This is a genomic window from Staphylococcus sp. URHA0057 (genome assembly GCF_000620265.1).
Taxonomy (GTDB): domain Bacteria; phylum Bacillota; class Bacilli; order Staphylococcales; family Staphylococcaceae; genus Staphylococcus; species Staphylococcus pasteuri.
Genome location: NZ_KK211096.1, coordinates 290,166 through 347,661, shown reverse-complemented (window position 1 = coordinate 347,661; position 57,496 = coordinate 290,166). Strand labels below are relative to the sequence as shown.

General features: G+C 32.3%; 67 protein-coding genes, 1 tRNA gene, 1 other RNA gene and 2 pseudogenes (1 of these 71 running past the window's edge). 13 read left to right on the top strand and 58 right to left on the bottom strand.

Going from position 1 to position 57,496, the window contains the following annotated elements; translation table 11 throughout:
- Nucleotides 1-251: IS3 family transposase (locus N524_RS0111330; protein ID WP_029056558.1), on the top strand; the 251-nt coding region annotated here is incomplete at its 5' end.
- Between the two features lie 66 nt (nucleotides 252-317).
- Here the strand turns inward: N524_RS0111330 and N524_RS0111325 are convergent.
- Nucleotides 318-551 (bottom strand): hypothetical protein, encoded by a 234-nt coding sequence (locus tag N524_RS0111325; protein ID WP_017637826.1) that lies wholly within the window; start codon nucleotides 549-551, stop codon nucleotides 318-320.
- A 234-nt stretch (nucleotides 552-785) separates the two neighbouring features.
- On the opposite strand from N524_RS0111325, the gene N524_RS0111320 reads away from it, so the two are divergent.
- From N524_RS0111320 to N524_RS0111300, 5 genes are all read left to right on the top strand, one after another.
- On the top strand, nucleotides 786-1,535 hold the full coding sequence (locus N524_RS0111320) for a poly-gamma-glutamate hydrolase family protein (protein WP_029056557.1): 750 nt from the start codon (nucleotides 786-788) through the stop codon (nucleotides 1,533-1,535).
- 88 nt (nucleotides 1,536-1,623) lie between these two features.
- A complete protein-coding gene (locus N524_RS0111315) occupies nucleotides 1,624-1,908 on the top strand; it encodes a hypothetical protein (RefSeq protein WP_029056556.1) in 285 nt (94 codons plus the stop codon).
- A 76-nt stretch (nucleotides 1,909-1,984) separates the two neighbouring features.
- The gene (locus tag N524_RS0111310; protein ID WP_017637829.1) at nucleotides 1,985-2,200 is read left to right on the top strand and encodes a hypothetical protein; all 216 of its coding nucleotides are present in this window, start codon (nucleotides 1,985-1,987) and stop codon (nucleotides 2,198-2,200) included.
- Between the two features lie 482 nt (nucleotides 2,201-2,682).
- Nucleotides 2,683-2,916 (top strand): hypothetical protein, encoded by a 234-nt coding sequence (locus N524_RS0111305; protein WP_017637830.1) that lies wholly within the window; start codon nucleotides 2,683-2,685, stop codon nucleotides 2,914-2,916.
- A 221-nt stretch (nucleotides 2,917-3,137) separates the two neighbouring features.
- Nucleotides 3,138-3,371: a hypothetical protein gene (locus tag N524_RS0111300; RefSeq protein ID WP_029056555.1), complete on the top strand. Its 234-nt coding sequence runs from the start codon at nucleotides 3,138-3,140 to the stop codon at nucleotides 3,369-3,371.
- A gap of 218 nt (nucleotides 3,372-3,589) precedes the next feature.
- Here N524_RS0111300 and N524_RS0111295 read toward each other — a convergent pair whose 3' ends face one another.
- From N524_RS0111295 to N524_RS0111280, 4 genes are all read right to left on the bottom strand, one after another.
- Nucleotides 3,590-3,790, bottom strand: coding sequence for a cold-shock protein (locus tag N524_RS0111295; RefSeq protein ID WP_002450876.1), 201 nt, complete (start codon nucleotides 3,788-3,790; stop codon nucleotides 3,590-3,592).
- 271 nt (nucleotides 3,791-4,061) lie between these two features.
- A complete protein-coding gene (locus tag N524_RS0111290) occupies nucleotides 4,062-4,814 on the bottom strand; it encodes an amidohydrolase family protein (protein WP_017637832.1) in 753 nt (250 codons plus the stop codon).
- A 118-nt stretch (nucleotides 4,815-4,932) separates the two neighbouring features.
- The gene (locus N524_RS0111285) at nucleotides 4,933-6,297 is read right to left on the bottom strand and encodes an MFS transporter (protein WP_029056554.1); all 1,365 of its coding nucleotides are present in this window, start codon (nucleotides 6,295-6,297) and stop codon (nucleotides 4,933-4,935) included.
- A 20-nt stretch (nucleotides 6,298-6,317) separates the two neighbouring features.
- Entirely contained in the window at nucleotides 6,318-6,875 is a 558-nt protein-coding gene (locus N524_RS0111280) for a cysteine hydrolase family protein (RefSeq protein ID WP_029056553.1), read from the bottom strand.
- Nucleotides 6,876-7,201: 326 nt separating this feature from the next.
- Between N524_RS0111280 and N524_RS0111275 the strand changes: the two genes are divergently transcribed.
- Nucleotides 7,202-8,242, top strand: a complete 1,041-nt coding sequence (locus tag N524_RS0111275; protein WP_029056552.1) for a DUF4352 domain-containing protein — start codon at nucleotides 7,202-7,204, stop codon at nucleotides 8,240-8,242.
- 107 nt (nucleotides 8,243-8,349) lie between these two features.
- On the opposite strand, the gene N524_RS0111270 is transcribed toward N524_RS0111275, so the two are convergent.
- A complete protein-coding gene (locus tag N524_RS0111270; RefSeq protein ID WP_029056551.1) occupies nucleotides 8,350-9,579 on the bottom strand; it encodes a Fic family protein in 1,230 nt (409 codons plus the stop codon).
- A 350-nt stretch (nucleotides 9,580-9,929) separates the two neighbouring features.
- On the opposite strand from N524_RS0111270, the gene N524_RS0111265 reads away from it, so the two are divergent.
- Complete coding sequence (locus N524_RS0111265; protein ID WP_029056550.1) at nucleotides 9,930-10,769, top strand: DegV family protein; 840 nt, start codon at nucleotides 9,930-9,932, stop codon at nucleotides 10,767-10,769.
- Nucleotides 10,770-11,110: 341 nt separating this feature from the next.
- On the opposite strand, the gene N524_RS0111255 is transcribed toward N524_RS0111265, so the two are convergent.
- Nucleotides 11,111-11,548 carry a GNAT family N-acetyltransferase gene (locus N524_RS0111255; protein ID WP_029056549.1) on the bottom strand — a complete coding sequence of 146 codons (438 nt, stop codon included), beginning with the start codon at nucleotides 11,546-11,548 and terminating at the stop codon, nucleotides 11,111-11,113.
- Nucleotides 11,549-11,567: 19 nt separating this feature from the next.
- A complete protein-coding gene (locus N524_RS13515; RefSeq protein ID WP_029056548.1) occupies nucleotides 11,568-11,738 on the bottom strand; it encodes a VraH family peptide resistance protein in 171 nt (56 codons plus the stop codon).
- A 446-nt stretch (nucleotides 11,739-12,184) separates the two neighbouring features.
- Between N524_RS13515 and N524_RS0111240 the strand changes: the two genes are divergently transcribed.
- Entirely contained in the window at nucleotides 12,185-12,778 is a 594-nt protein-coding gene (locus N524_RS0111240) for a hypothetical protein (protein ID WP_029056546.1), read from the top strand.
- Between the two features lie 379 nt (nucleotides 12,779-13,157).
- Here the strand turns inward: N524_RS0111240 and ssrA are convergent.
- The 12 genes from ssrA to N524_RS0111185 form a co-directional block, all read right to left on the bottom strand.
- Nucleotides 13,158-13,519, bottom strand: a transfer-messenger RNA (tmRNA) gene (gene ssrA, locus N524_RS13290).
- Nucleotides 13,520-13,697: 178 nt separating this feature from the next.
- Complete coding sequence (gene smpB, locus N524_RS0111235) at nucleotides 13,698-14,162, bottom strand: SsrA-binding protein SmpB (RefSeq protein ID WP_017636860.1); 465 nt, start codon at nucleotides 14,160-14,162, stop codon at nucleotides 13,698-13,700.
- A gap of 21 nt (nucleotides 14,163-14,183) precedes the next feature.
- Nucleotides 14,184-16,559, bottom strand: coding sequence for a ribonuclease R (gene rnr / locus N524_RS0111230; RefSeq protein ID WP_029056545.1), 2,376 nt, complete (start codon nucleotides 16,557-16,559; stop codon nucleotides 14,184-14,186).
- A 34-nt stretch (nucleotides 16,560-16,593) separates the two neighbouring features.
- A complete protein-coding gene (locus tag N524_RS0111225) occupies nucleotides 16,594-17,334 on the bottom strand; it encodes an alpha/beta hydrolase (RefSeq protein WP_017636862.1) in 741 nt (246 codons plus the stop codon).
- A gap of 173 nt (nucleotides 17,335-17,507) precedes the next feature.
- Nucleotides 17,508-17,741 (bottom strand): preprotein translocase subunit SecG, encoded by a 234-nt coding sequence (gene secG, locus N524_RS0111220; protein WP_017636863.1) that lies wholly within the window; start codon nucleotides 17,739-17,741, stop codon nucleotides 17,508-17,510.
- A 68-nt stretch (nucleotides 17,742-17,809) separates the two neighbouring features.
- Nucleotides 17,810-18,268 (bottom strand): hypothetical protein, encoded by a 459-nt coding sequence (locus N524_RS0111215; RefSeq protein WP_029056544.1) that lies wholly within the window; start codon nucleotides 18,266-18,268, stop codon nucleotides 17,810-17,812.
- A 217-nt stretch (nucleotides 18,269-18,485) separates the two neighbouring features.
- On the bottom strand, nucleotides 18,486-19,790 hold the full coding sequence (gene eno, locus N524_RS0111210) for a surface-displayed alpha-enolase (protein ID WP_017636865.1): 1,305 nt from the start codon (nucleotides 19,788-19,790) through the stop codon (nucleotides 18,486-18,488).
- A gap of 140 nt (nucleotides 19,791-19,930) precedes the next feature.
- A complete protein-coding gene (gene gpmI / locus N524_RS0111205) occupies nucleotides 19,931-21,448 on the bottom strand; it encodes a 2,3-bisphosphoglycerate-independent phosphoglycerate mutase (protein WP_029056543.1) in 1,518 nt (505 codons plus the stop codon).
- 2 nt (nucleotides 21,449-21,450) lie between these two features.
- Complete coding sequence (gene tpiA / locus N524_RS0111200; protein WP_017636867.1) at nucleotides 21,451-22,212, bottom strand: triose-phosphate isomerase; 762 nt, start codon at nucleotides 22,210-22,212, stop codon at nucleotides 21,451-21,453.
- Nucleotides 22,213-22,316: 104 nt separating this feature from the next.
- The gene (locus tag N524_RS0111195; RefSeq protein WP_029056542.1) at nucleotides 22,317-23,507 is read right to left on the bottom strand and encodes a phosphoglycerate kinase; all 1,191 of its coding nucleotides are present in this window, start codon (nucleotides 23,505-23,507) and stop codon (nucleotides 22,317-22,319) included.
- Between the two features lie 134 nt (nucleotides 23,508-23,641).
- On the bottom strand, nucleotides 23,642-24,649 hold the full coding sequence (gap, locus tag N524_RS0111190; protein ID WP_017636869.1) for a type I glyceraldehyde-3-phosphate dehydrogenase: 1,008 nt from the start codon (nucleotides 24,647-24,649) through the stop codon (nucleotides 23,642-23,644).
- A 51-nt stretch (nucleotides 24,650-24,700) separates the two neighbouring features.
- Nucleotides 24,701-25,714 carry a sugar-binding transcriptional regulator gene (locus tag N524_RS0111185; protein WP_029056541.1) on the bottom strand — a complete coding sequence of 338 codons (1,014 nt, stop codon included), beginning with the start codon at nucleotides 25,712-25,714 and terminating at the stop codon, nucleotides 24,701-24,703.
- A 431-nt stretch (nucleotides 25,715-26,145) separates the two neighbouring features.
- On the opposite strand from N524_RS0111185, the gene N524_RS0111180 reads away from it, so the two are divergent.
- Nucleotides 26,146-26,367: a hypothetical protein gene (locus N524_RS0111180; RefSeq protein ID WP_017636871.1), complete on the top strand. Its 222-nt coding sequence runs from the start codon at nucleotides 26,146-26,148 to the stop codon at nucleotides 26,365-26,367.
- A gap of 106 nt (nucleotides 26,368-26,473) precedes the next feature.
- On the opposite strand, the gene N524_RS0111175 is transcribed toward N524_RS0111180, so the two are convergent.
- Nucleotides 26,474-27,160: a DUF4887 domain-containing protein gene (locus N524_RS0111175; protein WP_029056540.1), complete on the bottom strand. Its 687-nt coding sequence runs from the start codon at nucleotides 27,158-27,160 to the stop codon at nucleotides 26,474-26,476.
- A 777-nt stretch (nucleotides 27,161-27,937) separates the two neighbouring features.
- Here N524_RS0111175 and N524_RS0111165 point away from each other — a divergent pair.
- The gene (locus N524_RS0111165) at nucleotides 27,938-28,837 is read left to right on the top strand and encodes a TIGR01777 family oxidoreductase (RefSeq protein WP_029056538.1); all 900 of its coding nucleotides are present in this window, start codon (nucleotides 27,938-27,940) and stop codon (nucleotides 28,835-28,837) included.
- Nucleotides 28,838-28,853: 16 nt separating this feature from the next.
- A complete protein-coding gene (locus tag N524_RS0111160) occupies nucleotides 28,854-29,072 on the top strand; it encodes a hypothetical protein (protein WP_029056537.1) in 219 nt (72 codons plus the stop codon).
- Between the two features lie 125 nt (nucleotides 29,073-29,197).
- Here N524_RS0111160 and clpP read toward each other — a convergent pair whose 3' ends face one another.
- Complete coding sequence (clpP, locus tag N524_RS0111155) at nucleotides 29,198-29,788, bottom strand: ATP-dependent Clp endopeptidase proteolytic subunit ClpP (RefSeq protein WP_017636876.1); 591 nt, start codon at nucleotides 29,786-29,788, stop codon at nucleotides 29,198-29,200.
- 189 nt (nucleotides 29,789-29,977) lie between these two features.
- Here clpP and N524_RS0111150 point away from each other — a divergent pair.
- Nucleotides 29,978-30,049 (top strand) — tRNA-Arg (locus N524_RS0111150).
- Between the two features lie 1,171 nt (nucleotides 30,050-31,220).
- Here the strand turns inward: N524_RS0111150 and N524_RS0111145 are convergent.
- The 36 genes and pseudogenes from N524_RS0111145 to N524_RS0110970 form a co-directional block, all read right to left on the bottom strand.
- On the bottom strand, nucleotides 31,221-31,418 hold the full coding sequence (locus tag N524_RS0111145; RefSeq protein ID WP_017636877.1) for a hypothetical protein: 198 nt from the start codon (nucleotides 31,416-31,418) through the stop codon (nucleotides 31,221-31,223).
- A 185-nt stretch (nucleotides 31,419-31,603) separates the two neighbouring features.
- The gene (locus tag N524_RS13805) at nucleotides 31,604-31,738 is read right to left on the bottom strand and encodes a hypothetical protein (protein ID WP_259677265.1); all 135 of its coding nucleotides are present in this window, start codon (nucleotides 31,736-31,738) and stop codon (nucleotides 31,604-31,606) included.
- Nucleotides 31,739-31,956: 218 nt separating this feature from the next.
- The gene (locus N524_RS13830; RefSeq protein WP_029056536.1) at nucleotides 31,957-33,369 is read right to left on the bottom strand and encodes an N-acetylmuramoyl-L-alanine amidase; all 1,413 of its coding nucleotides are present in this window, start codon (nucleotides 33,367-33,369) and stop codon (nucleotides 31,957-31,959) included.
- Between the two features lie 11 nt (nucleotides 33,370-33,380).
- Nucleotides 33,381-33,632, bottom strand: coding sequence for a phage holin (locus N524_RS0111125; RefSeq protein ID WP_029056535.1), 252 nt, complete (start codon nucleotides 33,630-33,632; stop codon nucleotides 33,381-33,383).
- A gap of 50 nt (nucleotides 33,633-33,682) precedes the next feature.
- Complete coding sequence (locus N524_RS0111120) at nucleotides 33,683-34,084, bottom strand: hypothetical protein (RefSeq protein WP_029056534.1); 402 nt, start codon at nucleotides 34,082-34,084, stop codon at nucleotides 33,683-33,685.
- Nucleotides 34,068-34,487, bottom strand: a complete 420-nt coding sequence (locus N524_RS0111115) for a hypothetical protein (RefSeq protein ID WP_029056533.1) — start codon at nucleotides 34,485-34,487, stop codon at nucleotides 34,068-34,070. The genes N524_RS0111120 and N524_RS0111115 overlap by 17 nt, the downstream gene beginning before the upstream one ends.
- Before the next feature lie 10 nt (nucleotides 34,488-34,497).
- The gene (locus tag N524_RS0111110) at nucleotides 34,498-34,779 is read right to left on the bottom strand and encodes a hypothetical protein (RefSeq protein WP_029056532.1); all 282 of its coding nucleotides are present in this window, start codon (nucleotides 34,777-34,779) and stop codon (nucleotides 34,498-34,500) included.
- A gap of 43 nt (nucleotides 34,780-34,822) precedes the next feature.
- Nucleotides 34,823-34,975: a hypothetical protein gene (locus tag N524_RS13615; RefSeq protein ID WP_037555776.1), complete on the bottom strand. Its 153-nt coding sequence runs from the start codon at nucleotides 34,973-34,975 to the stop codon at nucleotides 34,823-34,825.
- Nucleotides 34,976-34,979: 4 nt separating this feature from the next.
- Nucleotides 34,980-35,363, bottom strand: a complete 384-nt coding sequence (locus N524_RS0111100; protein ID WP_029056531.1) for a hypothetical protein — start codon at nucleotides 35,361-35,363, stop codon at nucleotides 34,980-34,982.
- A complete protein-coding gene (locus N524_RS13050; RefSeq protein ID WP_029056530.1) occupies nucleotides 35,360-36,475 on the bottom strand; it encodes a tail fiber domain-containing protein in 1,116 nt (371 codons plus the stop codon). The genes N524_RS0111100 and N524_RS13050 overlap by 4 nt, the downstream gene beginning before the upstream one ends.
- Before the next feature lie 479 nt (nucleotides 36,476-36,954).
- Nucleotides 36,955-38,901 (bottom strand): annotated as a pseudogene (locus N524_RS12925) (phage tail spike protein); the annotation flags it as partial.
- A 12-nt stretch (nucleotides 38,902-38,913) separates the two neighbouring features.
- Nucleotides 38,914-40,404: a phage distal tail protein gene (locus N524_RS0111085; protein ID WP_029056529.1), complete on the bottom strand. Its 1,491-nt coding sequence runs from the start codon at nucleotides 40,402-40,404 to the stop codon at nucleotides 38,914-38,916.
- A 3-nt stretch (nucleotides 40,405-40,407) separates the two neighbouring features.
- On the bottom strand, nucleotides 40,408-46,245 hold the full coding sequence (locus N524_RS0111080) for a peptidoglycan DD-metalloendopeptidase family protein (RefSeq protein WP_029056528.1): 5,838 nt from the start codon (nucleotides 46,243-46,245) through the stop codon (nucleotides 40,408-40,410).
- A 40-nt stretch (nucleotides 46,246-46,285) separates the two neighbouring features.
- Nucleotides 46,286-46,525, bottom strand: coding sequence for a UPF0158 family protein (locus N524_RS13510; protein ID WP_201454198.1), 240 nt, complete (start codon nucleotides 46,523-46,525; stop codon nucleotides 46,286-46,288).
- On the bottom strand, nucleotides 46,522-46,839 hold the full coding sequence (gene gpG, locus N524_RS0111070; protein WP_029056527.1) for a phage tail assembly chaperone G: 318 nt from the start codon (nucleotides 46,837-46,839) through the stop codon (nucleotides 46,522-46,524). Before gpG ends, N524_RS13510 begins: the two co-directional genes overlap by 4 nt.
- A 99-nt stretch (nucleotides 46,840-46,938) precedes the next feature.
- Nucleotides 46,939-47,160 carry a hypothetical protein gene (locus N524_RS13760; RefSeq protein WP_231460241.1) on the bottom strand — a complete coding sequence of 74 codons (222 nt, stop codon included), beginning with the start codon at nucleotides 47,158-47,160 and terminating at the stop codon, nucleotides 46,939-46,941.
- 42 nt (nucleotides 47,161-47,202) lie between these two features.
- Nucleotides 47,203-47,628, bottom strand: a complete 426-nt coding sequence (locus tag N524_RS13755; protein WP_231460228.1) for a major tail protein — start codon at nucleotides 47,626-47,628, stop codon at nucleotides 47,203-47,205.
- A gap of 64 nt (nucleotides 47,629-47,692) precedes the next feature.
- Nucleotides 47,693-48,097: a hypothetical protein gene (locus N524_RS0111060; RefSeq protein ID WP_029056526.1), complete on the bottom strand. Its 405-nt coding sequence runs from the start codon at nucleotides 48,095-48,097 to the stop codon at nucleotides 47,693-47,695.
- The gene (locus N524_RS0111055) at nucleotides 48,098-48,493 is read right to left on the bottom strand and encodes a hypothetical protein (protein WP_029056525.1); all 396 of its coding nucleotides are present in this window, start codon (nucleotides 48,491-48,493) and stop codon (nucleotides 48,098-48,100) included.
- Nucleotides 48,490-48,840, bottom strand: a complete 351-nt coding sequence (locus tag N524_RS0111050) for a hypothetical protein (protein ID WP_029056524.1) — start codon at nucleotides 48,838-48,840, stop codon at nucleotides 48,490-48,492. Before N524_RS0111050 ends, N524_RS0111055 begins: the two co-directional genes overlap by 4 nt.
- A complete protein-coding gene (locus N524_RS0111045) occupies nucleotides 48,824-49,111 on the bottom strand; it encodes a hypothetical protein (protein WP_002452336.1) in 288 nt (95 codons plus the stop codon). The genes N524_RS0111050 and N524_RS0111045 overlap by 17 nt, the downstream gene beginning before the upstream one ends.
- 5 nt (nucleotides 49,112-49,116) lie before the next feature.
- The gene (locus tag N524_RS13610) at nucleotides 49,117-49,287 is read right to left on the bottom strand and encodes a hypothetical protein (protein WP_183998740.1); all 171 of its coding nucleotides are present in this window, start codon (nucleotides 49,285-49,287) and stop codon (nucleotides 49,117-49,119) included.
- Nucleotides 49,288-49,299: 12 nt separating this feature from the next.
- On the bottom strand, nucleotides 49,300-50,520 hold the full coding sequence (locus N524_RS0111035) for a phage major capsid protein (protein ID WP_029056523.1): 1,221 nt from the start codon (nucleotides 50,518-50,520) through the stop codon (nucleotides 49,300-49,302).
- A 17-nt stretch (nucleotides 50,521-50,537) separates the two neighbouring features.
- On the bottom strand, nucleotides 50,538-51,308 hold the full coding sequence (locus tag N524_RS0111030; protein WP_029056522.1) for a head maturation protease, ClpP-related: 771 nt from the start codon (nucleotides 51,306-51,308) through the stop codon (nucleotides 50,538-50,540).
- Nucleotides 51,298-52,461, bottom strand: coding sequence for a phage portal protein (locus N524_RS0111025; protein WP_029056521.1), 1,164 nt, complete (start codon nucleotides 52,459-52,461; stop codon nucleotides 51,298-51,300). Before N524_RS0111025 ends, N524_RS0111030 begins: the two co-directional genes overlap by 11 nt.
- Before the next feature lie 11 nt (nucleotides 52,462-52,472).
- A pseudogene (locus N524_RS12915) lies at nucleotides 52,473-54,124 on the bottom strand (terminase TerL endonuclease subunit).
- The gene (locus tag N524_RS0111015; protein ID WP_029056520.1) at nucleotides 54,121-54,471 is read right to left on the bottom strand and encodes a hypothetical protein; all 351 of its coding nucleotides are present in this window, start codon (nucleotides 54,469-54,471) and stop codon (nucleotides 54,121-54,123) included. Before N524_RS0111015 ends, N524_RS12915 begins: the two are co-directional and overlap by 4 nt.
- Before the next feature lie 137 nt (nucleotides 54,472-54,608).
- Nucleotides 54,609-55,073: an NUMOD4 domain-containing protein gene (locus tag N524_RS0111010; protein ID WP_029056519.1), complete on the bottom strand. Its 465-nt coding sequence runs from the start codon at nucleotides 55,071-55,073 to the stop codon at nucleotides 54,609-54,611.
- The gene (locus tag N524_RS0111005) at nucleotides 55,067-55,378 is read right to left on the bottom strand and encodes an HNH endonuclease (protein ID WP_029056518.1); all 312 of its coding nucleotides are present in this window, start codon (nucleotides 55,376-55,378) and stop codon (nucleotides 55,067-55,069) included. Before N524_RS0111005 ends, N524_RS0111010 begins: the two co-directional genes overlap by 7 nt.
- 143 nt (nucleotides 55,379-55,521) lie before the next feature.
- Nucleotides 55,522-55,935, bottom strand: coding sequence for a hypothetical protein (locus N524_RS0111000; RefSeq protein WP_029056517.1), 414 nt, complete (start codon nucleotides 55,933-55,935; stop codon nucleotides 55,522-55,524).
- 108 nt (nucleotides 55,936-56,043) lie between these two features.
- Complete coding sequence (locus N524_RS0110995) at nucleotides 56,044-56,418, bottom strand: SA1788 family PVL leukocidin-associated protein (RefSeq protein ID WP_017636903.1); 375 nt, start codon at nucleotides 56,416-56,418, stop codon at nucleotides 56,044-56,046.
- 85 nt (nucleotides 56,419-56,503) lie between these two features.
- The gene (locus tag N524_RS0110990; protein ID WP_017636904.1) at nucleotides 56,504-56,707 is read right to left on the bottom strand and encodes a DUF1514 family protein; all 204 of its coding nucleotides are present in this window, start codon (nucleotides 56,705-56,707) and stop codon (nucleotides 56,504-56,506) included.
- Nucleotides 56,707-56,880 (bottom strand): transcriptional activator RinB, encoded by a 174-nt coding sequence (rinB, locus tag N524_RS13505; protein ID WP_017636905.1) that lies wholly within the window; start codon nucleotides 56,878-56,880, stop codon nucleotides 56,707-56,709. The genes N524_RS0110990 and rinB overlap by 1 nt, the downstream gene beginning before the upstream one ends.
- The gene (locus N524_RS13285) at nucleotides 56,873-57,025 is read right to left on the bottom strand and encodes a DUF1381 domain-containing protein (protein ID WP_017636906.1); all 153 of its coding nucleotides are present in this window, start codon (nucleotides 57,023-57,025) and stop codon (nucleotides 56,873-56,875) included. Before N524_RS13285 ends, rinB begins: the two co-directional genes overlap by 8 nt.
- Nucleotides 57,025-57,381, bottom strand: coding sequence for a DUF7448 domain-containing protein (locus N524_RS13905; RefSeq protein WP_422066964.1), 357 nt, complete (start codon nucleotides 57,379-57,381; stop codon nucleotides 57,025-57,027). The genes N524_RS13285 and N524_RS13905 overlap by 1 nt, the downstream gene beginning before the upstream one ends.
- A gap of 51 nt (nucleotides 57,382-57,432) precedes the next feature.
- On the bottom strand, nucleotides 57,433-57,496 hold the 3' end of the coding sequence (locus N524_RS0110970; RefSeq protein WP_017636908.1) for a hypothetical protein. 194 nt of this gene lie beyond the right edge of the window; 64 of the gene's 258 nt are visible here — the last part of the coding sequence; its start codon lies off the right edge, out of view — the gene reads right to left on this strand; the stop codon is at nucleotides 57,433-57,435.

Sequence of the window (57,496 nt, the reverse complement as noted above, 5' to 3'; positions counted from 1 at the left end):
CATTAAAAGAACATGATGTATTTCAAAGTATGTCTAGAAAAGGAAATTGCCTAGATAATGCCTCAATGGAAAACTTCTTTGGGTTATTAAAACAAGAAATGTATTATGGACAATCATTTGAAACATTCCAAGAATTAGAACAATCTATTCATAAATATATCAATTTTTATAACAATACAAGAATTAAAGCAAAATTAAAAGGCTTGTCTCCTAAGCAATATAGGAAACAAACCTTTAAAATAGTATACTAAACCAGAGTACAACTTTTGGGGTTCAGTACAATTTAATATGAATAGTAAGGCGTTTTTTAAATTTAATTATACTTCTTTAAAATAATTGATGTACTGATCGTTCTTATCTAATAGATCAAGGTAACTAATCGCATTAAACGGAATGATTCTTGTGCTATTTTTCATAGGATAAATAATAACTTCGTGTTCATAATCAACATGGATATCACTTTCTAAAATAATACGTTTATTCCCAAAAATTACCCCTACTGCTTTAAAACCATCGTCATTTAAATATTTTCTTAATAATTCTTTATCCATATCATCACATCCCTTTAATTACATTTTACCAAAGTAATGTTAAGGAATTGTTAATTTGTAATATTTAAAGTGATTTTCTACTTTTTATTTATACTCATCTTTTCAATCTAACCAAAACTTTTCATTTATTACTTATAATATTTTAAATTAATATACTAAATAAAAGGGAAATGCTTGTTGATAGTATTAATAAATTGATATGATTTATAGATAAAAAAACTTTTAGGAGAATATATGAAAAAGCATACAAGTCTGTATACAAAATTATATTATTTTTCAATTCTATTAATTGTTATCGCCATCATCATTGTGGCTTTAATTTTTTATAATATAAGAAAAAATATGAATCATTCAAATGACCGATATAATAATTTTCAAGAACTTAAAACAAATACCAAAGAAAATAAAGATTGGCGTGTTATTACAAAAAATCGTAATCACCATGATATTTTAGTAACAGCAATTCATGGCGGAGGTATTGAACCTGGCACGACTGAACTTGCTCGCCGTATTTCAAATATTGGAAAATATGATTTTTACACTTTTGAAGGTTTACGCTCCAAAAACAATGATCAACTTCACATTACATCTACCAATTACGATGAACCAAAGTTGCGTAATATGCTTAAAACAACGAAAAAAACTATTTCAATTCATGGTTTTTCAGGTGATGATCCTATTGTCTTTGTCGGAGGTAAAGATAAAAAAATGTCAAAATCAATTGCTAAATCGCTACGTCGAAAAGGCTTTTCCGTTAAAGAAAGCCCAACAGAAATTGATGCTAAATCATCAAAAAACTTTGTTAATGATAACGAAAGCGACTCAGGGGTGCAGTTGGAACTAACTACGCGATTGAGAAAACAATTTTTTAAAGGACGCCAATTTAATCAAAAAATCCGCTCAAATCCAGATAATTATACGAAAACATTCTATAAATTTGCTAAAGCTGTACAAGAAGGTGTGAAAAATACTCAAAAGTCATAGTTTTGTCAGTAATTACTCTAATAAATTGTTTTGCAATTTAAAAATAAAGGGTAATACATATGTAATGTGAATTAGGGAGGAAAGTAAGATGGACGAATTAACTAAAGAACAAAAATATACCGTTGCTAAATTTTACAAATTATATATGGAAAGATCTAATGAAGGTCAATCAGAACAAGAAGCGAATGATTTCAAAGATTCTGTTACTACACAAGATGACTATTTTTGTGATCGTGAGTACGATGACTTTTTAGAAAATTTGAAAGTACTGATTAATAATGATTATATTAACGGTGATATTGAAGATGACAAAGTTAATCATATTAAATTAACTACTAAAGCATTTACAGAAATTGAAAAAAGCTTTGGTTAGAAATGATGAGCAATACCTTAAAACATTCCCCTTATATAGGCATGAATGTATTTAGCGCTTGGGAGGATTATTAATTATGGAAGATTGGAAAATCAATAATCATTCAAATCGTCACTTTGCTATACAACGTAATGCTAATGAAATTTCAATAGTTGAACCACAAAACAATGGAAGTTTTAAAATACTAGCTGAACTAGACATTCAAAATAATAATTCAGAAGTATTCGATGATGATTTATATATTTCTTTTGATGCAAATAATAAAGAATTAAATATCTTTGATAGATTATAACTTTTCAAAACCTTATGCTACTATAGATTGTCATTTAAAATACTTGATATAGCGAATTATAAAGTATTTCAGCATTAAATGTTTTAAACTATTATATTTTTCATAACCAAAATTCTTGTTTATTTATTTTTCTTTCAACTATAAAAATAATTTAACTTAAACTTTAATTTTCATTTGCTAATTATCAATATAATAAAGTGGTAAAAAACTTAACTTTGTGGTACTCTGAATTTGTTAAACTTTGTGAGTGTTTAACATTACTTCTTGTTAGCGTCAACTTAACTTTAATTTTCGTCATTATTAAAGTTAATGTTGGCGCTTTTTTAATATCCCCTCTTTTTACTTTTAACTACTTTTCTTTTTAAATTACTTTTACTTATTAATATTAATAAAAATATTCACAATTTTTAAAAAGAAATAGATGTAAAATAACATTTATATGTAGTAAACTTAAGATAATGACATATCTTAGGAGAGATAGAATGAAAAAAGTATTTTGGTTGATCTTATCTAGCTTTTTAGTTTTAGGTGCTTGTAGTCATAGTAGTGACGATTCAAAACAAAATGACAGTAAATCAACGCAAAAAGATTCTAAGAGTAATGACAATAAAACTGTCAAAAAAGTAAAAAATAGTGCTAAAAAGAAAGACAATCCTAAGTCACAAGATGACAAAGGAAATAAAGAACGTGTTGACGGCGACAAAGCCAATAAGTAATAAATAATGATTAACAGCTTAGATGTTTCTTACATTTAAGCTGTTTTTTCAAACAGTTAAGCAATGTTCAACAAAATTTCGCTCAATTATATTAAACTCTATTTAATATCAAATTTGCAAACTGATAGATAGACAATTGATATTTTGCGTTAACCATGTTGCAACATCTTATTGATAACATTTTTATTTATATACATATCAAATGAAAGGATGTGTGAAACATGAAAAACACAAAATTTAATGAAGAAGAATTAGAAACAATCAAACAATTTTATAATTCAAGAAGACGTTCTGTTTGTTGTTCAAACCCAAAACTAACATTCTTAGAAGATATCGTTCATATTCCAACAGCTGGAAATGAAACAAACGATCTTGAAGGTTTTGCTACTGTTTGTGAGAACTGTGGTCAAACTAAAGTGTTTAATTTAAATGTAATGCAAAACGCAAAATTTTAGTATCAATGTCTATTAGACAGTATTAATTTTTGATAGATTTATGTTTTATATACTATATATTATATTGATATTGCACTTACGGATTCATATTGAATCTGTAAGTGCTTTTTTTATGTATAAAATATTTAGAAATCTGTTTCTTATCTATCTCATTTATCAAAATAAACTAAATTTAAGCATAAAAAAAAGCAACCATTAAGGTTGCTTTGAAAATGTTATTACATTTTTACGACATTAGCTGCTTGTTCTCCACGATCGCCTTCAACGATGTCGAATTCAACTTTTTGTCCTTCTTCTAATGATTTGTATCCTTCTTCAGCGATTGCTGAGAAATGTACGAATACGTCGCTTCCATCTTCTCTTTCGATGAAACCAAAACCTTTTTCTGAATTAAACCATTTAACTGTACCGTTATTCATATCGAATACCTCCGCGTGCTTTTGCACATAATATTTGTAACAAATCCATAAATCAAAGGGAGAATATTCTTAATAATAACTCGCAATTAACTTCACGTACTTGATTACTTAAATACTACTATACGCTATATTTGAGAAAAGTAAACCCTTTTAGCCAAATTCTTTCAAATTTATTATAATTAACAAAATAAAATTTTCAACTTTTATTGAAATCACCTTTAAAATATCTATTAAATGTAATTATCATAAAAATATACATTATAAATATAGATTAATTGTCTTGAATCCTATACCAATTCATAGCATTTTTATAAAATATCTTTTCACATTCTGTCTCATCAAAATGTTGTTCTATTATTTTAATATCGTCTTTAGTAAATCTTTGAGGCGCTCTTGTAGATGGTAAGTCAGTACCAAACATCAAAGCATTAGGATTTAGTTGATATATTTCTTTCAATGTTTTTGCAATATCTAAATTGCCTCTACTAAACCCTGTAGCTTTAACTCGAACATTTCTATCTACTAATTCTAATAAATCAGATAATCCTTCTTGCGATAAACCTAAATGATCAATAGATACTGCAGGTAATTTTTTAATTGTAGTTGAGATTTCAGGTAAATTTTTCGAATCTATATATAATTCAGTATGCCATCCAACTACTTCATATACTCTTTTAGCCAAATATTCTAGTTTAGATAAATCTTCAGAACCACCACGTTTTACATTGAACCTTAAACCTCTGACGCCACAGTTATTCAACATTATTAATTCATCATCTTTTACAGTATAAGGAAGTTGTGTAACACCTACAAACTTACCATCTAATTTGTCTAGAGCATCAATTAAATAGTTTTGATCATATCCTTGAAATGACCCAGACACAATCGCACCACCTAATATATCTAATTCTTTTACATCTTTTTGATAATCCTCAATACCGTATGATGGTGGTAAGTAACCATTATTTTCTTTTATTTCAAAATCATAGTTGATAATATGCAAATGCGAATCAAACATTTTCATATCAATGTCCCCTTTGTTTAATGATTATTGTTATAAATATTTTCAAATTCATTTTAACTTTTTCTAATGTTAATACCAATATGCAATAGATATAATGTTTTTTTAACATAACTATTGGTTACTTTTCTGATAAAGTTTTACCACCTGTCATTGTTAGCAATAAAATAGCAATAGCTATAATTGTTGCTGCAAAACCAAGTTCATGCACTGCTGTAGTTAAATCAGAACCTTTAAATAATATTCCAATCAGTGTTGAAGAAACAATTGCACCTAAATATCCTGCAGTTCTTAATAAACCAGAAGACATTCCTATCATTGATTTTGGAGTTTGATGATATAGCGCATTTTGATTTGCAAGATTTAATAATCCTTGTGGCAATCCAAATATGGCTGATAAGACGATTAAATAATAAATTGATGTGTCACTTGAAATCATTTGAAATCCTATCATTGTGATTAAAGCACCAATTGTTCCAATATATAACTTAGTTCTTATATTTAATCGTGGGCCCATTAACTGAGCAGAAAAGATACCCACAATAAACTGTGGTAACATCATCATTCCTGAATGCATGGGTGATAAACCTTTCACCTCTTCTAACCACTGCACATAACCATATAGCACACTGTAAGAAATAAGCATTGATAAAAAAGTACGTAGATACGTATTATTCATCGATATATTATGACTCAAAATTTTCAAATCTATAAATGGTTTAGCCGATTTTAATTCATAAAAAATAAATGCGATTAAACTTATAAACCCAATTAAAAATAAATACCAATATGATGGTTTGGCTTCTATAAAGAAAATCATCCAAGAACTTAAACTTATCGAGAATAATATAATTCCTACAAAATCAACTCGTTGTTTTAATAACTGTAATTTATCTTTAGTGGCTGTCTTAGGAAAATATAAATAACCAAAAGTAAATGCCAAGATAGACATTGGTAAATTAACTATAAAAATGGATTGCCACCCACCACTAGCGACTAAAATCCCTCCTAAAGTCGGCCCAATAACTGCAATAACTTGATTGCTAATAGATAGAATTGTCAATATTTTACTCGGACTGTCTTCACCTGTACGTTCAGCTTCATAATTAATTAAATACATTGCTGAAGGGTATCCGGCACATGTCCCAATACCTATTAAAAATCTGGCTAAAATTAATCCATAAAACGATGGTGTCACTAACGCAATCATACTAGCCAATCCAACTAAACTCGTAGCAAATAAAAATAATCCTCTTGGACCAAAAATATCAATTAACTTTCCTATTACCGGTTGACCGATACTTGTAGCCAAATATAAAGACGACACAAGCCAAGCAGTTTGATAAAAAGGCACACCAAATGCTTGAGCAATTGGGACAAGCGCTACAGCCAACATTGAAGAATTAATTGGATTTAAAATCGAACCTAAAATCATAGGCGTATATAATTTTTTATTAAAAGTATTGCTAATAGCTTTTTTCGACATAAATGTCACCCTTGACTATTCTATTGTTTTTGCCAATCTGCAATTGTTAATACATCTCCATATCTAGTTAAAATGTGATTTGTTAAAAATTCGTGCGTCTCAGAGGATCTATCAGCCATTGCATCTTGTAAAAATGTTAATTTAAAATCTTTATCAAATGCCTCTACTCCTGTTGATAGTACAACGCCGCTTGTGGCTATACCTGATAAAACTAAGTGATCAATTTGTAAACTTCTTAACAATACTTCTAAATTACTCCCAGTAAATGCGCTAATTCGTTGTTTAGTAACTAATAAGTCATCATCATCCATATGAAGCTCATCTATGATTTGAGTCGATTTATCCTTAACTGTCATTGGTTGTCCACTTTCTTTGATTCTACTAAACATCTTGTTATTAGATGAAATTTCCATAAAATTTTTCGAAAAAGCAACTCTTACAAAGATAATGGGTAGTTCCATTTGTCTAGCTGTAGTAATTGCTGCATTTGTTTTATCAATTAAATCTTTTGTATCAGATAATGAGCTAATAATCCCATTTTGCATATCCATTACTAATAACGCTTTATTATCATTCATATTTATACCTACTTCCAATTTAGTTTTTTACATTCAAAAATCGTACCACATCAAGGTTCTTATTCATAATGATTGGTTTATCAATACTTCATTGGATAAAGTTTACAATTTTTATTTAATAATCTTTAACCGCAAGAATAAAGTTAAAATCATGCTAAACTATATTTTATTTTGAATTTTTAGTTGTATGACAATTTGTTTTGAAAATAACTTTTATAAATTTCATTTTAATTATCATTATTGATAACATAATATGATTACTCATTAGCCTGGCACCACAGTATTATTAATATATATGTAAATTACATTTAAAGGAGATATGTTTAATGGAAGAAAACTTTAATGAGGAACAACAAAGGAAACAATGGGAGCAATTTCAAGAATTTCAAAGACAACAAGCCAAACAAGAACAAGCAAAATCTAATCAATCTAATACTAAGAAATGGTGGCTTTGGGGCTGTAGCGGCTGTTTAGTGTTTTTTATCTTATTTATTATTGGCATTATAGGCCTATCCATGATTTTTAATGGTGGTATCAAAGATAATTTCAAAAGTTATTCTAATGGTACTAAAAACTATAAAATCGGAGATACGATCAAAAATGGAGATTTAGAAGTAAAAGTTAAATCTGTTGAAAATACAACATCAGTTGGCCCGTCTATCGCACCTACAAATGCTAAAGACACTTATGTCGTAGCAGACGTTTCTGTAAAAAATAAAGGCAACAAATCATTAACTATCGACACCCAAATGTTTAAACTTAAATCTGGTAATAAATCATTTGATGCCGATGCTACTGGATCTCTATCTGCTAACCAAAGTGATGATGGCAGTGTTACAAACTCATTCTTTTTAGAACAAATTAATCCCGATAGTACTGCAGAAGGAAAAATTGTATTCGATGTTTCTGAAAAAGTAGCAAATACTAAAGATAAAAAATTAGAAATTACATCAAGCTTGTTTAGCGTAAAAAGTATTACTGTAGATTTATCTGATGCTAAAACTTCTAATAAAGATGATGACGAATCAGATAGTGATGATAGTGAATCCTCTACTGACACAAGTTCAAGTGGTTCAACAACACCATCTAATAATGAAAGTACATCTTCTTCAAGTTCAAATGCATCAAATAATTCGAGCCATAGTACTAATAGTAATGGTAATAGTAGTTCAAGTAACAATTCTAGCAATGATTCACAAGCTGAAAAAGCAGACAAATCACCAACTACTACACCAAAAGAAAGTGAACCACAAGAAACGAAGCCAGAAGTAACTAACAATGATAATGCCGCTAAACCAGCTGAAAGTACATCATCAAGTAGCACATCTTCAAATTCATCAAGTGATAGCAGTAATGCAGAAAAATAGAAATTAGATATATATAAAGAAGGAAAGTTTAATATCCGCTTTCCTTCTTTTTTTATTTATATAATCTCATTTTTTAGTTGCTCTTAATAACTTACAAATAAAATTATTTATAACTTCATCAAATCACTTATAAATTCATCTTTAACTTCATATACTGTTGGTCTTTGCTTAACTTTATGTAATTTATCTTCATGTTTCTTGATAATACTATCTAATTTCTTTCGTCCAAAGGGCAAGAATTCAACTAATTCTCGAAGACTAATTCTTGTATATTCATTACCAAATACTTTATCTTGGAGCAATATAAACAACACATTTTTTTCATGCTCTTTCAAGTTTAAATTCTCTAGTCTTCCATACAACGTTTCAATCATCGCAATATTTTCTTTAAATTGTTCAATTGCAGTTTTTTGACCCTCAATGATTAAATCCAACATGACATCTATAAAGTAAGTCATTTCTCCTTTATTAAGAAAATGAGAAGTACTAGCAAATGCTTTATCGTATTTATTTTTATTTCTATTCACAGCATAAGAAAAAGTTAATGCAGTAACATGTTCTAAATTATCTTTCAAAAGTTTTGCTATAATATAACGTCCTAATCTTCCATTACCATCATAAAAAGGATGTAAATACTCAAACATAAAATGACTAGCTACTATTTTCAGAAGTATTGGTGCTTCATAGTGACTAATAAAATTTAACATTTTATTTAAAAAATCAACAATTTCATATTCAGAATACTCATTTCTATGTACCCATTTTTCTTTAGAAGTATCACGAACGCCTACACCTTGTTTTCTAAACATTAAACCATCTGGTAAATCTTCATCTGCTATTTCGTTAGATAACAATAAATCATAAGCCTTTCTAAAATCAGATATTTCATTTAATGTAAAATCTTCATCACTAAGTAATAAACTATATTGATAAACTAATCCGCTAAATCTTTTATTACTTTTTAAGTTATTATTATTTAACGCATCTGCTAATTCTTTTTTAGTACTCCTTACATTTTCTTTTTCATTTGTACTTTGCATTTCGTTAATTAGTAACTTTTTTAGATATGATGTTGTAGCGACTATTGGTTGGCTGTTAATCAATTTATTAATTTCACTTGAATTGATCAATATTTTTTCCGCTTTAATAATTATGGTTTTAGTTGGACAAAAAAATAAAGGGAACATCATACTTTTAATTTGTATCTGCTTTCTAATTGGATTTATTTCAATATCTGTGACATAAGTCGTGAAATTATTTAATCGTTGTTGGTACTCTTTTTCAAAGTTTTGTTCATCACTCATGTGAAAAATTGTTTTTAACGTTTTATAAGCCATCTATAAAATCACCTCTTATTCTCCTTTTCTTCCATTTTGGCGTTTAAGCATATTTAATATGAATTATTATACTATAAAATTATTAAATTAAGGAATTAAAAATAGACCTAATATTTTAGTGTTAATGCTTCTTATTATTACATAATTCAAAATAACTAATGATACTATATCTTTGATGTGATGCAGAAATATTTTATTGAATGTATTAGTGATATAGTGATACAAATAATTTATAGTTTATTTTAAATAATGACCATTGCGTTTTGCTTAATTTAATTGACTATAATATAACTTTTAGGGTACATAGTATAATAATTAAATAAATTTTGCATTTTTAAGGGGGAGATCATTTGAATAAAATTGCATTTATTACTGATAGTTCATCTGGTATCGGTTTACATGAGTATTCAGATGTCTACGTAGTACCTATGGGAACAAGAATTAATAATAAAGATTATACAGATATGGTTGATATCAACTCACAAGAATTTTTTGAATTATTAAAGCAATATGAAAATGGAGCAACTACATTTCAACCTACACCACAATCATTTATAGATACTTATCAAAAAGTCATCGATGATGGTTATACTCACGTTATATCTATTCATGCAACGAGTGCATTAACTGGAGCGTGTGAACAATCAAAATCTGTAAGTCGTGATTTTGATATTGAATCAACTATTATAGATTCTATGACTGGAGATTACCCGCTCCGAAGAATGGTTGAAGAAGGTATCAAAGCCAAAAATAATAATGAAAGTTATCAAGCCATTATTGATAAAGTGAACGATTTACAAAACGCTTCCACTTTAATTTTTTATCCTAAAAATTTAAATCAAGTTAAAAATAGTGGTCGTTTAAGTCGTTCAAAAGCACTTATTGCGGGAATTCTCAATATACAAATTATTATTGAATTTCAAAAAGGAAAAATTGTATTAGCCGATAAATTACGTACTAAAAAGAAAGCCTTTCATTATTTAATTAATAAGCTAAAAGATGAAATTACAAGAGATAATCCATCAAAAGTTGGTGTTTCATACACAGGAGAACATGAAACTGCTGATTCAATTATCAATTTTTTAAAAGAGAAATTTCCAAATAAAATTATAGAAAAAAATCCACTTATAAATGTTGGAGCAGTTCATACAGGATATGGCACAGTTGCAATAGGATGGATCAATGTATAAAATTTAAAGACACTCTAATAAAGGGTGTCTTTTTATGTGTTGAGGCATATCTGTGATAACAATAACTAAAAGCCCATGACCACGAGGGTTGCAGGCTTACAATGCAGAAAAATGAATTCCAATAAAATATTTATGATTATCTTTTACAATAACTTTTATAACAAAACGTATATACTGTATTGCATAATGTATCCAATTAGATGTTAATTATCGTTCTTTTTCTTAAATAATTTCTTAACATCATCAAATAATGAACTACTACCTAACCAATTTGAAACAGTTTCCATTGTAAAATTTATGATCTTACCTAATAATTCCATATGTTCGTCCTCCATACATATTTAATTAGATAACTTAAGATGTAAAATAGGATAATCTCTTCCTTGTCCATCCTGTTCAGATTCATCATATTTTATAAATCCATTCTTCTTATAAAATTGAATAGCATTTTCATTATCTTTGTTCACATCAACGAATTGTATTTTCTTGTCTTTAATAAGCGTCTGTACAATTTGTGTACCATAACCTTTATTAAAATATTGAGGGTCTATAAATAACATTTCTAAATTTTGATCATTCGTTCCCGAAAAACCTATCAATTCAATGTCATCCCACCACAAATATCCTTCTACATATTTAAAGTAAGTTGGAATTTCATGTTTTAATGCTATTCTATCTTCATCTTTAAGAAAATCATGTGTTTCTATTACTGATCTTTCCCAAATTTCTAAAGCCTTGTCATAATCTTTTTCATTTAATTTAGTTTTCTTTAATATCATAATATTCTCCTAAGTTAACTCAATCAAAATCATCAGCCATTAAAAATAAATATGCAATAACACCGATAGGAACTCCTAATATGGGTGTAGTAAATATACTTCCTAAAAATATGAATAAAGCTAAAAATATTATATCTTCAATATTCCACTTTTTGTTTAATAAATAGTTCCATATTTGTTTTAAGATCATATGATATAGTCCTTTCAAAAAATTCTATTACAGAATAACAAAAGCTATGACTAATAAAATGATAGAGATAATTAACGTTATAGTTCCTATAGGTGAATACTTATTTACCATTTTTTCGTATTCATGATCCGAGGCATTTATTTTCTTCAAATTTCTTATTTTAATCAAAAGGTAAAACGTTTCAAATAACGAAATAATCAGTAATATAGATAGTAAAATAGTCATATAATTCTCCTTTTTCACCTACTATACATATATCATATTTTAATGTTTTGTAAACATAACCACTAAGTTTAAAAGCAATCATTTTTTAATATACTTTTAATTATAGGTATATTTTTTACAATAACAAAACATTATAGCTAACAATAATTTTTAGTTAATATTAATAATTAAAATTTAAATGTATTATTAAATTAAATTGTATATTAAGGAGCCAAATCGAAATGAAATTCAAATTATTAGGAACGGCAATATTATCATCAGCGTTAGTTTTAACTGCATGTGGTCAAAGTGAAGACCATTCTAAAAAGGACGATAACAAAAAATCTGAAAGTAAATCAGATAAAAAATCAAACGATCCAAAGAAAAATAAAGATAAAAAGTCAGATGATAATAAAAAGAAAGACAACAACAAAGATAAGAAGCAATCAAGTGACGATAATCAACAAAATGAGCAGTCTAATGAACAAAATAACGAACAACAAACACAACAAAATAATACACAGAACAATTCAAATCAAAACAACCAACAAGCTCAACAGTCTCAACAAACCCAACAACAACCTGCTCAAAATCAACAAGCAAATTCTCAACAGAAAAATAATCAACAGCCAAACAATAACAACTCTACTCAAGCTCAATCTCAAAATAAGTATATGAACTTGCCAAATCAAGAATGGAGAAATAATACTGGAGGCGGATTATCTTCAGGAGAAATTCAAACACGCAATGAAATTTTAAAAGGTACATATGAAGGTGAAGATGCCCAACAAAAACTTGATGCAATAAATTATTACGAAAAGAAATATGGCAATTAATTTTTACAGGTAATACACATTTTTCTATTTGTTTTAATTATCATAAAAAACAAAAGAAATATCTTTAATATTTTGGTGATTAGCAAGTTACTCTTAATGGTAATAATTTACATAATATTATTGTTAACAAATATACTTTCTTAGTTTTATTAGTTAACAACAAGTTGAAATATTATTAAAAATGGTAAATGATTCTATACAAGAAAATTGTCTAGTTTTTTGAGAACATATATATTAACTCTGCTACAAAAATTATAATTAATGTAATGAGTTAATGGATTGTAATAAGACACTCTAAAATGGGTGTCTTTTTTTGTGTTGTGGCACATCTGTGGCAACAAAAACAAAAAACCCACAACCACATGGGTTGCAGGCTCGATAATGGAGACGGCGGGATTTGAACCCGCGTCCAGAGGTCCTGATACAAATTTTTCTACGTGTGTAGTTTATCATTGAGTTTCGCATAATGAGAGGTGATAAACAACCAACATTATGCTAGTTTGATTAAGTTTCATCTAAACAGACTTCAAACGGCAGTGTTTAGCATATCCTATTAAGGTTGAATCGCGTTAACAGCACATAGGAAATGCTGTTAGGCGATGCAGAGTGCTATTACGCAGCTACTGCGAAATTATTGTTTGATTTGCCAGTTATTATAAACTGAGTGTGTTAGTGACGGAGACAACCCTCCGACACGCTTAATAAGCTCTGGGGACCCCTGTCGAATCCATAAACGTCCCCGTAATAAAAAGTGTACTTTGTAGAATTTAAACACATCCTTCAGTCCATAACATCTCGACCTCAAACAACATCAAGTCATTCAAGTCGCGAACCAAATTTATGAACTAAAATCAATGCGCTTTTCTAACAAAGCACTTATTAATATATCAAATGTAGCCCGTGTAAGCAATAGTATTGCTTAATAACGGGCTTTTACAGCTCGATCCATATCACGTTTAACTGCTTTTTCTTTTAAAGCTTGTCGTTTATCATATTTTTTCTTACCGCGAGCAATGCCTAGTAATACTTTACATTGACCATGCTTCAAATATAATTTTAACGGAATGATAGAATAACCAATTTCACGTGTACGGTCACCTAATTTTAAAATTTCACGTTTATGCAATAGCAACTTACGAGAACGTAATGGATCATGATTGAAACGGTTACCTTCTTCATAAGGTGCAATATGCATATTATTTAAATAGATTTCGCCACGTTTAACTTGAGCATAGCTATCTTTTAAATTGGCACTACCTCTACGTATAGATTTAATTTCTGTACCTTGTAACACAATACCCGCTTCAATCGTATCTTCAATATTATAATCATGTCTTGCTTTGCGATTTTCAGCTAGTGTGCCCGGTGATTTTTTCTTAGCCATTCTGTCTCACCTCTTTGCTGCTTATTTTTTCTTTTTACGTGATTTTTTCTTTACACTTTTGTCTTTGTAAAATGGTTTATGCTTTGTATTTCCTTTTTTATCTTGTTGACGCGCATTTTTACCTTTACGTTGTTTACGTTTATTCTTACCGTTACCTTTATCATCAGTTTTTGATTTATCTAATGATTTACCACGTGTCTTCGCTTGGATTGTTTTACCACGTGCTGGTCTTTGACTTCTATCATTTTTAGGTAATGGCATACCAACGATTTGGAAATCAATCATGCGTTCATCTACATCAACATGAGTGACTTTTACTTTAACAGCATCACCAATACGGAATACTTTAGCTTGACGTTCACCAATTAAAGCCATTTGTCGTTCATCAAAACGATAATAATCATCTGTCATATTAGACATATGAACCATACCTTCAATCGTGTTTGGTAATTCTACAAACATGCCGAAGTTAGCTACTGAACTAATGATACCCTCAAATTCTTCACCAATATGTTGTACCATGTATTCAGATTTTTTCAGATCATCTGTATCACGTTCTGCTTCGATAGCACGACGTTCACGTTGAGACGTATGCTCTGCAAGTTCTGGAAGTTTATCTTCCCATTTGCGTTGTTCTTTCTTATCCATTGAATGTTCAATTAGATACTTACGAATTAAACGGTGAACAGTTAAATCCGGATAACGACGAATTGGTGATGTGAAATGAGTATAGTACTCTGCTGATAAACCAAAGTGACCTAAGTTCACATCATCATAATGTGCTTGTTGCATAGAACGAAGCATCATTGTAGAAATAACCATTTGTTCTGGACGACCTTCAACTTCTTCTTGAATACTTTGAAGCGTTGTTGGATGGATGTCTTCTCCAGTACCTTTAATCATAATGCCAAAGTTCGTAATAAAGTCAAAGAACTGTCTTAATCGGTCTGATTTAGGTTGTTCATGGACACGATATATAAATGGTACTTCCAACTTGTTAAAGTGCTCAGCAACTGTTTCATTAGCTGCTAACATGAATGATTCTATTAGTCGTTCACCTTCACCACGTTCACGAATTTGAACGTCAGTTGGAATACCTTCATTATTAACTAAAACTTTGGCTTCGCTAATATCAAAGTCTATTTCTCCACGACGTCTACGCATATTTACTAAACGGTTAGATAAATCTTGAGCTAAATCTAACATTTCAGTAATTTCACTGTACTGACGACGTACATCTGGATTTTGATCAGTGATGATTTGATTGACCGCATCATAAGTCATTCTGTAATTAGAATGGATAACACTGTCGAAAATTTCATGATTGACTACTTCACCACGAGCGTTGATTTCCATACGACAACTTAGCGTTAAACGATCAACTTCTGGATTTAAAGAACAAATACCGTTACTTAATCTATGCGGTATCATTGGAATGACTCTGTCTACTAAGTACACACTTGTTGCTCTGTCATATGCTTCTTTATCTAATGCAGAATCTTCCGTCACATAATAACTGACATCTGCAATACTTACAGTAAGTTCAGTATTACCGTTTTTTAACTTTTTAACACTGATAGCATCGTCTAAATCTTTAGCATCTGCACCATCAATTGTAATAGTTAATTCATCTCTTAAATCATGACGACCTTCTATTTCTGAAGGTTTAATTTCTTCTGGAACATTTTCAGCTTCTTTAAGTACATTGTCAGGAAATTCTATTTCTATACCATGTTGATAAATGATTGATAGAATATCTACACCTGGATCATTTTTATGACCTAAGATAGCTGAAATATGTCCTTCTGGATTATCTATACCATCTGCATATTTTGTAATTTGGACTAATACTTTATGTCCATCTACTGCTCCTAAACTTTGACCTTTAGGAATAAAAATATCTTGCATGATACGTTTATCATCTGGAATCACAAAACCAAAATGTTTCGCTTCACTATAAGTTCCTACGACTTGAGTGACAGAATGTTTTTCAATAGATTTTACTTCACCTTCTGTTTTACCTTTAAAGTCGCCTCTACCTTTATGAACTTCTACGATAACTGTATCGCCATCTAATGCTCTATTAATTTTTGTTGGTGGAATAAAGATGTCATCTACACCTTCTTCTTCCGGTCTAAGAAAAGCAAATCCTTTTTTATTCTGGCTTAATGTTCCTCTTACCAATTTTGAATTTGTTTTATTAGATTGCTTTCTTTGATATCTATCTGTCTTAGTACGTTCTATTAAACCAGTTTGCTCTAGTTCAACAAGCACCTTTATTAAATCTCTGAATGAGTCGGCACTATTTAAACCTAATGCATCTTGAAAATCTGATACTGACATGGGTTCATAATCAGGTTGTTTAATCATTTCTTCGATGGATTGTTTTAAATTCATTATGCCCCTCCTTTCTATCTATCTTGTTTATTTTTTATTCTGACCAATCTAATGATTCTAAAAAATCGTATATATCTTCAAAGACTTGTTCTTTTTCTTTATCAATCGTAATCACATGTCCTGAATTCGCATACCATTTGATATCTTTATCATCAGATTCTACAGTTTCATATATATAATTTGCTGACTGAGGATCAATCATTTTATCTTGTTCTGCTTGGACAACAAATATTGGGTCCATCACTTCATCAACTTGATTTTTGACACCTTTCATCGTAGCACTTAATTCTTCAAGTGTTTCTGTAGGATGAAAATGTTCCATTTCATAATCAATCGTTGCTTGGTCTTTACCCTCATATTTCTTAAAATTTCTAGCGTATTCTAAAAATCCTTCATAAATCGTGCTTGATGATTTATCATCCATTGGCGCACACATTGTTATAATACCCTTAACATCTCTGTTTAAGCTTAATTTTAATGCAAAAACACCACCTAATGATAAACCAGCAACTGCTATTTCGTCATATCCTTGGTCTACTAAATATTCATATCCATCTAAAACATCTTTAAACCATACATAAGGACTCGATTTCAAAATTTCTTCTGGTGGCGCAGCATGTCCTTCATATTGTGGCGCATAAGACGTATAGCCTTTTTTCTGTAAGAAACGACCTAATTGTCTTACATCTGAAGAATTACCAGTAAAACCATGTAATAACAATACTGCACGTTTACCTTCTTCAAAAAAGAAAGGCTTAGGTAGTTTGATTTGCATTATGTTCATCCCTCTTCCAAAAATTTATAAGATTTATTTAAATATGAGTTTTAAATTACATTAAGTATTATTTTGAACTCTAAGTGTATTATTTGAACTTCATTGCTTTTTATATCATTTATTTTGCAAGTATAATTATAAATAAAAAAGCCCGACATGAACATCGTCGGACCTTATATACCAAGATAACTTATGCCAATCATAAGTAAAAAGAATATTACAGATAAAATTATTGTTAATCTATGCAAGAATAAATCGACGCCACGTTGTTTTTGTTTACCAAATAACTGTTCTGCGCCGCCACTGATAGCACCTGAAAGTCCATTACTTTTTCCTTCTTGGAGTAATACAACAGTCACTAATGCAATACAATCTATTATTAATAACACGATGAAAAATGTATGCATAAAAATTGTCCTCCATTCATTATATACGAAACGAATTATAACACATCTTCGTATTAATTATCAATCTTCTATCGATTGAATGTACTTTTGCGTTTAATTGAAACGATTAACATATAAGTAGCTAAAATAAGTGACCCAATTACTACAATTAAAATTGGAAATGCAGCAATGACATTTTTAGCTTCTAATATACCTTGTACGACCATATAGAGGTTAACAAGAGTGAAAAATGCATTAGAAATATAAACAGCAAACATAAACCACCATAAATAAGGATGGCGATTCCAATAAGCAATAACGCCTGCTAAATATGCTAATAAATACATAATACCATCAAATCTAAAACTATTTAATACTTGATTCACAGAGTGTGTTGTTGTCTTCTGACCTGCTAATGATAATAGTGATTTCACAGTCGTTGTATCTAACACGAAAAAGTTATGAATGATTAACAGGATAAAAAATATAAGTGAACTGATAGCAATTACATTACCTGTAACAACTTCTCGTCTCGTAGTTTCAGCCATTTTAGTTCTCCTTTTGAAATTGAATACTTCTATTATTATACCAGTTTCAATGTATAAGTTAAATCATGCTAATTTAAATGACATTCTAATATTAAATGTATTTTTAAATATAAAAAACCCGTTACAGCCTCAACTCTGTAACGGGTTATCATCTAGGATGCGCTTCCTAGATATTTAGCGTGAACTTTATTGCGTGAACTCAACATTTAAGTCAAACTTATTTGTCTAAATTGTAGAATGATTTGATTCCATCAAATTTAGCTGTTTCATATAATTCATCTTCAATACGTAATAATTGATTGTATTTAGCAATACGGTCAGTTCTTGATAATGAACCAGTTTTGATTTGACCAGCATTAGTTGCTACAGCAATATCAGAGATTGTAGTATCTTCTGTTTCACCTGAACGGTGAGAAACTACTGCAGTGTAACCAGCTTTTTGAGCCATTTCGATAGCATCAAATGTTTCAGTTAATGTACCGATTTGGTTAACTTTAATTAAGATTGAGTTACCGATACCTTGTTCGATACCTTTATTTAGAATTTCAGTGTTAGTTACGAATAAATCGTCACCTACTAATTGTACTTTATCGCCGATACGATCTGTAAGTTGTTTCCAACCGTCCCAGTCGTTTTCATCCATACCATCTTCAATTGTGATGATTGGATATTTGTTAATTAATTGTTCTAAGTAGTCAACTTGTTCAGCTGCACTACGTTTAGCACCATGTTCACCTTCGAATTTAGTGTAGTCATATACGCCATCTTCGTAGAATTCTGATGAAGCACAGTCAAATCCTAAGAATACTTCTTCGCCTGGTTTATATCCAGCAGCTTCAATAGCTTGAATGATAGTTTCTACAGCATCTTCTGTACCTTCAAATTTAGGAGCGAAACCACCTTCGTCACCTACTGCAGTTTCTAATCCACGTTTACTTAAAATTGATTTTAAGTTGTGGAAGATTTCAGCGCCCCAACGTAATGATTCTTTAAATGATTCAGCACCTACTGGTAAAATCATGAATTCTTGGAATGCGATTGGTGCATCTGAGTGTGAACCACCATTAACGATGTTCATCATAGGTACTGGTAATTGTTTACCATTAAATCCGCCTAAATATTTGTATAAAGGTTGACCTAATAAGTCAGCAGCTGCTCTAGCTACAGCGATTGATACACCTAAAATAGCGTTAGCACCTAATTTACCTTTATTTGAAGTACCGTCTAATTGAATCATCATTTTGTCGATAGATACTTGATCTAATACTGAAAATTCACCTTCAACGATTTCTGGTGCGATAATTTCATTTACGTTTTCAACAGCTTTAGTAACACCTTTACCTAAGTAACGTGATTTATCACCGTCACGTAATTCTACTGCTTCGTGTTCACCTGTAGAAGCACCTGATGGTACTAATGCACGGCCGAAAGCGCCACTTTCAGTTAATACTTCTACCTCAACTGTTGGGTTACCACGTGAGTCTAAGACTTCGCGAGCGTAAACATCTGTAATAATTGGCATGTTTAATTTCTCCTTTAAATATATGATTTAAAGCTATTATAGCTTTATTTATTTGATTAATAAAATAATAATACATGTCGTTAATGAAAAGTTAACAAATAAGGAGTGTTTTCCCCTTATTTGTAACAACTTTCCTAACATTAATGATTAATTAAAGATTCTCCAGTCATATCTTCTGGTTGTTGAACATTTAATAAATCTAATAATGTTGGAGCTAAATCTCCTAAACGTCCTGTTTCTCTTAATGTTACGCCTTCTTTAGTAACAATAACTGGAACTGGGTTAGTTGTATGAGTTGTCATAGGTTGATCATCATCTGTTAGGACTTGGTCAGAGTTGCCATGGTCTGCAGTGATAATCGCATGACCACCCATATCGATAATTTTATCTACAACTTCACCTAAACATTCGTCAACTGCTTCAATCGCTTTGATTGTTGGTTCTAACATACCACTGTGACCAACCATATCAGGATTAGCAAAGTTTAATAAGATTAAATCTAAATCACCTTTGTCTAATTCTTCTAATAAAGCATCTTTGACTTCATATGCACTCATTTCTGGTTTCAAGTCATAAGTTGCAACTTTAGGTGAATCAATTAGTCGTCTACGTTCACCTTCGAATTCAGCATTACGACCCCCACTCATGAAATAAGTAACATGTGGGAATTTTTCAGTTTCAGCTATACGTAATTGTTTAAGATTATTATCTTGAGCTACTTCACCGATAGTATTTTTAAGGTCTACTTTTTCAAATACAACTTCTGCATCAACGTCATCATTGTATTTTGTGAATGTAGCATAGAATAAATCATTCACACGTTCTACTTTGAAACCTTCGAATGCTTTATTAGTGAATATTTCAGATAGTTGAGCTGCTCTATCAGGACGGAAGTTATAGAAAATAACTGCATCTCCGTCATTAACACCTTCATTTTGTCCTTCAACGATAAATGGCTCAACAAATTCGTCAGTTAAGTCTTTAGCATAGTTCGCTTCTACACCTTCTTTAGCTGTAGAGAACGTTGGACCTTCAAAATTACGAATGGCATTATAAGCTTTTTGCTCACGATCCCAACGTTTGTCACGGTCCATTGCATAATAACGACCTGAAACAGAAGCGAATTGACCAACACCTAACTCTTTAAATTTAGCTTCAGCGTCTTCGATATATTTAATTGCAGATTTTTGATCAACGTCACGTCCATCTAAAAATGCATGTACATATACTTTTTCAAGACCTTGTTTTTTAGCTAATTCTAAAATAGCGAACAAGTGTTGATAATGACTGTGAACACCGCCATCAGAAAGTAAACCAAAAACATGTAATGCTGAGTTATTATCTTTAACATGTTTAACTGCATTGTTTAACACATCATTTTCAAAGAAATCTCCATCTTCGATTGATTTGTTAATACGAGTTAAACTTTGATAAACAACACGTCCAGCACCGATGTTCATATGACCTACTTCTGAGTTACCCATTTGGCCTTCAGGAAGACCTACATCTAAACCACTAGCTTCGATTTGTGTAGTTGGATATTTACTATAATAACGATCGAAATTAGGTTTATTAGCTAATTTCACAGCGTTACCGTGTTCACTTTCACGATTTGCAAAACCATCTAAAATGATTAGGGCAGTTGGTTGTTTTGCCATAATTATTTTGCACCTTCTAACAATTGTTCAAAATCTTCTACTTTTAATGAAGCGCCGCCTACTAATGCGCCATCGATGTCTGATTGAGCCATGTATTCTTTAATGTTGTTAGGTTTAACACTACCACCATATTGAATACGAGTTGCATCAGCTACATCTTGACTTGAAACGTCTGCAAGTGTTTTACGTACGTGTGCACACATTTCATTAGCATCTTCAGATGTAGATGATTTTCCTGTACCGATAGCCCAAATTGGTTCATATGCGATAACAACTTGTTTAAGTTGTTCGTCTGATAAACCTTCAACAGCTTTCTTAACTTGGTTACCTACAACTTCATTTGCTTTTCCACTTTCACGTTCTTCATCTGATTCACCAACACAAATGATTGGTGTCATACCATGATTGAAGATAGCATGTGCTTTTTTGTTAACTTCTTCGTCAGTTTCGTGGAATAAATCACGACGTTCAGAGTGTCCGATAACAACATATTTTACGCCTAAATCAGCTAATGCTACAGGAGATGTTTCACCTGTGAAAGCACCATTATCTTCAAAATATGCATTTTGAGCACCGATTTGTAAGCCTTTAGCTTTACCATCTTTCACTGCTGTAATTAATGCGTCTAATTGGATTGTTGGTGCACAAATTACTGATTCAACTTCTTTTGGATCAGGTAATGTTGATAATTCGTTAACGAAATCTTTAGCTTCTTGAACTGTTTTGTTCATTTTCCAGTTACCTGCGATAATTGGTGTTCTCATTCATTACACTCCTTAATAATTTAATGTTTATTAAAATTCTTAAAATGTCTTTCGTGTTTTATTTTCCCAAATATATTCGAGAAAAACACAGAGTTACATTTATATTATTTATCATTGATTGCTTTAATACCTGGTAATTCTTTACCTTCTAGGTATTCTAATGATGCACCGCCACCTGTAGAGATGTGAGAGAAGTCATCTTCGAATCCAAGTGAGATTGCTGCAGCTGCAGAATCACCACCACCGATAATTGTTACAGCATCTTGTAAGTTAGCGATTGATTTACATACACCAATAGTACCTTTAGCAAAATTACTAAATTCGAATACACCCATAGGTCCATTCCATACTACTGTATGCGCACCTTGTAATTCTTTGTTGAATAATTCAACTGTTTTAGGACCAATATCCATTGATTCTTGATCTTTTGGAATTTCATCAATTGATACTTCAGTAATTTCTGCATCATTTGAAAATTCTTTAGCTACTTTAGCATCAATAGGTAATACGATTTGGTCTCCATTGCTTTCTAATAATTCTTTAGCAAAGTCAATTTTATCTTCTTCTAATAGAGATAAACCAATTTCTTTACCTTGTGCTTTAAGGAAAGTATAAGCCATTCCACCACCGATAAGAATTTTATCAGCAATATTTAATAAGTTTTTGATTACACCAATTTTATCAGATACTTTAGCACCACCAAGGATTGCTACTACTGGTTTGTGTGGATCATTAACTACGCCACCGATGAATTTAATTTCTTTTTCCATTAAGAAACCTGCTGCAGTTTCTAAATGAGTAGAAATACCTACGTTAGAAGCATGTTCACGGTGAGCAGTACCGAAAGCATCATTGACAAATACGTCACCTAATGAAGCCCAATATTTACCTAATTCTGGGTCATTTTTAGATTCTTTTTTACCATCTAAATCTTCAAAACGAGTGTTTTGTACTAATAAAACATCGCCAGCTTTTAAATCTTTAATTGAAGATTCTAATTTTTCTCCACGAGTTTCAGGTACGAATACTACGTCTTTGTTTAATTTTTTAGATAAATCATCAGCAACAGGTTTTAAAGTTAATGATTCTTTGTCGCTTTCTTCTTTCACTTTACCTAAGTGTGAAAATAATACTACTTTACCACCTTGTTCGATGATGTATTTGATTGTTGGTAATGCTTGAACAATACGGTTGTCGTTTGTAATTTCACCATCTTTTAAAGGTACGTTAAAGTCAGCACGAACTAATACCGTTTTGTCTTTAAGTTCTAAATCAGAAACTATTTTTTTAGCCATTTTCATTTCCTCCTTTAATTAGGAAAACATATATTAAAAAATAAGCGGAGAAGCGTTTGTGCTCCCCGCTTACTCATAAGCTTTATTATAAATTTTAACAGTTAAGAGCACTAGTTAAATTAACTATGCTTTAATTATTTAGATAACTCAGCTAATTTGTTTAAAGTACGTACTAATTGAGAAGTGTAAGACATTTCATTGTCATACCAAGCAGCTACTTTAACTAATTGACGATCGCCAACTGACATTACACGAGTTTGAGTTGCATCGAATAATGAACCGTAAGTCATACCTACAACGTCAGAAGAAACGATTTCATCTTCAGTGTAACCGAATGATTCGTCAGAAGCTTGTTTCATAGCTTTGTTAACGTCTTCTACTGATACGTCTTTTTCTAATACTACTGTTAATTCAGTTAATGAACCAGTTGCAACTGGAACACGTTGTGCACCACCGTCTAATTTTCCGTCGATTTCAGGAATAACTTTACCGATTGCTTTTGCAGCACCAGTTGAGTTAGGGATGATGTTTTCTGCTGCAGCACGAGCACGACGTTTGTCGCCTTTTCTGTGTGGAGCATCTTGTGTATTTTGGTCACCAGTGTATGCGTGGATAGTTGTCATTAAACCTTCAACTAAACCAAATTCATCATTTAATACTTTAGCTACTGGAGCTAATGAGTTTGTAGTACATGAAGCACCAGAAACTACTGTTTCAGAACCGTCTAATTCTTGGTGGTTAGTGTTGTAAACGATTGTTTTTAAATCGCCTGTAGCTGGAGCTGAGATTAATACTTTTTTAGCACCTGCGTCAACGTGAGCTTGTGCTTTATCTTTATCAGTATAGAAACCAGTACATTCTAATACTACGTCGATATCTAAGTCTTTCCAAGGTAATTTGCTTGCATCTGGTTCGTCGAATGATTTAACTTCTTTACCGTTAACGCGGAATCCACCGTCGATAACTTCTACTTCACCAGTGAAGCGTCCTTGCATAGTATCATATTTTAATAAATGAGCTAACATATCGTCATCAGTTAAGTCGTTTACTGCTACTACTTCTAAACCTTCAACGTCTTGAATTCTTCTAAATGCTAAACGACCAATTCTTCCAAAACCATTAATTGCTACTTTTACTGCCATTATAATGGCCTCCTTTAAAATGATATTTAAAAAGCTTTGAACTTTTTATTCCTAATTTAATATTACTTTCGCCGCAGCTTCGTCAGTGATTAACACTGTATTCTCAGGTGCAATTGAAAGATAAGCTTTAATTGCTTCTCCTTTAGATTGACCACCTGCTACTGCAAATATAAAGTCTTTGGACTCAAGATCTTCTAATTGTAATCCAATCGTTTTCACTTTATGGACTACATTGCCTTGAGCATCAAAATAATATCCAAATGCTTCACCTACGGCGTGGTGATGTTGAAGTTTTTCTATCACATCTGTATGTGATTGTCGTCGATACGCCATCTTCAGCGCATCACCGATACCGTGTATGGTTACATTTGCTTGTTTTATTTTATCGAGTGTGTGACTAACTGAAGGTTCTAACATTAATGTATTATATGTAGATTCGCTTACGTTATCTGGTACATACAATGTTGTGTAGTAACCACCTGCTTGTTGCGCCATGCTTGATGCGATAGTGTTTGCTTGATAAACCATGTTCTCACCAAGTCCGCCTCTAGCAGGTACAAAGAATACATTAAATGGTAATAAATGAATGGATTCACTTACATAAGCCATTGTAGAACCACCTGTTACAGAAACAATTGCATCTTCATACAATATGCTTTCTAATAACTGACCAGCTTGTCTACCCATTTCTCTCTTAACTGTTTGTTTCTCGTCAGAATCACCAGGGACAACATGTACTTCTTTTATGTTGTACTTTTCTTTAATAGCTATTGCCATTTTATGGTCATCTGAATAGTGGTTGAAGTAGTCATTCAATTGTTTAATTACTTCTTTACCCTTTTCAGTGATTTCCATACCTGTTGATTTAACATTGATTAGTTCTTGTTTTTTTAATAAATCTGTTTCAGAACGTAGAACTCTTTCCGTCAAATCCATATGTTCACTTAAGCTGCGTCGTCCAACTGGCTCATTTTGAGAAATAGTAGTTAAGATTGAAAAACGACGATACATCTTTTCGACCAAATCTGGAATAAGTTGTTGTTGAGTTTCGATCAAATCTTTCACTACTCGTTCCTCCTCAATATATTTCTAAAGGATGAGTCAATTTTGTTGAATCATAGAGGATTGACGTTTAAAGTCCCACGTGGGACAAAATCTAACCTCTTTACAATTGCAATAGTACTATTATGCGAATTAAAATGCAAGTAAATCCGCTCAAAATTTTCCAAATATTGTGTAAAGCGATTTCATTCGTTGTACCTACAGTTACGTGAATTTAATCACTTGGTTACAATAATTTATCCTTTTTTGAAAGTTTGTTATGTCATTCAGTGGATTTACTTTAATAAACAATATATTTATAATATTACCCTTTATATTGTGTACTAACCATTCGGTGATATTCTACGATATTCGACATTCATTTCTATTTCTAACACTTTAATTTATAATCTAATTAAATCAATTTCTAAACTAGGAAGAAGGCTTGTTCCATAATGAACAATAATGAAGAAAATAATGTTGAGGTCATCGATCCAACTGACCCTCGTTATAAAGATGAAGAACATTTTCATCAAAATATACAAGATGACTCTAAAAAAAGATATCAAACATATTCATATGGATGTACACACACAGGTTGTGGTTGCACAATGGGGTGTGGTACTTTAATGTTTATTTCTTTCATTATTACAATGATAATTTATTGGCTATTTTAATAAGTTCGGTAATTTTCATAATAGTATTTGTTAATAGAAAAAACCGATTAAGTCATAGAGTTGTTTACATATAGTAAATGCTCTACATACTTAATCGGCTTTTTATTTAATCGTCTGATTCACTTTTAGATGAACTGCTTTGACTTTGTGAACTTTGAGAATTACTAGATTGTTGTGTGTTACTACGTTGCGTATTATTGCTTGAATTATTACTCTGTGATGATTGTTGTGTGCTAGGTTTAGCTTGAGTACTTTGTTTCTCCTGAGTACTTGGCTTTTCTTGGGTACTTGGTTTTTCCTGAGTACTTGGCTTTTCTTCAGTACTTTGTTTCTCTTGCGTACTTGGCTTCTCTTCTGTACTTTGTTTTTCTTGTGTGCTTTGTTTTTCTTTTGTTTTATTATCTACTTTTGATTTTTGTTGTGTTTTTTGCTGTTGCGTTCTTTGTTGAGTTGAAGGTTGTTGTGTTGTTTGTTGACGTGTATTTTGTTGAGTTTGCTGAGTTTGTTGAGTCTGTTGTTGAGTATTTTGATATTCTTTAGACTTATCGTCAGAAGATTTTTCTTTTTTATCTTTATCGTCTTTGTCTTTTTTGTCTTTTTTATCTTTCTGCTCTTGCTTTGTCTCGTTATTAAGGCGCTCATTTGCTTTTTTAGAATGATCTACAAATGAAAATATAGCAAATGCTAGTCCAAATAATAGTAATAAAACAATAATAATACTTATTATTTTAGCGATTCCGCTCATACCTTTTTTGCCTCGATTTTCATAATCATTAAAATCTTGCTTTGACATATTCTCCCTCACTTTAAACATGGAATATTCTATAATATTAAATAAATCTTTATCTTAAGTTGATGAATTGATTCAATCGTTAAAAACATAAGTTAAAATGTTCATTAAGTTTAGCAAATAAATTTATACTTAAACTTATCTTACTTATGATAACATCATAATGAATAAGAAACATCAATTTTAACCATTTTAATATAAATTTAATAAGAACGGTTTGTGATAATAATGAAGAAAATACTTGATGATTCACTGGAATTTGATAAAGAAGAAAAACAAAAAATAACATTAAAAAAGATGCTCATATCAAATGATAATAATCAAAATCATGTTCCTAAACTACGTGAAAGCTTTTTTTATATCATTATCCTGTTGCTATTATTTAGCTTTATATGGATTTTTAATTAGTAATTTCAAAATGTCTTTTTATATTGCATAATATATTTTTCGTTTTTAAGTTAATTTCTGTAAAAAGATGTAATTATCATTTAGAATAGGATTGAAGGTAAAAAAAGACCCATACGCTGCTCGCATGGGCCACTACTAAAGGGAGTCAAAATTTACCTTCGCTAGTATATTATGGGGTATACTCATACTAATTAAGAGATGTTTAATTAATTTCCGAAGGTACAAATTTATTATAACTTAACACAAAAATTTTTAAATACGATTATAAAAAAGTCTTTGACATATTGTTGGCTAAAAAATGGATAAATTTTGAATAACTAGAATCACTACTAAGTAATTTATGAATTACAATTTTCAAGTTGAGGTGAAATAATGAAAAATTATTTAATAACTGGTGGAACGGGTATGGTTGGTTCGCATTTAGTAAACGAAATTAAAAAGTCAAATGCCCATATAACAATTTTAACTAGACATGATGAACAATCTAACGATACTAAAGTTTCATATGTAAATTGGGCTAAAGAAGGTTGGGAAAATAACGTTCCAGATATAGATATTGTCATTAACTTAGCAGGCGCTACACTTAATAAACGATGGACTGAAGATTATAAACAGACTTTGATGTTAAGTAGAATTCAATCTACTCAAGCACTAGTTGATTTGTTTAAAGAAAGAACACATAAACCAGAAGTATTATTTAATGCAAGTGCAATGGGTTATTACCCTCCTGACTATCATCATAGTTATACTGAATTATTTAAAACGCTACCTTTCGACTTTTTATCAGATATCGTCTATCAATGGGAAAGATTTGCTCAACAATTTGAATCCTTTGGAACTAGAGTTGTATTAGGTCGATTTGGTATGATTTTATCTAATGATGGTGGCGCACTTCAAACTATGAAATTACCCTATCAATTCTATGTAGGCGGTAAACTTGGTTCTGGATATCAATGGTATTCTTGGATTCATATCGATGATTTAACACGTGCTATTCTATTTACTATTGGTAATGAAAAAGCATATGGACCATTTAATTTAACTGCCCCTATTCCTGAACGTCAAAATCTATTTGGCTATACATTAGGTCGAGCTATGCACAAACCTCATGAAACATGGGTGCCAAGTTTTGCTATGAGATTAGTTTTAGGTGAAATGTCAACTGTAGTATTAGATACACAAAAGGTATTACCAAATAAACTACAAGCACTAGGTTTTAATTTCATGTATAATAATCTTAAAAGTGCACTTGATGATTTAGTTAGTAAATAAGATAAGAGGTACATCTATGAAGAACTCTCAAAACAATCGATTAACATATATTTTACTCATTATAGCAGGCGTTATTTGTTTAATTAACGGCGTACTTGCGTTTGACCATTCGATTATTATGATATCACTCTCTTTACTTTTTATGATTATAGGTATAGGTGTTTTATATTTTTCAATTCGTGGATTGAAAAATGAAATAAAGAAACCCAACAACAAAGCACGTTATAATAAATAAAATTGACACTCAATCAAAGTCGCACTTTGATTGAGTATTTTTTAATTAAAAAAGGTGTCAGAACAATTGAATTTGTCCTGACACCTTTTAGAATATCATTTGTTAAAAAGTTATTGTGTAATGAATTATTGTTTACCTTCTGGTTCCATTACTTCATCAACTAAACCATATTCTTTAGCTTCTTCTGCAGTTAAGAAGTTATCACGATCTGTATCTTGTTGAATTTTTTCAATAGATTGACCAGTTCTTTCAGCTAAAATACGGTTTAATTTTTCACGTGTTTTTAAGATATGGTTAGCAGCGATTTCAATTTCAGTTGCTTGACCTTGTGCGCCACCTAATGGTTGGTGAATCATTACTTCAGCGTTAGGTAAAGCAAAACGTTTACCTTTAGCACCTGCAGCTAATAGGAATGAACCCATTGAAGCAGCCATACCAATACAAATAGTTTGTACATCTGGTTTGATGTGTTGGATTGTATCATAAATCGCAAAACCAGCTGTTACACTACCACCTGGTGAATTGATATATAAGTAAATATCTTTCTCTGAGTCTTGTGCTTGTAAGAATAATAATTGTGACACGATAGAGTTTGCTACATTATCATCAATTTGTGATCCTAACATAATAATTCGGTCTTTTAATAAACGTGAATAAATATCATACGCACGTTCACCGCGGTTTGTTGTTTCAATAACTGTAGGAATTAAATTCATTTATATTTCCTCCTTGTAATAACTGTTAATCCTAATTTTAAACTAAAAGTCAAAAATGGTCAAAAATAAAGCTCTTTAGCTTAGTTTGTTCATTGACGTTAAGTTAAATACTTTTGTACACTAGAAATAACTATTTTTGATTGTACTTATTTTAATTGATTTAGTACAGAAATAAGCTTTATATCTTTACCCCTCGTAGTGTAATGGATAACACATAAGATTCCGGTTCTTAGAATAGGGGTTCGATTCCCTTCGAGGGGGCTAATAACGAAAAATTAAACACTTTTTGAAAATAAGAATCCCATAATGACGGGGTTCTTATTATTTTGCCGTCTAATAACACACTATATAAAACAGATTTTTAGGGACTTTTTAGGGACCCAAGTTCCAAATAAAAAAACCACACCCAAAAAGGGTATGGTTAAAATAAATTAAACAGAAGATCTATTGTGAGAGATGGAGTATTGAAACTCCAAAAATAATTATAACACATTGAGAATAAAAAAACATTTATAATTTAACTAGAAATAGAATATAGTAATCTAAAATTAATGTATATAATTGAATATAAAAAAGAGCAGTCCCTTGGACTGCATCTTTAAACGAACAGAATTTTATGAGAACACTTTAAAGTCGAACACTACAATTACATTGGAATGTTCAAATATTAATATACACGATATTTTTACTTTTGACAATACATTATAAAAATACTGTTTTTTGGTAATTAATTCGCAAAATAAAATACTCGCACCTTAAAGGCTACGAGTATTTCGCAAATTTTGCATTACTAAAATGCATGGAAAATAACACTCAGTGACATGCTTGAGTTTTACAAAGGGATTATCGTAAGGCTAAGTTCTTTGCATGTAAAAAATAATAACATAAAAAAAGAGATAATTAAAACAATTATCTCTTTAATGCAAAGTATATGAGGTTATACATGCATATTATATAATACAACAATTAATAATATAATGCAAAAAAACAACACGAAGTATATTAGTTGGTTGTTTATACAGTTATATATTCTAAAGAAAACACTATTTTAATATATCACACAATATTTTTTATGTACAAATTAAATTTATGTATAAAAAATAAGGCGGTCTATTGACCACCTTAAATGCAAATTGAAATAATCCCTACACTCATTATAGCTTGTTTTTGAATAAGTACAATAAAAAAGGTAGCCTTTCGGGCTACCCAGCATAAAGAAAAGATAATAATCGTTTAAAATGGTGATTTTATGAGTGTGGATAATTGGGGAATTATACCACAAATTAAATGTATCACTTATTTAACAGTGAAGAAACCCTAAATTGTCTTTTTTTCGATTAAATTCATAAAAAAACCACATTCATTTAGAATGTGGCATTAGAATATAGTACCGTCATAAAGACGTTATCGTTATTAGTTATATTATAGCATATTACTGATTATTTTCCTCTATTTTAATTTGATATTCGTATAGCTTTTCAGTAGTGTTTAAGGTTAAATTATCTACATCACGTTTGCCTTGCCTTAATTGTGATAGTACATATTGTGATACACCAGTAGCTTTATATATTTTATATCCTGTTATATCACTTTCAATCAATTCAATTATTTTTTTCTTGTATTCTGACAAGTTCTTCACCTTCATATCTATACCCTAATTTTTTCATATGTTGGATTCTTGCAAACTTAATTATCTCGGGCAATAATAAAATAAATATTAAAAGCATTACTTTAAAAATGATATTCATTTGAATTCATCACCTATCTGTAATATAATAACCATGAAAAGAGGTAGGGGCTTTTGCCCCTGTTGGATTAATCATTTTTCTGATTATCTTTCTTGGCTTTAAGATAATCTAGATGCCATTTTCTTAGTTGTTTTATAATTGCTGGTGTTCTTTGTACTGTAGCAAGTACGATGAGCATCAGCATTTTTATGATGTCGTCCAAATCAACCACCTCCTTTCATGGTGGTTTGTAAGTCATTAACTAACTTACAAATACAATTATACTGCACAGTTGTTTACGTTACAAGTTTTTTATTTAAATTTTTACATAAAAAAATAGGGCAGTCGCTAGGACTACCCTTGATTGAAAGGAAAAGTGCGTATTTTTATTAGAGTTCTTTGTGATTATATTAATAAAAACTCTTTAATTATGCTAACATATCATTTCCACTTAATGGAACCCCAATACTTCTCATTTTTAATTTTTTCTTGTTTGTCTGTTATTTTACATAACGCACAATAGAAATATCCTGATGATGGATTAGTAGGATATTTGAATTTCGCCCACCAATAACCATCTTTTTTAGTAATACTCACAAAATCTACCCATTGATTAGCTAATAACCAATCAGAACTTGGTACGACAGAACCTTTCAAGCTTGGACTACGTCTTACTTTGATTGTTGTATTAGTAGTAAATCTACCTTTCCAATTCCATGTGATCTGTTTTTCTTTCTTTTTCTCTTTCGATTTCTTGAGTAATTTAGATTCTATTTTCTTGTTACTAAATTTAGGACGTATAAACCACATTTGCGTGTCGTATTCGTGTTTACGACGTGTGACCGTTTCCCAACCGGTTCCATTATTGATTGGTCCACTTGTCCATCCACCGCCAAGCCAATTTTGTTCAAGTACAATGATGTAGTCGAGTGTTGCCTCAACGACCCAAGCAACATGACCCCAACCATCGCCCATTTGTTCTCCCCAAACGACTAAATCGCCTGGTTTAGCTAAAAAGCTAGGTGTATTTTTGAATACTGTAGCCTCATTTTTAAACTTATCTTTATTATAAACATTAAAAGGAATGTCTTTGGCTCCATTACCTTTAAGTCCATGACCAAATAATTTATCCCAACCTACGTTTGCGTAATCGAAACATTGAAAAGCTGCGTACAAGTCATAATCGTATTGCTTACCTTCTGTAGATTTTAACCATTTTACGAATTCATCACGTGTAAATGATGTCGCACCTTTTTCTACTTTCACTGGTGTAGCTTTAACCTTTACGTTTTGTTTGTAGTATTTAGCTATTAATTTATCGAGATTTGATGTATTTCTGCCATAACCAGACGCTTCTAATGCGTTTCCTGGGTCTTGTTTATCTGCTTGAATATCTTGATGTCCTGGCATTCTAGTTTTGTAATCAATATGCCAATACTCCGCAAGATATGCTAACACTCTAGCACCATTGTCTAACGCTTTTTTACTACGTTCTCTATCACTGAAGTAACATATTTCGACACCTATCGCTACATCGTTAGCGTCTTTGTTGTACAAAAGGTTGTCTGTAGGCGCATCATAAAGCACGTGCCAAGCCTTCTCTGTCGTCGGTATACAAATGATACATTCTTTATCATCAACGAATATATGCGCGCTAGCTACACTGTTCCAAGGTATATTATAAGTATTCTCATAGTAAGTCACATTTGATTGTGCAGTTGTGTTGATGTTACCTGTATCATGTGCAACGATAAATTGTGGTTTTCCGCCGTCCATTGTTTCTCCATATCGGCGCGTTCCTTTTGTTAGTAATTGATATCTTACTTTAACACCTTTCCAATTCTCTGTAGCCATTTATAACACTCCTATTTTAAATTATTTTCTTTTAAGTATTCTTCTTGTGCTTTTGAATGCGAGTGAATAACATATGTGTTTTTATAGACGCCATATATCGCAATTACAAAAGGTACTATTGACGTAGCGAAATTTTGCCATGCGTCTAACTTTTCGGGCATTAAAAAAGGAACTTCGATACCACTCGCTTTTAATGCAAGGTATAAAGCACCTAATATACCACCAAATAAGCCAATATATTGTTTTAATTTATCTGAAGTCATTTGATTATCTCCTTTTGAGTAAAATAAAAAGCCGACGCGATGCGCCGACTTTACTTAAATAATATTGGTGCGAGGCCAACTGCTGCAGTGAGTAGACTAAACACACCACCAACAATTGCTGTCGCTATACCCACATTGAACGATTGCTTTTTACTTATAATCTGACCAAAACTTTCTAACTGATCATCATGACCTTTAACTTTGTATTTTAAATCGTTTACTTCTGAAACAAAACCTGTCATTTTATCACTTATTTTTTCTAAATGACTTTCTTGTTTCTTTTGCGATTCATAGGTTTGTTCTTGTATTAAAGTTTGCTTATCCACTTTATTATTTAAACTATTAATTGCCTCTGTTTGTTTTTTGTCATTCTCATTAATTCGTTCATAAATCTTACCTGTACTACGTTCCCACTCATGACGTAATACATATTTTTCATCGTTTTCGGACAATGCCGATCACTCCAAGCACGCAAATAATAAAGTTTAATACTGCAAGCGTCGAAAATTGTAATGGCGAAAGCCAATTAATAGCGTGAAATATACTTGCTGATGTCATTAAGAAGTAGAACAAACCATTACCTGCACCACCAATCATGATTAAGTAATTAAATGTATGATTCATCTCCCTTTTAGGTAAGAAAAAAGGAGCAATAATTAGCATTAAACTAAATACCATACCAAAAATCCCCCATACCCAAATAGGCATGATGTTATGAAGTGCTATATAGAATTGTGAATCATCTAATATATCTTCTTGTTCTTTTGTCCAAAAGAAACCTCTTTCGAACATAAGTAGTCCAACGCCCATGTAAAGTATCACTTTGTGGATATAATCAAAATATGTTTTTTTCATAAATTCACTCCTATTCTGCGACAGTATAAGTAATGTCAATAACTTGTTTAGCTACTTTAATAGTCAACAATTCTTTTGCTATACCAAATTCATAATTCAATTCATTTAAACTGTTAAGACGTTGAGCGAGTTTTTCTGCTTTCTCTTGTTCATCAATCTTATATGCTGCAGATGTGTTAGTGCTTGGGAAGAATTGCCCACGATAGTCAATACTGAGTGTATTTTCTATACCCTCACTGTCTACTTGTACCAAAATATAATTTTCTTTTTTGTTTACTACTTCATTTGCCATAATCGATTCCTCCTATATTTGTGTATAAAAATAGTGCTAAGGATTACTCTTCCTCAGCACTTTGATTTGTTTGATTTTGTTCTTGTATGATTGCTTTTAACATTGCATTTTCTTGTGTAAGTTTTGCTACTTCCTGCGTAAGATAATTAATTGTAAGTTGTGGATTAGCTTGTAATCCTTGATTTTTATTTTCCATTGATTTATTCCTCCGTTATTATAGTATAGGCGCCAAAAAATGATTCTTCTTGTGCATATCCTCCGTCATAATTCAATCCTATTTCAAAGCTACCTTGACCTTTCAATTCTGTATTTTCTATTTCAAAATATAAATGGTATTGTTGATACCCATTTTCTCTAGGTTTAGGTGACTTGACTTCATGTGTTAATTTAGCGTTTAGTTCAAATCCATCTTTTAAATTTGGTAAATACTTTCCTGTTGGAGACGGCATTGAAAAGTCTGTAGACTCTATTGAATCATACCCTATATAGATTTGATCATCTATATCGTCTCTCCAATATCTTTCAATCTTTGATTTGCCTTTATATTCATAAGTAATAGTTCCTACTTCTCTTAATTCATTCATTTTAATTTATCCTCCAGTATTTTAATTCTGTTTTCTAATTTATCATTACGTTCAATTTGTTCTTGTAAAGCTTTTGTGGTTGTAAATAACATTTCATCAGTGCTAATACTTAATGCGTCATTAGAAATTATATGATTTGGCGTTTCTCTCTCTATAATGACACCATGATGTGTTTCTTGATCTTCATCATGTATATATTTGTATTCATATAATTGAGTGGCTTTTAATAAATTCGTTGCATTTGTTTCCCATTTTTTTATATCTTTTTTGAATTTTTCTGATGACGCAAGTTTAGTTTTACCCTGATAATATATATCCCCTTTTGCTATAAGGTCTTTTTCTGCAATTACGTTATAACTGTGAACATCTTTATATCCAATGTCCCCACCGTTATAAAGTAGGTTATTCGTTACACGTAATTCATTTGTGGAAACGCCTATATAAAAGTTACCACTAACTGTACGAATAGATCCTGCTCTAATTTCGTTTGCTGCAAGTCCCTTTAAATTATAATTTCCGTTATTATAACCAAGTTTGTCAGTAATTCTAACTTCATTATCTACTTTTGCATAACAGTTATCACCTTTAGCAAACCAATCCCCTAATATATTACGACCATAAAAGTCACCAGTACCAATATTTCCGTCTTTATCAGTAGCGTATACATAGTTAGATTTTGGTGACTTATCAAAACGTATACCCGAACCGAAGTCATAAGGACTGTTATTCTTATCTGTAATCAAACCATAAGATAGAACACCATCAGTATCTGCACCAGTATCATTGTTTTTAACCCAAAATCTAAATTCATTTGTACCAATACGATTATCTTTCATCGGTCTGATATAGACTGAGCTTGTTTGACTTTCTATGTTAACAGTTAAGTTTGAATCTAAAATAACACGACTGTTATCACTCGCTAATGCAACCGCACCATATGTGGAATGTAATGTCACACCACGTGAAGTTTCATTGTATCGTTGTGAATGAAATTCTAAAGTACCAGCCGTTTCATCTCCAGCACCTGCAAGCATGGTAGAAAGTCCTTTTTCAGTTAAATACAAGTTATAACCAGTCGTTGTATTAGATACCTGTATAGTACCTTTATTCATACAAATTTCAGTTTTGCAGTATCTGTGACGTTTGCCCACGTACGAGTGAATGAGCCATAAGATAATATAGAAGTATTACGAATATCTATATATTCAGAGTTGTTTCCACCTCGAATACCTAAATTATTTACATTGATATCTAATCCTTCTTTAGATAGGTTTAATCGGTTTACAACTTCATCTTTACCAACTTTATTATTTAAAGTTTGAGTAACCAAATTAAAGTCTTTATTAACTGTGATGTCGACTTTATCGCCATTCAGATTAATACCGTTTGGACCAATAGAACTTGACTGGATATTACCGTTATCATCATAAGAAAGTGAGATACCTGTGGTTGTATTATTAATAATTTGTGAAACAACACTATTTAAAGTTTTACTACTTTCATCAAATACATCTTTAGAAACACGTTGAGATATTTGTTCACTTTCAGTTAAGGTTTCAGCTTTAGTAGTCGATAGTCTTTTAGTCGTCTCGTTGTCATACTCTTCTTTTGTGACTCTATCTAAAATTTGATCACTTAATTGTTGTCTTTCTGTTTCTGACGTATCTAAACGTTCTACAATACCTTCTTGGTCTGTTTCATACTCAACACTTCTAACATAAGACTTTAACTGTTCTTCTGTATCTTCACGTGAAGCTTGAACGGCTTTTTCTATAACATCTGGTGTGCCGACCATATTGTTATTTTCATCAATAGTTAACCCAAATTTAGCAGCCACTTTATTCAATGCGTCATTAAACTTCTCATCAGTATATTGGGATTGAAGTAACTGCAATCGTTTATCTGCCGAAACTTGAGCGTCACGCATAGCTTTATATAAATCTTGTAATTTTTGTCTATAGGAACTAAATTGACTTTGAACATCTATTAAAGCACCAATAGTAGCAGTATCTGGAGTCATAGCGTTTAAATCACTTTGAATACTTAGATAGATTTCATCAATATTATTAATTTCAGTTTGAAGTTTGTTTTTAAGATCTGTATCAACCAAGTATTCACTGTTTAATACTTCGTTTGTATCATTCAATATCTTACTATGTTGAATTGAAAGGTTGGCAAATGTGTTTTGTAATTCACTTAGTAGAGCTTTCTCTCTCGTAATACCTCCGATTTTCTCAACGTCATCAACAGTTTCATTTAACCATTCTCCATTCCAGTATCTTCTTAATACTGCAACATTAGGATTGCTCGTATCATACCAAAGCATATCGTTAACCGGATTTTCTGGTGGCGTATCTTGTTTAATTATCTTACGTTCAAAGTATTCTAATTGGCCTGCAACTACATCATTAACAATTGTATTCATATTCGTTACGTTATCATTCAATTTCTTACTTATATCGGCAAGTTTTTTATTGAATATATCTCGTAAACTACTTTCTTCATATTCAACCACATTCCCGAATTTATAACTACTTTCATCTTGAAGTAAATCATAATCAACACCAATGACTTCTGCTTCAATATAAAGTGGTGGTCTGAAATCTCTATCTTTAATACGCACAGTGTCGTGTAGCGAAACGACCATTTCAGGATAATGTTTATGGATGTCTGTGGAAGTAATTTCATAACTGATTGCCGATTTATTACGTTTATTTAATTCTGTTTTAGCGAGTGTGGTTAAACGCTCATCAGTCATATTACTATCGTCTGATTCAGGCTCATATACACTCCATAAATAACGCCCAGGCAATCCAAACTGTGCCTGAGCGTCATCATCTGTAACTATTTTTTCTAATCGTTGTCCAGTGTCGTTTTCAGGACCAATCGCATATAATGCAGTCCGTACTTCTGACATATCAACTGTTCTAGTCATACCAGTTAAGTCTTTACCTTTAGTAATCTCTTTACCTTTAAATAAGCTATATGGTTTCTTAAGTGTTACATATCTATGCTCAACTGTATGTGAACCGAGTTCAATGGAATAATCTGCCACCATACCGTATGTTGTGCATAACATGTTGATAACTTCATATGGTGTTGAATAAGATGTCCAACTGGTTGTTCTCATACCACCATGTTCAGTGTCATCTGACAGTTCCCAACCAGTATTACGTAGCGTTTCATTTAAGGCTTGTGATGTACTGTATGCCTTATATTGTCCAGGTTTTATTGGACGTGATTTATCAATATCTTCTAGGTATGATGCATTACTTTCTACATCAGTTGTACCATCAAAGTTATCTACCACATGAGAGATGATGAATTCACGATAAATACCGTTATTATCTTGTGCAATAATACGATTACGTTCACGCAAATGTTCAGCACGATCATTTAACATTGTGAAATCGAATGTTTCTGATTTTTCTTCGGCGTTGGTACTCATCACTGCATTTAATAACGCACCGTCATCACGACTAATATAATCAATGATTTTGTCATTAAAATCTAAAATATGAATCCCTGTATGTTTCAATTCGTCACCTCCTTATAAATATCTATCTTGCCAATAAACGGTAGTGTCAAATGTTTTTTCTGGATAAATTAAACATTCATTATAGCCACTATTAATATTAAAGAAGTCACTACCAAATGTTTTTAAATCAAGTGACGGATCTTCATTAATCGTTACTGTCTTATCTTGCATATTGATGTTAATCACATCACCTTTTTTAATAATCATATCCCGAGCTTTAGGTGGTCTAGGTAACTTCTCATGTGTATAGCTACCTAAAATGTATGTTGGCATGTGGTAATTCGTACCATTCTTTGCAGTGTAAATGCTAACTGCTGCAATAGGACGTTGGTAAAACTTACCACTGTCTTCCCATTGTTTCTCATGCACATCGACTGGAATGACACGTTTAGGATACTCGACTTCTTTATATTTCCAAGTTTTGATTTTAAATGTTGTACCTGAACGTTCTAAACGAATATACAATACTAAATCATCCCATTTATAGAACATTGGTAAATTACCATATTCATAAATTTTCTTTTGTACACCTAATTGGTCGAATAGCGTAATTACAATGCTACCAATCGCTTGACTAGAACGAGTATTTCGATATCCTATGCTTGCAATTAAGCGATTATCTGTATCATAAAGGTATTGTGCACAATGTGTTGAACCTTTTTTCTTTTGATTCAAGTGTAGTTTAATTGTGGATACAAAATCTTGTGCCGACTTACCAAAACTATGTTTATACTCTGCACCGTTCCAACCTGATGTGGCAGTGATTGTATCTTGTTTCAATACAAATGAATCTTTAGAACTAGCAAGCTCCATACCTCCACCCGTTGTGCCTCCAGTGTACCCGTCTATATTTGTACCTGCTGTCTGTTTCGTCCAACCTGTAAAATTACGCATTTCATTATCCCAAAGCGTTGGGGTGTAGTCCTCTACTGGTTTATCTAAATCATCATCGCCAATCATGAAGTAATCTTCATCATTTTTAGTGATCATATAGTAACTAGCATTTTTTAGTGCTGTTGCTTGTACGATAACTGGACTATCTGCCGTACCTGTACTAACCACACTAACTTGGTCTGAAATAGCCGTGTTTTTTGTACCTTCGACTGCGTATTTGTATGGGTCTGCTAATACAACGTTTATTTTAAATGACCAAAAGCCGATACGGTCTTTGTTTAATTCAATAGGTCCTTCAATATATGCATTCCAATACCAATCTTGAGACGTAAATTGTAATTTGACTGGCTCATCATAGTTTAAAAATCTTACTACTTCATTTGTTATATCCTTAATATTTTTCATACCACCATGTGAAATGTAATCATTACGAATAATGAGTGGCAATTCAAAACGATATTCTTTTAAATTTCTACTTTTTACAATGCTTCCTGGTCTCCCAGCTATTTCTTCACTTTCAATAGCAAAATTAAAAGAGGGTATTTCAAACCCTCTTTCAACAATCAACCATGGAAGTGTTTTATCATTTACTTTTATTGTATCAAGCATTATCTAACCTCCCATTGGTTTAAAATTTGCTTTTCTTGATTTCTGCCTTTCGTATTTTTCTATGCTATTAAACACTTGTCTTTCATGTGCATATTGATCAATTGAAGGGTTGAAATCTTTTTCAGCAATAGCTTGGTTACTTCGTGCTAATTCCATAAGCACTGAAATCTGTTGTTGTTGTCCCTCAATCATTTTAAGCAACAATTCAGTATCATTGGTATTACTTGATACAGTTTTACCACTAAATGCGCTAGGACGTTTGTTCCCTTTTGAATTAGAGCCTTGAATATCTTTTGCAGCAAGCGCTAGTAATTTCATAGCGTCTGTGCGACGGTTTGGATCAGTTGGTATTACCCATTCAGGGTATCCACCTTCTGCGATGTTATACCAACCTGCATTTTTGATTAAGCCTCCTGTAGCAAATCTACGATGTCCACTAGGCCCCCAACCTGAACGTCCGTAAGGTAAATCTCTACGCCAATTTGAGTTATTGAAGAATGCTAATAATTGATCGTAACCATTTTTAATATTTTTATGACCTCTTACTGCATAACTTCTGAATGTACTAGGCACATATTGAAGTAATCCTTGTGCAGGTGTACCACGTAAGTTGTTTATATCACCAATATTACCTTGAGTAACACCTGCATTACCATTTGACTCACGTTGAATTTGAGTGATGATACCATTCAATTCTCTTCCTGAAAGATTTACTTTCATGCGTTTAGCGGCACGTCGAATATCACCTCTCCATTTGGAAGCAGCCTTATTTTGACCTCCACCGCCGCCACCATTATGTTTTTTCAACCAACTTGTAGGGTCTTTTGCTACTCCACCCCACTGCATTTCATAGTGTAAATGAAGTCCAGTAGAGCTCCCTGCACCTTGTCCGTCTTCTGCAGGACTACCACCTGATATACCTAAGTAGGTTCCTGGATGTACTTTTTTAGTACCTGTAAATGCTAGTTTGTGCAAGTGACCATAGATAGACTTAACATTACCGTTGGTTACTTCCATATGGTTACCAAAACCACCACTCCAGCCTTTGAAAGCTCGAGCAGTACCTGACATCGTTGAGTAGACTTTGTCATGTTTATAGTTAATATCTAAACCATGATGCGGTCGAGGGAATGGGTAACCTGCTCTTGCAGCTTCAGCAGCAGTTCTTGCAAATCCAAAGTTGATACCTTTGGATAAGTCAATGTAACCACCGTCTCCTCCACCACTATCTTCTAGCCATTCGCCAATTTTTTTAGTAGCAGCTTCTTTAAGTTTTTTAAACATACCGGTCATCATATTGTATGGTAATTCAGCGGCCTTACTTATACCGAAACTATCCTTACTAATACCAAAACCTTGAAGCACTTTATCAAGTAATTTTTTAGGATGTTCAATGTAGTCCAACACATCACCAACAGATTTTTTAAGCCAGTCTTTACCTTTACCTGCAGTTTCAAGTGTTTTATCTACAATAGCTTTCCCGCTTTTAACAACCTTACCTGTGATAGCACTGGCTTGTTTACCAACGTTACCTGCAGTTTTTTTAGCATTCCCTATAACATCACCAACTACATTTTCTCCGTGCTTGTGTTTTTTAGGTTTCTTACCTCCACCAAGCAAATTGAAACCTGTACCATTTGCAAAACGCGGTAATGTTCCAGTTGAGAATTGAGGATTATTTTTTAATATAGAGTGTGTCTGTTTACCATTTAATACTGAACTACCTTTAGGTAAATAAGCTGTAGTATCTCGATTAGGTGTGATTGCAGTTTTTCCATTAGGATAACGAATCATTTCATGACGGAAACCACCTGGACCATTTCCACGTCCTTTGTCTCCAACAGTAGCAAGAGTATCTCTGTTTATTTTCCCGTTAGTTACAACATTTTGTGTATGAGTTGAAGTCGTACCAGTGTGTAACTTGATATAAGGTAATTTATCCATACTCAATTTACCGGCTACCCAGTTAACACCTTTGATTAATTTATTTAATCCGCCTTTAACTCCACTGACCATACCACCGATATGACCTTTGATTCTACCAATCAATGTTTTTAATCCACTGGCCATATTTCTAAATGTATTTCTAACACTGCTCCATAAACTTTTTGCAAGACCAGTTACAGAATTTTTTATACCTTTCCATTTAGAAATCGTATCACTTTTCACTCTACTGAACGTGCTACTTGTACCACTTTTTAAACGGTTCCATGTATTTTTTACGCCACTCCAAAGATTTTTAGCGTAATTCACCACAGAATTTTTGATGTTTTTCCAAGTCTTAGTAAGCCAACCACGTAGTTTACCAAAGATTGATTTAGTGATATTCCAAGTTGATGTAAAGTTACGTTTGACACCGTTATATAAACTTTTAGCAAAACTAACCACTTTGTTTTTAATATAACTCCATACTTTAACAGAGAAATTTTTAATATTATTAAATACACGTTTCACAAAGTTCCATGTACCTGTAAACGCACGTTTTACACCATTATAAAGGCCTTTAGCTAAAGCAATAACCTTATTCTTAATATAAGTCCATACTTTGACTGTAAAGTTTCGAATACCAGTAAATATCTTTTTAACTATACCTGATAAACTTGTGAAAGCTCTTTTTACACCTGCACCTAAAGCTTTTGCTAATGCAACGACTTTATTCTTAATGTAATTCCACGCTGCTATAATCCAACTTCTTAAAGCGCTAATGATTTTACGAACGCTATTTGAAAGTGCACGAATTGCTCCAATCACACTGTTTTTTATAGCATTCCATATTCGAATTGAGACACTTTTAATGACATTCCAAGCGCTTGTAACAAATGCCTTTAAACCGCCAATAATGGCTTTTGCTCCTGCAATAAAAGCACGAATGATAGCTAATACACTATTCTTAATAGAGTTCCATATCGCTATTGAAACAGTTTTAATTGCATTCCATACCGCAGTAATTACGGCTTTCCACATGGCAAAGGACGCTTTCATCATAGTAAACCAAACTCGAATTATCGCCATCACACCGTTTTTTATGACATTCCAAATCGCAATTGATACATACTTAATACCATTCCACACTGCAGTGATGACTGTCTTCCACATACCGAAGTAAATTTTAACGGCAGTAAGCCAACCTTGAATTATTAACATAACCGCAGTCTTGATGTCAGTCCATGCAAGCACTGCACCTATTTTAATCGCGTTCCATACTGTAGTGATAACTAGTTTTAATGATTGAATTGGATGTAGTACGGACATCTTAATAGCATTCCATGCTAATGTGGCTGCTGTTTTCATTAATCCCCATATAACCATTGATGCCGTTTTTATACCATTCCAAACACCGATGATGTAAGGTTTAAGGAATCCAAACACAGATATAGCAGTGTTTTTTATGGCATTCCAAGCAGAGATAACGAAATTACGAAAAGTTTCATTGTTTTTCCATAGATATATAATACCTGCGACTAAAGCACTAATAGCAGTAATAACTATACCGATTGGACCTGTCATAAACCTAATAGCTAGACCCAAACCTCGAGTAGTTAACGCTGCCATTTTTGTAGCAATAGAATATTTACCTGTCATTATGGTTGCTAATGAAGTGTTTCTAGCATTTAATATTTGTGCTAATGCAAGAGCTCGTGTAACACCTGTCCAAATAGCCATCGAAGTTTTAGTTACATTTACTATAGCATTATATGCACCTGTTACCAACGAGGCGCCACCAACTACTGTTCTATATACTCCCCACATTGGTAGAATTGCAGCTAATGCACCACCGACGGCTGTTAAGACACCTGTCATTAGTCCCATTGTATTGTTAGCCGTAGCACCTTTAGCGATAAACCCTGTCAATGCAGTAGTTATTCTTAACATTACTGCGCCAACTGGTGCCATACCTTTAATTAATCCTACAATAATAGATCCAATATTTTTAAGTAATTGCCAAACAACTGGACCATTCGACTCTAAGTATTTTAAGAAGTTTTTAAAACCTTCTGTGTTTTTTAAGTTCGCCGCCCAATCTTTAAACGATTGTGTCACACCTTGCATGCCTACTAGCACATTATGTGAATGACCACTAAAAGCACTAAATAAACTGATAATCCCACTAAACACATTACCAAAAATTTGACCAACAATTGGCAAGTTCGTTTTAGTGTATTGAATGAATTGAGCTATACCTTTATCTGTACTTGTGCTATTTGCCCAAGCATTAAATTTATTAGCTAGACTTTCAATACCTTTACCTGTCCATGTAAATAATGGTCCAAACTGTGTAAACATGTGGGTGATACCGTCTCCCACTTTCATTGCTGCATTTAATAAGTTTTGGAATATCGGCGGACCTATATTATTAATGAGTTTGAATGCATTGTATGCATTATTAGATGAGTTAACCCAATCACGCATTCTAGCAGATGCTTGAGCTATTTGACTTGTTGTTTTTGAAATGAATGGTGTAAGTCTAGTTAACGCAATCTTAGCGATATTAATACCATTAGCCATAGTATTAAAGATATCTGCTTGATTAGCTTGTACTAAACCTTTCCATTGATTTTGCAAACTACTTAAAACTAACTGGTAATTTCTAACTTCTGCAGTTGCTCTCAGTTCACCATCTTCAAGCATTTTCAACGCAGTTGTAGCTTGGCCACTAAATGCAGTTATTGCACCTAGCGCAACACCATAAGCACCACCAAGCCCAATAGCACCACCTGCAGCAGCAGTTGCAGCGCCACCAATACCAGACAACGCACTTACAGCACTTCCCGCTATTGGAATGATGGTACTAATATTTGATATTAAACCACCAAAGCCTATACCATTCACAACATAACCGACGTTTCTAAAGCTATTACCTATTTTATTTATTTTAGCGTTGACTTCTTCCCAACGTTGACCCATAGCTGTTAATGCAGGTCCCATGCCAAAGAACTTTGTTTGTTCTCTATGAAATTCTCGCATTTCTGATGTTGTTTCATCTATTCTATTTTGTAGAACGTTGTAAGCCAATGCTTGTTGATAAACTTCTTTTTCAGCTCTGTCTAATTTCGCGGGTAGTTGACCAACTTCACGATTTAAACTAGCATAAGATTGTTCTGCTGCGTTTGCTTCTTTCTTAGCCGTATCCATTGCAGATTTTGCACTTGCCATCGCTTGTTGATTTGCTTTACTAAAATTTTGTAATTCATTCTTAGCGTTGGCCGTTGCTATTTTAGACTCATTTAAATCACGTTTAGCACTATCTACAGATTTTGAAAGACTTACATATTGTGTTTTAGCTTTAGTTAACTGATTGCCTAATGCCGTTAGCTCTTGTTTGCTTGCTTTACCTGACTTACTTAATTCATTGAATTCATTTTGCAAATTGTCGACAGAGCTTTTAGCATTTTTCATTTTGGCACTTAATGCTGTAACAGTATTTTGCATTTCTTTCTGTGATACTTGAGCAGACTGAACATTTGCTTTATGTTCTTTCAACTCATTGTTCAACTTGTCATAAGAATCAGCTAAGGTCTCATAACTTTTTTTAGCTTTTTGAGCGTTACGTGCTGATTCTTCAAGCTTATCTGACATGGTTTCTTGTGCACGTCTTAACTGATCTAACTTCTTCTGTGATTGTTCACTCGCTCTACCTTGTTGAGTAAGTGTTTTGTTAAGTCCTTCAATTTCAGTTTCGTATTTTTCTACTGATTTTTCGGCTTTATCGAAACTTGAAAGGTTCTTTTTCATTTCTGCATCAGTAGTTTGTAACTTACGCTTTAAATTGGCCATACCGCGATCAATATCTGATGTATCTAGGCCTAAATCAATCGTAAAACCTTTAATTTCATCTGCCATTCAACTCACTCTCCTTTCTTTAGAAATAAAAAAAGAGAGCCTAGCTTGAAGCTCTAGGGTCTTTACCTGTTATAGCTCCAATTAGGCTCTCGTTCTTACCAACTTTCTTCGTTTTAGATTTCTTCTTATTATTCATAATGCGAAGTAACTGATAAATATCTGTGTTGTCAATCTCAGGCATTTTCCAACCATTTTCCATCAACTCTTTATACAGCGTATCAAGATATTCTGATTGTTTTTCATAAGTGAAATCTTCGGGCTTTAAACGAGAGTCGTCTATTTCGTTGTCTTTCCCTCGTCACCTAAGATACCGCCTAATTGTTCCATTGCAACCGTGATAACTTCACGAGCATCAATCCCATCTTCAAACTCTTCTGCAGTGAATTGACCATCATATAAATCATTTGCGATAAAGCTATATAATTTGTCTAGTAAGTTATCGTCAAATTCGCCGCCATCTTGTTCTAATTTTTGGAATTCCTTACCTAAATTGAAACCTTTACGTGCAACACTACCTTTAATAAAAGCAGGTGCATGATATTTTTTTACTTCTCCATTTTCATCATATAATTCAATAAATTTTTTAACTGCCATAATTTATATTCTCCTTTTCATCGGGTTTTCTTTTAGACCGAATAATTAGTTTTTATTTTTGTATACAAAAATAGACGACAGAAGTCGTCTATAAATCAATTATGCTGTTGGTTCAGTTGCTTCTGCATCTGTAGTAGATTCACTTGCAGTACTATCAGAAGATGTTGATGTACTTAAAGGTTCAGCTGTTGTTTGAACCGTATCAAACGTTTTACCGAAGATTGAATTGAAAATCGTGTCACGACCTTCAGTTTTGCCTTGGTCATCGTAAGCCATAACCACTGCTAACTCTTCATCGAATCCATCAACTTTACGTTCCATGAATTGACCTTCGATTTCATCTGAACCGAATTCAACACCATCTTATTTAGTTTGTCCTTCTTTGTTTGGTCGTGTGAATACACCTTTTGATAATCCAAACCACTCTTGAGAGCCATCTTCCATTGTACGTGGGATAGCTACGGCTGTATAAGTAATACCAGTTGATTTACCAAAGCCATAAACTGATTTATTTGTTTCGTGTTCAATTAATCCTAATAAGTCTTTTTGAACATCAATTGGTAACTTATGGAAAGTTAAAGATAATTGTGTTTCACCTGCTGATTTTGCAATTTCAGCAACCTTGTTAGAACCATAAGCTTTTTCTAATTCTTCACCAAATTCAATAGAAAGCTCTTGAACATAATCAACTTCTTTAATACCTGAAGTTTTAACTGTTCCATCACTTTCTTCTTGTAATACTGCATAGTACATTTTTCCTAAACCTGTAGCGGCATTATATCTACCCATTTAAATATCCTCCTTAAATTTTTGCATTAAAATAGCCCTTCGTTTCTCACGAAAGGCTAATCAATTAAATATTTTTATCTATATGTCTTAAACCATCTATCGTATAAGGATTTCCACGGTAGCGTCGTGCATCCATATACAGTTTTAAATCTGTGTCATATTCATCAGTTCCATCCACTTGTTTAAATCCTATTGACCATAAGGTTTGACGGATCTCTTCTTGTAGAAGTTTAACCACATCATAATTAGGACCACGAACATCAATTTGATATAGATATTCGGTTGTTAAATTAGTATCACTTGCGTAGGTTTCGGGTTGTGGGGAGACAAGAGGGTCAATCAATATATAATGATTCGACCTATCTGCCGTCTCGTCATATGTGTAAGCTCGAATTCGACCTGTACAATGTTGAGCAATTGTTACGTTGTTCAATAGATATTTTTTTAAAGTTTTCAACATATCAAACATTTACAAGTCTCCTTCCAATGATTGCTTTATAATTTCTCTGAATGGTCGTTCAGTCATAAACATTGTTCTAGCAATTGCACCTTTACCTCTTGGGTTTGGGTTTTTAATTGTTCCCCATTCGTTTAAATGTATAATCGCATAGCGGTTCATTGAACCATGCCAGTGAACTTTAACCATTCTTGTTTTCCCGTGAACATAATAAGGGTCAGTAACTGAAACTTCATGAATACTTGCTCCTGTATCACGGAACACTTCAAAATTCGCTTTCAACACACTTACAAAGTATTTAGAGCCTTTGTTCAATGCTTTATCTTGAGCTTTAAGCATTTGGGCTTCTCCGTACTTTTCGCCAATCTGCCTAAGCATTTGGTGAACACCTTTAACGTCTACGCTCATTCTGAAATCTTCCCAATAATCTTAATGTTCCTATGGTTATCTGTATCATCAAAGACTTGTTGAATATTGTATTTTTTATTCCTATATTGAGGTAGTTGAATTTCAAAATACATATCATCAGTAATTTCTATATTAATAGGATGATACGTAACCATAGTTAAACTAGCTTGATTGTTCGTCATGTCCAAATCTTTCTGTGATGGTTGATAAACATTAGCAAAACACTTAAAAACGACCTCTTCCACAGTTTCACCAGGAAAGAAGTCGTCTGTCGGTGTTGCTTTATAAAATGCAACTGGCGTTCTCATGTCGCCACCAGTCACAAATTCATTACGTTGTAGTGCCATCATCTGACACCTCCATGTTCATGATTTGGAATTGAACAATACTAGATAAAAAATTATTGTGGAATTCCTCTAGTTTATCGTTGAATACATATCTTGTACGTTCATAAACTAATTCACGACCTAATGAGGATTGTTCCATATCGAAGTCCCCACATTTTGCTTTAATATCTTCATAAGACATCCCTAAATCGTTTTTAATACGATCATCTTCGATATCATAAAAAATTCTATTACGATTTTTGAATTCTTCCACATGCGTATCAGTAATCATTTAAATCACTTCGATTCTCTAACTCGTTCTAAGAAAGGTCCTTTAAAACCATTCGCAGACAAAGTTTTTTCAACTTTATCTGCACGTTTCACTGTCATTTCTACTTTGTCTCCTGCTTTAAGAGACTTTGCTAATTGCTTATCGTTGTAGTTTTTTAACACTTTATAATTGGCCATTATATACACCTCCTATGCTGTCGGCTCAGTTGCTGCAGCGTCAGTTGATGTAGGCGCGCCGAATGAACTGAAATCAACATCATATACAAATGAAGTTTTGTTATCATCGGGTTCTGCATATAAGAACTGTTTCGCCGTATACAAGTCCATATCTTCTAATGCTAATGTTTGGTCGAACTCACGAACGATTACTTCACTACCAGCATAGAAGTTATAACGTGTTTTATCGAATGCTACTGCTTTACCTTGAGGTACAAATTCAGATTGCTCGAACGTCACGTTAAATGGTACCGGACTTACAAATTGGCCATTGTGTAATTGCATGAATGCAATACCAGTGTAGATATAGTCTGCAGGGTTTAACGCAATAACAACGTTATTTAATACGCTAGCACCTTTAGAACGTTTAACATTACCGTCTTTATCATAGTATTCTTTAATTGATAAGTTTTTGATAATGTTACCAATTTCTTTAATTGATGTTTCTGCATCAGCTAATGTTAATGTTCCTGCAGAAGTTTTTTCTGATACCGCACCGTTTGTACGATTAATTTCATTCATTAATCCTACTGGTTGGTTTTTAGCAGCACCTAAACCTTGAATAGCAGTTTTTTCAATTGCTACTGCGAAAGCTTCTTTGATTTGTGCACGTACATAACGGTCAACCCATTGCACACCTGCATCTTTTAAATCTTTTGGTACTACAACAAATGCAGTTGCTTTACCTAATGTAACGTCTTGTTCAAAGAATGAAGCCTCTAATTGACCTTTAATTTCTGAGAACACTGGACCCCAAACAACTTGACCTTCTGGTACTGAACGAATCACACGTGCACGTAATCCAGTACGTTGAATTGTGATATGTTTCAATAATGGGTGTTCAGTTTCAATATCTTCAAAGATACGATCAACAACTGTTTCAGGTAATAATTCTCCATCTTTCCAGTTAGTATCAGTATTTACATGGTCTTCTGAAACTAATGCGTTGTAGAATTTCTTTTCTTCGTTAGTTAAACGGTTAACATTACGCGCATTTAATACTGCGTTGTCACCTTGTTCTTGTTTCATGTCTTTACGAATAGCGTTTGCTAATTCTTCAGAATAAGCATTCATATATTCTGTGTATTTTTCTTTCACTTCTTCATCAGAAGCTTTAGAACTCATATTCGAAAACTCTTTTAATAATTGTTGAGAGTTTTGAAACTCTTCTCGATTTTCTAAGTCAATTGCCATAATTAAATTCTCCTTTATTATTTAATATTCATATTGAATAAACGTGCAAAACTGTTTTCTGCAGGTTTACTTTCCGTTTGTTTATTCGGTTCGTCTGAACCTTTGTCATTACCTTTTTTAACTTCAGCTAAAATTTCTTCTAATTTGTCCATTACATCTTCAACAGTGATATCATTTGTTTCTTTTGGTTGTTGATTAGTATCTTCGTTATGGTATCTAGCCATGAATTTGTCACCTCCCAAGATTGTTGATGTGGTTGCAGCTGCAACTCTTGAGTTCTCAGTAATATTGTCGATTAAACCTAATTTTTTAGCCTCTTTAGCAGTTAGCCATGTTTCTTCATCCATATAGTCTTGAAGAATCGCATGGTCTATGTCAGGGTTTTTATCGACATAACTGTTAAATACAACACTGTTAATGCGTTCTAAATCTTCCGCTTGCTTTTTAAAACTTCTTGAATCACCTTCACCAATCGTCCAAGCATTATGTACCATTAACATGGCGTTACCCGGCATATTAATGGTGTCGCCTGCCATTGCAATCACAGAAGCAATACTTGCAGCAAGGCCATCAACATTAACTGTGATGTGAGCATCAAAACGTTTTAACATGTTGTAAATCGTTACACCACTGAAAACATCGCCACCATTACTATTAATATTCAAAATGACTTCATCAACATCTCCCATAGCTTTTAATTGATCACGCACATATTGTGGACTAATTGTCATACCTTCAATTGTTGCGCTATCAATCAATCCGTAGATGTCGATTTCGTTATTCGCCATTTATATCACCTCCTTCATTACCTGTAGATTCTTCATCTACAGTTTGATAGTTTTTAGTGATAATAAACTTCTGCATATCTTCACTTCCGATAGGCTCAAAACCTGTAAGCACTCGAATTTCATCTCTATTGAAAGAACCACTTGCAATGAGTTTGTCTACTGCTTCACTCACTTCAAGTGGTCCTTTTTGGTCGATACTTATAGCTTTAATTCTTTTACCTTCTTTATATCCTCGTTCGCTAAACAATTTAGCATTCAATTCATCGGTTATTTTTTCAATAATCGGTTTGATACAGAACTTCATATAATTATCAGTCATTGCTTCTATATCTGCCGTATCTCCATTAATCAATCCAACTGGTATTCCTAAGTTTCTAGCAACATAACTTAGTAACTGGTTAGGTACTTTAGCCATATCATCGATTTGTGATGTGTTTTTTGTATTACTAGATGTATGTTCTTCATACTTATAACCTTTTTGAACTGGAACAATAGCTATGTCATTATTTTCAAATGCTTTATATGCATTATTAATAAATCTCTGCATGTCCTCGTTGCTTGCATTGGTTAATGGTGTATTAGCCTCCATTCCTAAGGTAGCTCTAATTTGGTTACTCATTAAATTAGACTTAATCATTCGACCAAAGATATCACCATAATCATTAAACAAGCCATATAACATATTTGTAATTGCTTCATTGTTGTATTCAAGGTATATCACTTCACTCATTCTAAATGAACGTTCAAACTCGAACTCACGTACTATGACGTGGTCAAATATATCATCATAGAGTGCGTATTCCTCTCTCACAAAGTCATCTGCAATAACTAAATCCTTTGAATCAGTAACAACAATTAACACTTCATTATCATAAATCAACTTTCGTATTACCTTTTGCCAAAATGTTGCAGCACTTTCATCAGTATTTGGCCTAACATTCAATTTATAGTGCGTTGTCGAAGATGTATCTTTACTTTCACTATCAATAATTTCAAATTTAGTTTGACTAATTGTTCTAGCTATATGATTTATACACGTATCTAATGCCCACTTTTTTATGTAAGCTTTGTGTGACGTCTCATGTAACAATTCAAAATCATAACTAAATTCGATTGCTTCATTCCTGCCCATAATTCTGTCGAATATACTCAAAATCCCACCTCCTAAAAGCTAATATCTGCCATGATAAACGGTTGATCATACTCTAATATCTCATCTGCACGATAAAGTGCGTGTAACATGGCATGGAAACCATCAGTTTTACGTCTAACTTCATCTTTTTGATGTATTTCTTACTACCATCTGGCTGCATTTTGACTGCCACATTGTTTGTGAACCATCTCATCAATGGATTGTCCCCAAAGGTAATTTGTTTCTTAGCAAACATGGTGTCAATTCTAGGTGCGAGCAAACCATGTATAGCAGTTGGATTTTTAATCACTTCTAATGGAATCCCTGCCTCTTCAAATGGTCGTCTAACAATATCTGTTCTGAAGTTATCTGATATGACTTTCGTTAAATTGTATTTACTTTGTTGTTGTAAAAACCAATTAACAATGTATGAAATATCAATGACGTCATCATCAACGATTGTTAATAAACCATCATCTGCCCATTGCTCAATCGGAGGCTCAAGATGTGTTGTTTCTAAAAATTCACGTCTGATAAACGAATGTGTTAACCAGTAATACTCGTCATTATCTCTAAACAATAAGCCCACACTGGCAAAATCTCGAACTAACGCGTAGTCGAGACCTCCAATGCAGGCTTTATTTTCGAGATTAGGTAAAGGTTTATTCGTAGCTTTGATTTCTTCCCATGGCGCAACAACTTTTTCTTCATCGACTTCAGGTAAGTTCATACGTTTTGTCATGAATTCTGGTTTATTTGAGCGATTGATATGCAAAACATTATATTCTTCTTTAATTTTTCTTTTTAAATTCTTTGCATATCCTGTTAATGGTGGGTGTAGCATTGGGTTAGCTTTTTCCCACATCGTTTCATCATCAACTTCTTTAGGATCATCAAGTTTACAATAAAATGGGAAAATCCTATCTTCTGTATTCTTGCCTTCCAACACTTCTAAGATTCTATCTTTCATGTCATCCATAAAGCCTTCACGGACAAAACCGTCAGTTGAAATGTAAAACGTTCTGTCATGCGGCACTTTTCCTAAACCACCACGTTTGACGTTTACCATATCCGCTGTTTCATAAATAGCAATTTCATCAAAGATTACACAACCTTCACGACCACCATCTTTAGTTTTAGTATTAGAAGTGTTATATCTAATAATTGAACCAGTAGAACGGTTTTTAATTTCCGTTTTACTTACTTCATAAGGTGCTTTAGGTCGTTCTCCTGTTTTATTGCGCTTATTTTCTAATAAAACGTCGTATATCTCATTGAATGATGTTTTTGCTTGTTCTTCGCTGTTCGCAACTATTGAAATATCGTATTTTTTAATACCATGTATAGGAGTAGTGAAAAAATCACTTATTGCACTGATGAAACCATTCTTACCTGCCCCTCGTCCCATAAACAAAGCAAATTCAGTGAAGTATGGTGTGTTTTCAACATCATCTATCAAGAATAAGAAAGCAATGATAAAACGCTGAAATGGTTGAGTTGGAAAATACCATTTTTCAATAAACTTTATACACTTTTCTATTTTTTCTTCTTCAAAATGAACATTTGAAAGAGTGAGTACATCATTTTCAAGATACTCAATTAAATCGATTCGTTCTTGATTAAAGACTATCTTTCCATCACGCCATTGTTGAATATACTCATCAACATATTTGTTTCTGATCATACATAATCATCAACAGGTTCATCTGTTTCAACTGCCTTATTTTCTTTGGGTAACAAGTCAGTAAGTTGCTTAATCACACGTTGGTATGATTGGTCACGTGTGTTGTATAAACGTGCTACTGGACGTTCGCGTTCATACGATGGTAAGTTCTGTGATTGTTGAAACATGGTGTATTCGCCATTTTCTTGAATGTCTTTCCACATATAATCGAGCATGACACGTAATCTTGCTGCTTGTATAATTAAGCCTTCAAAAACTTTCAACTTTTCTGATGGAATATCTTTGTAAATTTCTTCTAATCGCTTACGCTCTTTAATTACATTCTTATCATTGTCACTTACTTTCACAAAATCACTCCTTTCTTCATGTAGAGGTGGGGGTATAGGTTATATGTGTAATTTTTTCAAAAAGTTGCGAAATCGAGCCCTCACGCCGTTCTCCCTGAAATAAAATTTTGTTCATTTGTTTTAATGGGGGGCGGTAATTATACATGTTCTAAATAATCTTTATAAGTTCTTTTAGTTCTTATTTGATATAAAGTACTTCTTGAAATATTAAATCGATTACAAACTTCTTTTATATTTTTATTACTTCGATAATAGTTGTAAATATTAATAACTTTTTCTTTTGATAAAGGTCTGAAATTAATATTTTCCTTCAAAGCATGATTATTATTTTCTTCACCTGTAACCCACTCTAAGTTTTCTACATTGTTGTTAAATTTATTTCCATCAATATGATTAACTTCTTCTTTATTTAGTGGATTATCAATAAAATAAAGAGCAACGAGTCTGTGAACTCGATGCCCTTTTCCATTGAAAGAAACTCTTTTATATCTACCATCATGTATCCATTGTGCCAATATTCTATTGGTATGTTTGTTACGAACGTTACCTTTACTTGATACTTGGTAATTTGTTTCGCCTACATCCTTCCACACTTCTACCATCTTTCATCTCTCCATTTAATTTCTTTTGGTTTGAATTGATTTCCACCATATTGAAATCGTTGATGTCTTTTGTTGTGACAAGCTCGGCACAACGTTCTTAAATTATCAGGTTCCAATTTCAAATCCGGCCTATCCTGTAACTCTTCTATGTGATCTATTTCAAGCTTATCTGTCGTTACTCTACCTTCCTCACGACACCAACTGCATTCATAGTTATCGCGCTTTAAAACTTGTTGTCTAACATCTTCCCAAGATTTACTATTGTAGAACTGTTTACGTACTTTGAATTCATTGTAATCTTCCATAGTTAAACCTCTTATATAACAAAGAAAGACACACCACTATGTGATGTGCCTCTTGTATTCGTATCGTATGACTCTAGTATAATATTATTGATATCATTCGTGCACACATAGTTCGAATGGTTCGATGTGTTCGATTGGTTCGATTAATCATAGTAACCTTGTTGTGCATCCATGTATACATTGACTATCTCATTAACACATCCATAGAATGTAGACTTGCTCTTTATCTCCATGAGTTCCATGATAGTCTTATGCTTGATACCTATCTTAATCAATTGTAGTATGTGATAGTTCATATCATCTGTTACATATTCCTCGTACTTATCAATGAACTGTAGCTTGTTGAGTAGCTTTACATTACGTCGATAATCTCTATTCCTATCTAACACTTTGACTAATACCTTATCACCTGTACCACCTTTAGCTTTAGGCATTACTGCTTCTATACCATACTGTGCAGTAGATGTACTATCTGCATCATATACCTGTGCTTCAATAATATTACGCATCCACTTATAATTGTCTATCATGTTTCTTACTTCGTCACGTGTATACATCTACTACCTCCGTTACCTACATTTAGTACCAGGTACTAATAATAGTATAAATTATAAAGGTACTAGAGTAAATTAGTACCTTTACCTTAAATATATATATAATTAATTTTAAACTCTTTGCATTCTTCCATAGCAATCCTTTTTCAGTTTGACAAAAGAATTGTTATCCATTTGACTTTGTACATACTCTGAACGCCCATGTAATTGTCTTACTTTATATAGCCATGGTTTCTTTAGAGTATTTCGTGTGTCGTTACTTTTATCATTTTTATTAGCAATTTCTAAATTTTTTAAAGATTTATACTCAGCATATTGAGTACGGCTCATACCTTTAGGTACGTTAAACACTTCTTCTTCAGTCCAATTATCCCTTATTCTGTTACTAACAATACCATGATCTAAAGCATTATCTTGCATCTTTTGTAGTTCCAAGTTAGTTAGCTCTCTTTTTTCATTTTTAACTTTAATGGTAGTCTTTAACATTTAAAACATCTCCAGATTGTTTGTATAGTGTTTTTCATTTTATATCAAATCATGGTATTGAGCTACCCTACTTTTTAAAAAATTATTAATTTTTATTAAACTTGTTAGCTACCTTTTCCATTTCCTCTTGTAACTCTCTAATCCCTTCTTCACCATTATCTTTAACAAAACGAGTAAATAAGTATACGTTAGTGTATCTCAAACCGTTGTTTTCATTACGTAACATACCATTATTTCCAACAAGGAATAATATAATAACTGCAAGTATGATTGATATGATTATCCACATTAGTTACTCACCTCAGCGTTTAAATGGATATGATCATGTTGGTTAAAGTCTTGTGGTGGTTTATCAACTTCATCTTCTCTATATCTGTAATGTTCAATTACTGCATTAGTAACGTACTTACCTAGCTCATACATTGCTAATGTGAATAGTAATTTTAAAATATGTTTAATCATTGTCTGCCTCCTCATATTTTTTCAACGCCTCTTCCTTACTCTCTGCCTCAACCACCGTAAATGTTTGATTATCTCTCGACTGTGTAACGTGGTTGTGTTTACGTCCTGTTGAATCTGTGAATGTTGTGATTAGGTATTGTGTCATTAATGTTCAACCACTGGATAATGAACGTCTTTAATTTTTAATGAGCAAACACTGTAATAAAAGTCACCATTACCTGCATCCGCATAACATTCACCTTGTGCAATCGGATTTTGATTATGATACAGAACTACAGTAGCAAGACTTTCACTTTCTTCATATGGATAATCCTCAATTTGAGGACGTGTAATTTCGTCTTCTATTTTCACGTTAGTAATAACTGCGTCTAGCTTTACATTCGTCCATGTTCCCCCAGCGTGTGCACAGCAGTCTTGTTCACTTTCAACTATTTCAATTACTGTTCCATCATCTAGCGTTAATGTTTCATCGGTCCAAGCAGTTACTTTTTTATATAATATTTGTTCTTTTATTTCTTAAAAGCTTTTGTAATTAATACCATACATTCCCACTCACTCCTTAAAATGTTTATCTAATTCTTTATTAACATGGGATATTACTCTTGATTGATTCATT

Excerpts from the sequence above, each read along its gene's own strand:
- N524_RS0111325 (WP_017637826.1), bottom strand. The coding sequence starts at position 551 with ATGGATAAAGAATTATTAAGAAAATATTTAAATGACGATGGTTTTAAA.
- N524_RS0111320 (WP_029056557.1), top strand. The coding sequence starts at position 786 with ATGAAAAAGCATACAAGTCTGTATACAAAATTATATTATTTTTCAATT.
- N524_RS0111315 (WP_029056556.1), top strand. The coding sequence starts at position 1,624 with ATGGACGAATTAACTAAAGAACAAAAATATACCGTTGCTAAATTTTAC.
- N524_RS0111310 (WP_017637829.1), top strand. The coding sequence starts at position 1,985 with ATGGAAGATTGGAAAATCAATAATCATTCAAATCGTCACTTTGCTATA.
- N524_RS0111305 (WP_017637830.1), top strand. The coding sequence starts at position 2,683 with ATGAAAAAAGTATTTTGGTTGATCTTATCTAGCTTTTTAGTTTTAGGT.
- N524_RS0111300 (WP_029056555.1), top strand. The coding sequence starts at position 3,138 with ATGAAAAACACAAAATTTAATGAAGAAGAATTAGAAACAATCAAACAA.
- N524_RS0111295 (WP_002450876.1), bottom strand. The coding sequence starts at position 3,790 with ATGAATAACGGTACAGTTAAATGGTTTAATTCAGAAAAAGGTTTTGGT.
- N524_RS0111290 (WP_017637832.1), bottom strand. The coding sequence starts at position 4,814 with ATGAAAATGTTTGATTCGCATTTGCATATTATCAACTATGATTTTGAA.
- N524_RS0111285 (WP_029056554.1), bottom strand. The coding sequence starts at position 6,297 with ATGTCGAAAAAAGCTATTAGCAATACTTTTAATAAAAAATTATATACG.
- N524_RS0111280 (WP_029056553.1), bottom strand. The coding sequence starts at position 6,875 with ATGAATGATAATAAAGCGTTATTAGTAATGGATATGCAAAATGGGATT.
- N524_RS0111275 (WP_029056552.1), top strand. The coding sequence starts at position 7,202 with ATGGAAGAAAACTTTAATGAGGAACAACAAAGGAAACAATGGGAGCAA.
- N524_RS0111270 (WP_029056551.1), bottom strand. The coding sequence starts at position 9,579 with ATGGCTTATAAAACGTTAAAAACAATTTTTCACATGAGTGATGAACAA.
- N524_RS0111255 (WP_029056549.1), bottom strand. The coding sequence starts at position 11,548 with ATGATATTAAAGAAAACTAAATTAAATGAAAAAGATTATGACAAGGCT.
- N524_RS13515 (WP_029056548.1), bottom strand. The coding sequence starts at position 11,738 with ATGATCTTAAAACAAATATGGAACTATTTATTAAACAAAAAGTGGAAT.
- N524_RS0111240 (WP_029056546.1), top strand. The coding sequence starts at position 12,185 with ATGAAATTCAAATTATTAGGAACGGCAATATTATCATCAGCGTTAGTT.
- smpB (WP_017636860.1), bottom strand. The coding sequence starts at position 14,162 with ATGGCTAAGAAAAAATCACCGGGCACACTAGCTGAAAATCGCAAAGCA.
- rnr (WP_029056545.1), bottom strand. The coding sequence starts at position 16,559 with ATGAATTTAAAACAATCCATCGAAGAAATGATTAAACAACCTGATTAT.
- N524_RS0111225 (WP_017636862.1), bottom strand. The coding sequence starts at position 17,334 with ATGCAAATCAAACTACCTAAGCCTTTCTTTTTTGAAGAAGGTAAACGT.
- secG (WP_017636863.1), bottom strand. The coding sequence starts at position 17,741 with ATGCATACATTTTTCATCGTGTTATTAATAATAGATTGTATTGCATTA.
- N524_RS0111215 (WP_029056544.1), bottom strand. The coding sequence starts at position 18,268 with ATGGCTGAAACTACGAGACGAGAAGTTGTTACAGGTAATGTAATTGCT.
- eno (WP_017636865.1), bottom strand. The coding sequence starts at position 19,790 with ATGCCAATTATTACAGATGTTTACGCTCGCGAAGTCTTAGACTCACGT.
- gpmI (WP_029056543.1), bottom strand. The coding sequence starts at position 21,448 with ATGGCAAAACAACCAACTGCCCTAATCATTTTAGATGGTTTTGCAAAT.
- tpiA (WP_017636867.1), bottom strand. The coding sequence starts at position 22,212 with ATGAGAACACCAATTATCGCAGGTAACTGGAAAATGAACAAAACAGTT.
- N524_RS0111195 (WP_029056542.1), bottom strand. The coding sequence starts at position 23,507 with ATGGCTAAAAAAATAGTTTCTGATTTAGAACTTAAAGACAAAACGGTA.
- gap (WP_017636869.1), bottom strand. The coding sequence starts at position 24,649 with ATGGCAGTAAAAGTAGCAATTAATGGTTTTGGAAGAATTGGTCGTTTA.
- N524_RS0111180 (WP_017636871.1), top strand. The coding sequence starts at position 26,146 with ATGAACAATAATGAAGAAAATAATGTTGAGGTCATCGATCCAACTGAC.
- N524_RS0111175 (WP_029056540.1), bottom strand. The coding sequence starts at position 27,160 with ATGTCAAAGCAAGATTTTAATGATTATGAAAATCGAGGCAAAAAAGGT.
- N524_RS0111165 (WP_029056538.1), top strand. The coding sequence starts at position 27,938 with ATGAAAAATTATTTAATAACTGGTGGAACGGGTATGGTTGGTTCGCAT.
- N524_RS0111160 (WP_029056537.1), top strand. The coding sequence starts at position 28,854 with ATGAAGAACTCTCAAAACAATCGATTAACATATATTTTACTCATTATA.
- clpP (WP_017636876.1), bottom strand. The coding sequence starts at position 29,788 with ATGAATTTAATTCCTACAGTTATTGAAACAACAAACCGCGGTGAACGT.
- N524_RS13830 (WP_029056536.1), bottom strand. The coding sequence starts at position 33,369 with ATGGCTACAGAGAATTGGAAAGGTGTTAAAGTAAGATATCAATTACTA.
- N524_RS0111125 (WP_029056535.1), bottom strand. The coding sequence starts at position 33,632 with ATGACTTCAGATAAATTAAAACAATATATTGGCTTATTTGGTGGTATA.
- N524_RS0111115 (WP_029056533.1), bottom strand. The coding sequence starts at position 34,487 with ATGAAAAAAACATATTTTGATTATATCCACAAAGTGATACTTTACATG.
- N524_RS0111110 (WP_029056532.1), bottom strand. The coding sequence starts at position 34,779 with ATGGCAAATGAAGTAGTAAACAAAAAAGAAAATTATATTTTGGTACAA.
- N524_RS13615 (WP_037555776.1), bottom strand. The coding sequence starts at position 34,975 with ATGGAAAATAAAAATCAAGGATTACAAGCTAATCCACAACTTACAATT.
- N524_RS0111100 (WP_029056531.1), bottom strand. The coding sequence starts at position 35,363 with ATGAATGAATTAAGAGAAGTAGGAACTATTACTTATGAATATAAAGGC.
- N524_RS13050 (WP_029056530.1), bottom strand. The coding sequence starts at position 36,475 with ATGAATAAAGGTACTATACAGGTATCTAATACAACGACTGGTTATAAC.
- N524_RS0111085 (WP_029056529.1), bottom strand. The coding sequence starts at position 40,404 with ATGCTTGATACAATAAAAGTAAATGATAAAACACTTCCATGGTTGATT.
- N524_RS0111080 (WP_029056528.1), bottom strand. The coding sequence starts at position 46,245 with ATGGCAGATGAAATTAAAGGTTTTACGATTGATTTAGGCCTAGATACA.
- gpG (WP_029056527.1), bottom strand. The coding sequence starts at position 46,839 with ATGGCAGTTAAAAAATTTATTGAATTATATGATGAAAATGGAGAAGTA.
- N524_RS13760 (WP_231460241.1), bottom strand. The coding sequence starts at position 47,160 with ATGGAACGTAAAGTTGATGGATTCGATGAAGAGTTAGCAGTGGTTATG.
- N524_RS13755 (WP_231460228.1), bottom strand. The coding sequence starts at position 47,628 with ATGGGTAGATATAATGCCGCTACAGGTTTAGGAAAAATGTACTATGCA.
- N524_RS0111060 (WP_029056526.1), bottom strand. The coding sequence starts at position 48,097 with ATGTTTGATATGTTGAAAACTTTAAAAAAATATCTATTGAACAACGTA.
- N524_RS0111055 (WP_029056525.1), bottom strand. The coding sequence starts at position 48,493 with ATGAGCGTAGACGTTAAAGGTGTTCACCAAATGCTTAGGCAGATTGGC.
- N524_RS0111050 (WP_029056524.1), bottom strand. The coding sequence starts at position 48,840 with ATGGCACTACAACGTAATGAATTTGTGACTGGTGGCGACATGAGAACG.
- N524_RS0111045 (WP_002452336.1), bottom strand. The coding sequence starts at position 49,111 with ATGATTACTGATACGCATGTGGAAGAATTCAAAAATCGTAATAGAATT.
- N524_RS13610 (WP_183998740.1), bottom strand. The coding sequence starts at position 49,287 with ATGGCCAATTATAAAGTGTTAAAAAACTACAACGATAAGCAATTAGCA.
- N524_RS0111035 (WP_029056523.1), bottom strand. The coding sequence starts at position 50,520 with ATGGCAATTGACTTAGAAAATCGAGAAGAGTTTCAAAACTCTCAACAA.
- N524_RS0111030 (WP_029056522.1), bottom strand. The coding sequence starts at position 51,308 with ATGGCGAATAACGAAATCGACATCTACGGATTGATTGATAGCGCAACA.
- N524_RS0111010 (WP_029056519.1), bottom strand. The coding sequence starts at position 55,073 with ATGGTAGAAGTGTGGAAGGATGTAGGCGAAACAAATTACCAAGTATCA.
- N524_RS0111005 (WP_029056518.1), bottom strand. The coding sequence starts at position 55,378 with ATGGAAGATTACAATGAATTCAAAGTACGTAAACAGTTCTACAATAGT.
- N524_RS0111000 (WP_029056517.1), bottom strand. The coding sequence starts at position 55,935 with ATGTATACACGTGACGAAGTAAGAAACATGATAGACAATTATAAGTGG.
- N524_RS0110995 (WP_017636903.1), bottom strand. The coding sequence starts at position 56,418 with ATGTTAAAGACTACCATTAAAGTTAAAAATGAAAAAAGAGAGCTAACT.
- N524_RS0110990 (WP_017636904.1), bottom strand. The coding sequence starts at position 56,707 with ATGTGGATAATCATATCAATCATACTTGCAGTTATTATATTATTCCTT.
- rinB (WP_017636905.1), bottom strand. The coding sequence starts at position 56,880 with ATGATTAAACATATTTTAAAATTACTATTCACATTAGCAATGTATGAG.
- N524_RS13285 (WP_017636906.1), bottom strand. The coding sequence starts at position 57,025 with ATGACACAATACCTAATCACAACATTCACAGATTCAACAGGACGTAAA.